The organism is Tissierellales bacterium (genome assembly GCA_025210965.1).
In the GTDB taxonomy this organism is placed as follows: Bacteria; Bacillota; Clostridia; order Tissierellales; family JAOAQY01; genus JAOAQY01.
Genome location: JAOAQY010000094.1, coordinates 1 through 47,711, shown reverse-complemented (window position 1 = coordinate 47,711; position 47,711 = coordinate 1). Strand labels below are relative to the sequence as shown.

The window sequence follows — 47,711 nt, the reverse complement described above, 5'->3', positions numbered from 1 at the left end:
TAGGAAATGTTACAAAGCAAGCTTCTTCAGAAACTGGAATTCCAGAAGGATTACCAGTTATTGCATCAGGTTCAGATAAAGGTTGTGAAACATACGGAAATGGTTGTATGAATCAAAATACGGCTAGTATATCGTTAGGATCATCTACTACTATACAAACTACAATGGATAGGTATAAAGAAATTGTTAAATTTATACCACCATATCCTTCAGTTGTTTCTGGTCTATACAATCCGGAATTTCAAGTTAGACGTGGATATTGGATGGTTTCGTGGTTTAAAAATGAATTTGCTCAAAAAGAAGTTATGTTAGCAAAAGAACGTAATTTAGAGCCTGAAATATTGCTAAATGAGGCACTTAAAACAATACCACCCGGTTCTGATGGACTATTAATACAGCCGTATTGGGGTGCAGAACTTAAGAGACCGGAAGCAAAGGGCGCGATGATAGGATTTGGAGCAATACATACGAGACACCATATCTATAGGGCAATAGTCGAGGGAATTGGATACGCACTATTAGATGGTTTGAATATGATAGAAAGTAGAAATGGAAATACTATAGAAGAAATTGCAATATCAGGTGGAGGGGCTCAAAGCGATGAGATTTGTCAAATTTCTGCGAATATGGCAAATAGACCAATTTATAGAGTACAAACTCATGAGACATCAGGTCTTGGTGCAGCGATGGTATTGTTTACTGGAATGGGTTATTTTGAGAGTCCAGAAGATGCTGTTAAAAACATGGTACGAAAAACAGACTATTTTTATCCAGAAGCAGGTGAGGCAGAAATTTATAAAGAGCTTTACGAAAAGGTATACAAGCAGATGTATGGAAGGCTTAAGCCTATTTACAAAAATATATATGAAATAATAAACGGATAATAATGTAATTCATTATTATCCGTTTTGTTTATTGGTCTATGTGATCAATTATAAAGTTTTTAAATGTTTCTGATAGTGGAGAAAGATAACGATTAGAGTGATAAACGAAATAGAATTTTCGTTTTAAATTTAAATTCTTGATAAATATTGGTTTTAAAACACCTAAATCGGTTTCTCTTTCAACTGCAACTTTTGATATGAAGCTAACACCCATATCTAATTCTATAAAACGCTTTATAGTTTCATTATTACTTATAGTAGTATGAGTTTTAAAATCTGAAAAAGAATGTCCAGATTCCTTTAGAGCATCTTCAATTAGAAGTCTAGTTCCAGAACCTTCTTCTCTAAGAATCAGATTCAGACCTTTTATATCTTCAAAATCTACTTCGCTATATGCAGGCCAAGGGTATTTAGAAGTATTATTAGCAGTTACTAAGACTAATTCATCATCCATCAAATCTATGTAATTTAATGATTTATAAGGATACTTAGCTCCTACTATTCCAAAATTGGTATAGCCATCAAGTATGCTTTGAATTACATCTTTAGAATCACCAGAGCTGATATCGAACCCAACATAAGGGAAGTCTTTTGTAAAAGCTTTTAACAATTTAGGTAAAACATATTGTTTGGGAATTGTACTTGAACTAATTTCCAAAATACCTTCAATTTTACCTTGATATTTATTGATATTAAAATGTGCAGCATCACGCATATTAATTATTTCAATAGCGTAATTGTAAAGCATTTCACCAGCTTCAGTAGTTGATATTTTTTTACCAGAACGATTAAATAGAGGCATACCAAGTTCTTTTTCCAATGCCTGTATATGATTAGTAACAGTTGGTTGAGTCAAAAACATCTTGGCTGCAGCTTTTGAAAAGCTTTTCAAATTTACAACTTCTATAAACGTTTCTAATTGTCTAAAATCCATAAAATCACCTTCAAATATATAAAGTTAACAAGTACAGCAGTCAAGCTTTTGAATCGTAATTGTCATCTACTAATTATAACACATTTATAAGGTGAGAATACTTGTATGAAAAGAATTGTAAACTAAGTTAAATTAAATTTAATAATAATATACAAAAGTGTTATAAATCTAATTTATAACTAGATTAGACGAATATTGACGGTTAAAGGAAAAAATTGTTAAAATAGAGTAATGATAGTTAATTGCAAATCTAATGGGGTAAAAACGAAAAGAGAGACATCGCGAAGATGTAAAAAAGGAGGAGATTGTGGTGAAAAAATATTTTATAAAAAAGACTATATTGGCTACTTTAGGACTAGTGTTACTAACAGCTTGTGTTCCTTCAAATGAGTATCAATCTGCTGTGAATCAAGTGTCAGAGCACGAAAATAAAATATCAGAACTAAAAAAGCAAAATGAGAATATGAATTTAGAAATAGAGAATTTAAAGGATCAACTAGGTAGTGCTGAAATGACTGTGACAGAAAAAAATAAAGAACTAAATGAGATAGAAGAAAAACTTACAAGTTTAAAACAAATAAATGAAAAATTAGAAGCAGATAATAAAAAGTTGCAGTACTATGAAAGATTGAGAGATTTTTCAGAAATAGAAGAGGACTATAATTTATGGGTTAGTGCTGAAAATTATAAGCAAAATTTTATTAAAATATATGATGAAAAATCTGAGAGAATTGAAACAAATGAACAATCGCCTGTTGGGGTAAACTTTAAGATAAGAAATTTAGGAGACAAGGATATTATTTCTCTTAGCGTAAAAGTTTATTACTTAGATAATGAAGGTAGAGCTATTTACGAGAGCAGTTATAATGCACTAGGCGATGAAATGCAATCAACAGAAGCTTTAGGAAACGTATTAAAAGCAGGTTATATATGGGAAAGTAAAAAAAATTATGTTGTAATTGAGAAGTTTGTGCCTAGTGAATGGCAAAACGGCAATATAAAAATTGAGATAGATGGTATTAAATTTGAAAAAAAATAATATTTTTGGGAACTTTTTTTAAAAGTAGTCGTCTAAAGATGTGAAAAGGGAAATGAAAAGGAGGTGTAAAAGTGGACCGAGAGAGGATTTTGATTGAGGATAGTCAATCAGGGCACGTGAAAGCTTTCGAAGAGCTGATATTGAGCTATGAGAAAAAAGCGTATAATATTGCTTATAAAGTACTTAGAGATGAACAAGATGCCTTAGATGCATCACAAGAAGCTTTTATTAAGTTGTATAAGAACATAAGTAAATTTCAATTTCAATCAAGTTTTAGTACGTGGCTTTATAGAATAGTTATGAATACAGCATTGGATTTTAAAAAGAAAAAGAAACCTCAAATTGTTAGTTTGAATGAAACTTATGAGGATGGAAACGAAAAATTGGAGTTAATCGACAAAAATTTGACTCCAGAAAAAGCATTAGAAAATAAGTTGTCAAGAGAATTCATAAAGAAAGGCATAGATAGTTTAGATGATGATCATAGAACGGTTATTTTACTTAGAGATGTAGAAGGATTTAGTTATGATGAAATTGCAGAGATTACATCTTCTAATAAGGGAACTGTAAAATCAAGAATTAATAGAGGTAGGAAAAAACTTAAAAAATGGCTAATAGATAGTGGACAAAATTATAAAACTTAAGAGAAAGGAGGTTAGAAATCATGAGATGCGATGAATTTAGAGAATTATTGGATGAATATATAGATAATGAATTAGATGAGATAAAGAAAAAGCAAATGGATTTGCATATATTGTCGTGTGAGGAATGCAGAAAAGAATATGAGTTTACATTAGAAATTTTGGAGTTAGCGCGAGAAGAAGTGGAACTTCCAGAAAATTACCATTCGGCATTGTGCGAAAAATTTGAATCTATAGAATTGAAGCCAAATAATGAATTGAAATCAAAAGATGAATTAAGCGATAAAAGAATGAAATCAAACAAAAAGAACAAATGGATGCGAAAATTAGTGCCATTAAGTTCAGTTGCTGCAGCACTTGTGCTGGTTGCAATTAGTTATCCTATGATGAATCGCAATAATATAGATAGAGATACAATGTATGAAATGGCGAGCGAAGAAATGCCAGAAGCATACGAACAAAAGGCAAGAGGGTTTGATGTAGGAAATGCAGAACAGCTGAAAATGGCAAATACAAGTGAATCTGCAAAATATGGAGCAGACTTCGGTGCTACTGAAGCTAGTCTAAATAGCATGGAAGTTCAGACGGGAATCAGAACGAAATCAGTACAGAGAGAGAAAAAAATCATAAAAAGTGGTTCTATAAATATTAAATTAGAGTCATATGACGAGAAAATGAATATCATAGAGGATTATTTGAATGAAAATGGAGCATATATAGAGAATAAAGAAACTTACACAAATGGTAAATTGAAATCTAGTGAGATTACTATACGAGTACCTAAGGAACACTTTGATGGATGTGTAGAATTTATAAAGACACTAGGAAAAGTGGTGTACGAAGAAACCGATGCTCGTGATATAACAAAAGAATATTATGATACGACTCTAAGACTAAACAATATGAGAGCTCAGAATAATAGGTACAAAGAACTACTTCAAAGAGCGGAAACAGTTGAAGACTTGTTGAAGATAGAAGCTGAAATGTCTAGACTTGCAATTGATATAGAGCATCTTGAAGGAACTCTTAAAAACTGGGATGACAAAGTACAGTATTCAAGATTAGATGTTTCTATAGAAGAAGTCAGTTCGCTTGAACCACAGATTGAAAAAAGAGATGAGAACTTAGGAAAAAGAATAAAAGACGGTTTTATATTGGAAATGAATAAACTTTTCAAAAATATAGAAAATGCTATTGTTTTCTTAACAAGTAATGCTATATATATTATATTGGGTATAGGTTTGTTTGGAAGTGTTTATTTATTTATTAAAAATAAAGTGCTTAAAATTAAGAGGAGGAAAAAAAATGAAAAAGATAGCTAGTGTATTATTAATTATGGTGATGATGTTAGGTAGTGTAATGCCAGCAATGGCAGCAGAAAATACGAATTTTATTGCAGTTTCAGGTCAAGGAAGTGTTTGGGCGGAACCAGACCAAGCTAGTATAGAAATCGGTGTAAAAACAGAAAACAAAGATACTAAGATTGCACAGGAAGAAAATGCTAAAAAAATGGCAAGTGTCATGAAGTCAATTAAGGCAAATGGATTAGAAGACAAAGATATACAAACTATAGAGTATAGTATTTATCCATTGACAAAATATAATGAAAAGACTAGAGAATCTGAGCTTTATGCTTATAGAGTAGTTAATAGAGTTAAGGTAGATGTTGATGATATTGATAAAGTAGGCAAAATAATAGATGATGCTACCAAAGCTGGATCAAATCAAATAGGTCAAGTGAACTTTACAACTAGTAAAAGTGAAGAACTTTACTTACAAGCACTTGCAAAAGCTATTTCAAGTGCAAAGATGAAGGCAAGTGCTATGTCAAAAGCAGCAGGTGTGGTTATAACGACTCCATCGAGCATAGTAGAGAGTGCATCTTATGTAGCGCCATATAGAGGATATGAAAATATGATGCTAAAATCAGCAGATGCAGCATCGACAAGTATTAGTCAAGGCCAGATAGAAATAAGAGCAAATGTAAGTATGAATTTCAACTATTAAATGTATTTAAAAACTGCGAGTGGTTCTAGTTTAGAATTACTCGCAGTTTTTTTGTAAAATAAATTTGTAAAATGGTATATCCTACTGAGAAATAGATTCAAATGAGTTATAATATATAGAGAATACTAAATTGGAGGATGTTATGAACTCAATATTTTTAGCAACACCTGAATTAATTTGGAAAAAAGCCAAATTATCTGTACCATTTAGCGAGAGTAATGAATATGCTGAGCGCTATTTTTTCAAAATGATGGAGAATTTAAAGGAAAAGTTTGATATAAGCCATTGTATATTTGTAGGAGAAAACAGAGAAGTAGATTATACAGAAAAGACGAAGAACTTTATAGATAAGTACTTTATAGATGACTGCTCAATAGAAAAAATAGCAGGAAAATTACTATTGTCAAATGACAAGGTATATATATTAGATAGTGAAATATTAAAACTTGAAAATAGCTGGGAAAATCAATTATTTGAAGTGAATTATAAAGTAAATCATTCTATAGAATATAATCAATATGTAGGATATAAACTACAAAGTAATTATTTAAACAGAGACGATATAACTAAGACGTTCATATTGAAGGCAGAAGAAAATAATCAGATAAAAATTTTAAATTCATCATACCAAAATATTGAAGAGTTGAATGAACTTGAGAACAATGACTTAAATTATAAGTTGGATTTAGACGATTATAAATATGAAGTTCTAGGAAAGAAAAAAATAAGAACAGAAAAAATAGAATCTGCAGAAAGTCTAAGTGAAGTATTGAGCAAAGTGCAGTCAAAAATCTATTTTAAATGTTTATATGATGGAGAAAAAGCTTATTATGGAACTCCTGTATCAATGGCTTTTGGAATAGATGATTTAGAAATTATGTACTATACAGATTTTAGTTTGGTTTTAGGTAATGCTGAGTTTGAAAAACTTATGGTAAATTCGAGTATTGGCAAGTATGGGCATCATATTAAAGATGATCTGATTTTATTAAAAAAAGAGAATATAGAAGTGGTAAATCTAATGGGCGATAGTATGATAGCTGCATATATTTTAGATCCATCTATTGATGATTATGGAATAGATTATATAGCTCAAAATTATTTGGATGAAAAAATATCTAGTGAAGAAGAATTGCTTGGAAAGGGAAAACAGAAAAAATGTTATAGAGATATTGAAGATATAGAACTTGAAAAATACTTAGTGAGCTATGTAAGTGTAATAGCTAGAGTTCAAGATAAATTAGAAGAAAAGATGAAAGACTTGGGAATGGAACAATTGTATTTTGATATTGAATTGCCACTAGTAGAAGTATTAGCAGATATGGAATATGAGGGAATCAGTGTTGATAGAGAGGGTTTAAAAAAATTAAATGATGAATTTGGTTCGGTGATTATAGGGCTAAAATCAAGTATTTATCTATTGGCTGGACGAGAATTTAATATCAATTCTCCAAAACAATTAGGCGAGGTGTTATTCGAAGAAATTGGACTGCCTGTAATAAAGAAAACAAAAACAGGATACTCAACTAATGCTGAAGTATTAGATAAATTACTTGATAAACATGAAATAATTCCGATGATACTCGAATATAGGAAGCTTTCTAAATTGGTATCAACGTATGTAGATGGACTTCAAGATTTAATCGATGATAATGGCAAAATTCATTCATCGTTTAATCAAGCAATAACTACTACTGGTAGGATTAGTAGCACTCAGCCAAACCTACAAAATATACCTGTCAGAACGAAAGAGGGACGACTTATAAGAAAGGTATTTGTACCGACTGAGGGGCGAAAATTGGTTGATGCAGATTATTCTCAAATCGAGCTCAGAGTTTTAGCCCATATATCAAAAGATGAAAATTTACAAAGGGCGTATCTTGAAAATGAAGATATTCATACCAAAACAGCTGCAGAAGTATTTTTTGTAAAGCCAGATGCAGTTACAGATAATCAGAGACGAGTAGCTAAAGCTGTCAATTTTGGTATAGTTTATGGAATCAGTGATTTTGGTTTATCTAGAGATCTCAAAATATCATTGAAAGAAGCTAAAACTTATATTGATGCTTATTTGAATTTGTATTCTAGAGTCGATGAGTATATGGGGGAGATTATAGCTACAGCTAAAGAACAAGGTTATGTTGAGACTATTTTTGGAAGAAGAAGATATATTCCAGAATTGAGTGCATCTAATAAAAACATTCAGAGTTTCGGAGAAAGAATAGCTTTAAATACACCTATACAAGGAAGTGCTGCAGATATAATAAAATTAGCCATGGTTAAAGTGTATAAATCTCTGAAAGAAAAAGGTTTAAAGTCTAAGTTGGTACTTCAAGTTCATGACGAATTGATAATAGATGCTACCGAAGATGAAATCGAAGTGGTACAGAATTTATTGAAAAAAGAAATGGAGCAAGTTCTTAAACTTGATATTCCTTTAGATGTAGATATGAAGGCTGGTGATAGTTGGTATGAGACAAAATAGTAGAATTATTGGATTAACTGGGAACATTGCGTCAGGAAAATCTACAGCAGTAGGCTATCTAATAGAAAAAGGATATCCAATTGTAGATGCAGATAAGATATCACATAGTGTGACAAAATTTGGAGAAGAAGGTTATATTGCAGTGGTGAATCACTTTAGTAGTAATATCCTCTCGGCAGATTTGAGCATTGACAGAGATAAATTAGGGCATATAGTATTTAATAATCCTGAAGAACTAGGAGTTTTAAATAATATATTGCACCCTATAATTCGAGAAAAGATAAAAAGCACTATAGAATTCTTTCTAGAGGAGTATCCAGTAGTTATAGTAGATGTTCCTCTTCTGTTTGAAGTATTGGAAGATTTGAATGATGCGGGTATAATATTTGATGAAATCTGGATGATTTATGTAGATGAAAAAGAGCAAATAAAGAGGTTAATGAAAAGAGATGGTATAGCAGAAAATTTTGCGATTAAAAAAATAAAGTCGCAGATGAGTAGTAAAGAAAAGTGTGAAAAAGCGGATTATGTTTTAGATAATAATGGAAATTTAGAAACTCTATTTCAGCAAATAGACAGAGGATTAGAACGCTTAGATATTGAGGTGAAATGATGAATTTAAGGAAAAAACTCATTATATCGACATTTACAATGCTATTTATAGCATTGACAGGATGCGGTATGCAGGATGTAGATAATTTAGAACAAAAAGAGATTAAAACGCAGAACGGTGTAGAAATAAATGAAAATTCAAATGAAATATTAGAAAAAACTGATCTTAGAGTGCCTATTAGCTATGTGAAAAGTAAAAATCCTTATATGGTAAAAGATAAGAGCTTGATATATTTTAACAAATTAATATTTCAGGGATTGTGTGAATATAATGGCGATTTTGATCTTGAAAATAAATTGGCGAAATCTGTGGAAAAAAGTGAAGATGGTAAAAAAATCACTATAAAACTAAAGAGCAATGTGAAGTGGCATGACGGCAGTAATCTCAATGCAGATGATGTAGTTTTTTCTTATAATTTAATGAGAAGTCAATATCAAAAAAGTGGGTATAAAGATCTATTTGAAGCTGTTTTTGATACATCTGTTAGCTTGACTTCTAAGTTTAGAATTCAAAAAGTAAATAATCAAGAGATTGTAATGATATTTGACAAGAATTATGTCAATGCAGATTATCTATTAACATTGCCAATAGTTAATAGAAGAACAACATTGAACGGACTTAGAAATCAAAATAGTAGTTATAGCAAAATTATGACTAATGATTATGAGTTCAAGGTGAATGGTACAGGTCCTTATAAACTTGAAGAGCATAAAGTTTTAAAAGAGTATTCTATAATTGCATTTGAAGATTATTTTGAAGGGATTCCTCAAATTAGAAATATAAAAGGAATAATTGTGTCTGCTAAAGATGCATTCCTAACGAGTGTACTTTCTGGGATAACAGATTTGGCAGTCACTGATGAGTTAGATTGGGGAAAATATGTAGAGAATAAAAGATTAAAACTATATGATTATTCTGGAACTTCTATAGATTTGATATTTTATAATTATAAAAATAGTATATTAAAGAGCGATATTGGAAATACTATTCGCTTGGCTATTGCAAATGCAATTGACAGGGAAGATATAGTTCGTAAGTCATTTTTATCTCATGGAGTATCAGCACATACACTTAGACATCCTAAATTAGAATCAGAAGGGCAGAGCTTTTTATATGATCAATATGATTTGTCGAATTTTGATCAAGTTATGATTGAAAACGGCTACAATCTAGGAGATGATGGGTACTATTCGAAGGGGAGTAGAGTTCTGAAGTTTAATATGATAGCTTTGAAAGATGATATAAGACTTAAAGAAATAGAAATTATACAAAAAAACCTTAAAGCTATAGGAATATTAATTAATGTAAATTTATATGATGATATGGAGTTATTTCAAGAAGCTTTAGTGACACAAAAATTTGATATGGCAATTGCTACAGTAAATATGCCAATTAGCGATTATTATGATGATTTGGTGAAAACTAGAGGTGCTTTGAATTTTGGAGGATATTCTAATAGTGATATTGATACCAGATTAAATGAATTAAAAAATCTAAATGGTCAAGAAATAAAGCAAAGAACTGAGGAATTACTTAAGCTCATTACTCATGAACAAGTAGTAACGCCTATAGCTTATAGGGATAGGGTTATATTGGTTGATGATAGAATTGGAGGAAGTATTGATCCGAATATGTTTGATATTTATGAGAAAATTATAACTTGGAATATAGGTTTGGAATAAAATCAGTAATCTAGGGGAGCATAGCCTCTTCTAGATTACTGAAAAGTCTAAAGATAGCGAAAATTTAACTAAGCATTGACAAATTGACATAATATGCTAAAATAATATAGTAAGTTAAATGAGCGGATATGGTGGAATAGGCAGACACGTAGTGTTGAGGGCGCTATGGGAGTGATCCCGTGCTGGTTCGAGTCCAGTTATCCGCACCAAATTTTTAGCAAGGGAGACCTTGCTTTTTTTTTATCCTTTTATACTATTGATATTTGTTTGAAAAAGTGTAGTATATAGATATATGATTATTGGGGGTGCTTTTGTGGAAAATATAAAGAAGAAGGCAATTTTTATTATGCTTTTAACTATTTTTGTATGGGGAGTTTCATTTTTAAGTATTAAAGTGGTGGTTCAAGTTATACCGCCTATGAGTCAAGGTGCGGTCAGGTTTCTAATAGCTAGTGCGATATTGGTCGTAGTAAAGAAGATGAGTGGGAATAAACAAAAAATAGAACGTAAGGACTACAAAGATCTTTTAGCGGTAGGTGCTATTGGAATAAGTTTGTATTTTTATTTTGAAAATTCAAGTATGCTTTATTTGCCAACGTCAATAGCGGGAATATTAATAGCAACTATTCCAATATTCACCATGATATCGGATGCTATATTTTATAAAGTGGCTATTCCAAAGATCAAATGGATAGGTGTAGTATTGTCTATATTTGGAGTATACTTGATAGTTTCAAATCAAGAAATAGGAATTGGTGCGGATCGTAGTATATTTTTGACAGGATTAGCAATGATGATTGGTGCAATTTTTTCTTGGATTGTATATGCAATGTTTATGAAAAAACTTAGTTACAAGTACGACTCACTTACCATAACTTGTTACCAGTCGATAGTTGGAGCTCTTTGTTTTTTGCCATTTTCATTTGGAGAAGAAATTTTGTGGTCTCGAATAGATTTTGTAATAATATTGAATCTAATTTTTTTGAGTGTAATTTGTAGTGCAATGGCTTTTTTGGGCTATAATTTTGCAGTTGCTAAAATAGGAGCGAGCGAATCATCTATATACCTAAATTTGATGCCTATAGTTACAATGGTTGCAGGAGTATTGGTTTTTAAAGAAAGACTTGGCTACATGCAAATACTCGGCAGTATATTGGTATTAGCTTCGATTTATATTGTGGAACACGGATTAAAAGTTAAATCAAAAATTAAAGCCAATGTAGAAACTAAGCGCGATGTTTCTTGATTTGGTTAGTTAATTTTGATATTTAAAAGGATATCAACTCATTAAAATCGAATACTTATTTTAGATGAGAAAGTACTTATGAAAGGAAGATGTTTTATGAAGATGAAGCTAAATGAGATACAAAAAGTTCTTCAGGCAGAAGTTTTAACTGGAGAAAATCATTTGGATATTGAAATCGAATCAGCTTTTGGAGCGGACTTGATGAGTGATGTATTGGCGTTTGTCAATCAAGGAACGCTATTGCTTACTGGGCTTGCTAATCTTCAGGTAATAAGGACGGCAGAAATGAGTGAAATACATGCAATAGTATTCGTACGTGGTAAGAATCCTACAGAAGAAATGATAGAGCTCGCAATAGACAATGAATTGGTACTTATGCGAACGGAAGATATAATGTATGTTGCATGTGGTAAATTATTTCAAGAAGGACTAGAGGGTGTTGATATTCAAGGGGTTGTGCGATAATGGTTAAAAGCGGTGATGCTATGAAATTTTCGTATGAAATAGAGGCAAATAATTTTGATACAGCGGGAGAAGTTTCAAGCAAATTGAAAAGAGTACTAAAACAGCTAGGACTAAATAGTAAAGTGATAAGACGAATTGCAGTGGCTGCTTATGAGGCAGAAATAAATGTTATAATTCATTCGGATGGCGGCTTTATGGAAGCATCTATTAGTCAAGATGAAGTAAATATATCATTTGTTGATAAAGGGCCAGGCATAAAAGATATTCCTTTGGCAATGACAGAAGGGTTTTCAACAGCTTCAGATCAGGTCAGAGAATTGGGATTTGGAGCAGGTATGGGGTTACCAAATATCAGGCGATGCACTGATGATATGGAATTGAAGTCTAGTGAAGAGGGAACGGTTTTAAAAATGTTATTCAAATTATGATAATGGTGGTGGATGCGTATGAGTCAGTATTTTCATTCAGTTGTGTTAGACGAAAAATTATGTATGGGATGCACTAATTGTATGCAACGATGCCCGATGGAAGCAATAAGAGTTAAGGATAGAAAAGCTATAATAGATAAAGAAAGATGTATTGATTGCGGAGAATGCATACGTGTGTGCCCATATCATGCTCAAAAATCAGTTACAGATAATATAGATATTATAAAAGATTTTAAATACAAGGTAGCTTTAGTACCTATAACGATTTATGGTCAATTTGAAGACAATACGAAAATGGATAGAGTTTTCGAGGCAATAAAGAATATGGGATTTGATTATGTTTATGATGAAGCAGTATTTGCTGATTTAGCTAGCATAATGGTCAAAGATGAACTTAGAAATAAAAAAATTGATGGACCGCTTATATCATCTCATTGTCCAGCGGTTATTAGACTTATTCAAGCGAGATTTCCAGAACTGATAGAAAACTTAGTTACGGTAGAATCGACAGTTGAAATTGGCGGTAGAATGATTAGAAGAGAACTAAAAGAAGAATTGAATTGTGAAGATTCAGATATAGGCATAGTGTATATTTCTCCATGTACAGCTAGAGTTACCAGTGTAAAAAGGCCACTTGGAATTTGGTATTCGGCACTTGATGGAGCAGTTTCATTTAAGGACATATATGGAGATCTTGTTAGAAATTTAAAAGTTATAAATGAAAGTAGTTCTTATAGAAAAGGAAACCTAGAGGGAGTCAGATGGGCGTTCTTAGGTGGACAAAGTGAATCAATCAATAGTCATAAATATGTAGCGGTAGATGGAATATTCAATGTTATAGATGTGTTGGAAGCTGTAGAAATGGGTAAACTAGATAGTGTTGAATATATAGAGGCATCAGCTTGTGTTGGTGGATGTGTAGGAGGGGCTCTAAATATAGAGAATCCTTATATTGCTATTGGGCGATTGAAACATTTAGAGGTTATAAATCATGGAAATTTGAAATATGATGAGGAGCAAGTTTTAAGGATGCTTAGATCAGGGTTTATGCATTGGGATAAAGAAATAGTTCCAATTGAAATAATGCCATTAGATGATAATCTAGTGAAGGCTATGCAAAAGATTGAAGAGCTTGACAAGATAGTGAAGATGCTACCAGGTTTAGACTGTGGTTCTTGTGGTGCACCAAGCTGTAGAGCGTTTGCAGAAGACATAGTGAGAGGGTTTGCCAAGATAGAAGATTGTAAATTTAGATAGGGGGCTATTATGAAATTAGAATCTATTATGAAACTAGGTAATATAAAAGAAGTTACGGACAACGCAATTTCAAAGGATATTGATTTAAGAGGGGTTTATATTGGAGATTTGTTAAGCGTAGTGATGGGAAAAGCTAAAGAAGGTCAATTATGGCTTACTATACAAACTCATTTAAATATAATAGCTGTAGCATCGTTGTTAGAAGTTGCAGCAATAATAGTTGTAGAAGGGATGAAAGTAGAAGAAGCGACGATAAGTAAGGCAAATGAAGTTGGAATTCCTATATTTGAAAGTGATATGTCTGCATATGAACTGGCGAAGGTACTAGCTGAAGAAGGTGTCTAGATGAAAGTTTATTATGATCTACACATACATTCTGTTTTATCACCTTGTGCAGATGATGATATGACACCTAATAATATAGTTAATATGGCATGGCTTAAAGGATTGGATATAATAGCAGTTACAGATCATAACCAAAGCGGAAATTTAGAAGCGATTCAAGAGCTTGCAAAAGAAAAAGATATATTGCTAATTCCAGGAATGGAGGTAGAATCAAGGGAAGGTGTGCACTTGCTATGCTATTTTAAAAGTTTTGAAAATGCTTTTATTATGGCACAAGAAATGTATTCATCATTACCTGATTTGCCATGCACAGAGTTCTTTGGAAAACAGCAATTGATGGATGAAGAGGATAAAGTGATTGGAAATTTAGACAAATTACTTATTTCAAGCACTAAATTTAGTATAGATGAGATATATACTATAGTAAAAAAATTAGATGGGATAATGGGATATGCTCACATTTATAGAAAATCAAATGGGATACTAAATGTATTAGGTTTTTTGCCTGAAAGTCCTAAGGTTTCATTTATAGAAATAAATTCAAAAACTGAAGATGATAGCACTTATAAACGAAAAATGCGTATAATTTCTAATTCTGATGCTCATAGATTAGTTGATATGAATGAAGCTATTAATTGTATGAATATAGATGACAAGACTATAAAATCAGTATTTAAATGGCTTGGAGGTTTTTAAAATGAAAGAATTATCTCTTCACATACTTGATATAGTAGAAAATTCGTTTAAAGCAAAAGCGAATTTAGTTAAAATTATTTGGAAAGAAAATATAGCTGAAAATAAAATAGAACTTATAGTTGAGGATGATGGAACGGGTATGAGTGAAGAACTTTTAGAACGTGCAACAAATCCTTTTTTTACAACTAGAACAACTAGGAAAGTAGGGCTGGGGTTATCATTATTAAAAGCGACTGCTGAGAGGTGCGGAGGATGCTTTTGTATAAGCTCAGAATTGGGAAAAGGAACAAAATTAGAAGTCTGGTTTGAGCGTAACAATATAGATCTACCACCACTTGGTGATTTTGTGAATACTATAGTTAGTTTGGCTGGCAATCAATATAATTGCGATGTGTTACTGAAAAGGAGTATAAATGAAAATTTTTATGAATTAGATACTAGAGACATAAAAAGAGTGTTAGAATGCGAAGATTTAAGTGAAGTAGATATATTAATGTGGATTAAGGAATACTTGAAAGAAAAAGAAGATAAATTACTAGATTGTTAGTTATCTATCAACTCTTGTGAGAGAATGTAATAGGTGATATAATTTAAAAGGATATTGTATACAATAAAAATGGTTCTGTGTTTGGATATGAAATCATATCCCTTCTATAAATCAAGAAAGTCTCTGAATATAGCCATGAATTGGGGACTATCTTAAAAATCCTTTGTGCTTTAGTATAGAGGATTTTTGTGTGAATCATGGCAAAAGGGTCATTAATAAAAGGATTCTATTTTGAAAAAAGGATGTGTTTACATGTCCACGCAAAGTAGGAAAAAAAGACGAGGTGAAAAGTATGAAGCTAGAGGGGTTAACATTTAAAGGTGGCATACATCCGCCACATTTTAAAAGTTTAACTGAGGCAAAAACTGTTGAAAAGGCAAATGAGCCTAAAATGGTTGTTATTCCATTGCATATGCATATTGGAGCGCCTTGCGAACCAGTGGTAAAAGTTATGGATGAAGTAAAAGTTGGACAAATGATTGGAGAAGCTAAATCTTTTGTTGCGGCGAATATTCATTCGAGTGTATCTGGAAAGGTAAAGAAGGTTGCAGATGTTAAAACACCACTTGGTAAAGCAAAAGCAGTTTTTATTGAATCAGATGGGAAAAATGAATTACATGAAAGTGTAAAGCCAAAAGGATCAGTGGAATCACTTTCGGCAGAAGAATTACTTGCAGTAGTAAAGGAAGCAGGTATAACTGGTATGGGTGGAGCAAGCTTCCCAACCCATGTCAAATTATCGCCACCTAAAGACAAGCCAATTGATGTGGTGATATTAAATGGTGCAGAATGTGAACCATATTTGACAGCAGATCACAGACTGATGTTAGAAACACCAGAACGTGTTGTTGAAGGTCTTAGAATTATAATGAAAATTTTGGGTGTTAAAGAAGGTTTTATTGCAATAGAAACAAATAAACCTGATGCAATAGAAGCTATAAAAAAGGCATCTGAAAAATATAGTAATGTACATGTAGCATCACTTATTCCTAAATACCCTCAAGGGGATGAAAAGAGAATAATAAATGCTGTTACAGGAAGAGAAGTTCCATCTGGCGGATTGCCAATGGATGCAGGAGCAGTAGTTGATAATGTGGGAACAGCCGCTGCTATAGCTGATGCTGTAACAAAAGGAATGCCATTAATAGAGCGAATAGTTACTATCACAGGTAGTGCTGTCAAAGAGCCTAAGAACTTATTGGTAAAAGTAGGAACTTCATTTAGTGAGGTTATTGAACAATGTGGTGGAGCGAAAGAAAATATTGGTAAAATTATCATGGGTGGACCAATGATGGGATTGTCACAGTATACGGATGATATACCTGTAATAAAAGGTACATCTGGTATATTGATGTTAGATGAATCAGAATCTAAAGTACCACAAGCAGAAGCATGTATTAGATGTGGTAAGTGTGTAGACGCTTGTCCAGTACATCTTCAACCTTTATTTTTGAGTCAATATGCTATGAAGAATCTAATTGATGAAGCTGAGTCTATGCATGTAGCGGATTGTATAGAATGCGGATCATGTTCGTATATATGTCCAGCAAGAAGACCACTTGTAGAGACTATTAGATTGGCTAAAAGAGAAGTAATAGCGCGTCGACGCAATAGATAAGAGGGGGTACAATTATGGATAAGATTTTATTTGCATCAAGTTCACCTCATATTCGAACAAAACAGAGTACGAGAAGTATAATGCTTGATGTTTTAATAGCACTGTTGCCAGCAACTCTTGCTGGTATATATTATTTTAGATTTAATGCAGCAAAATTGATATTATTGTCGGTATTAACAGCAGTATTGACAGAATATTTGATTCAAAAACTTAGAAAACAACCAGTTACAATTGGAGATTTAAGTGCAGCTGTTACTGGATTGTTACTTGCATTTAACTTACCAGCATCTGCACCATGGTGGATAGCAGTTATAGGTTCTGTATTTGCGGTAGGTATAGTAAAGCAAGCGTTTGGAGGACTTGGTCATAACTTCATGAACCCAGCACTTGCAGCTAGAGCAATGCTAGTAGCATCATGGCCAGTTATCATGACAGGACAGTGGATTAGCACAGGCGTAGATGCTGTAACTACAGCTACACCTCTTGGCCAGTTAAAAGAGGGACTTGAGTATACGTTTTCTGCTAAGGAATTACTTCTTGGAAACGTTCCAGGATGTATTGGAGAAACATCAGCAATACTTTTGATATTAGGCGGAGTATATCTTATATTTAGAAAGATCATCTCTTGGAGAATACCAACTATGTATATAGGAACTGTTGCTATACTTATGTTAGTTGCAGGACAAGGTTTAAATGGAATGATTACACAAGTTTTAGCAGGTGGATTGATGTTAGGTGCATTTTTTATGGCAACTGACTATGCATCATCGCCAGTTAGTCCTAAAGGACAGATAATATATGCTGTTGGATGTGGTATTCTCACAGTTGTAATAAGATTATATGGTGGATATCCAGAAGGTGTTTCTTATTCTATATTACTTATGAATTTAGCAGCACCACTTATAGACAAATATACAAGACCAAAAGTATTTGGTGTTAGCGAGGTGAAAAAGCATGCGTGATACTATAACGTTAGGACTTAAATTGGCATTTATCACTGCTATTTCTGCTCTAGTACTGGGTTTTACAAATCAAATTACAGCGCCTAAAATACTAGAAGCTGAGATAAAAACAAATCAAGAGGCTAGATTGGCTGTATTGCCTAATGCTGAAAATTTTGAAAGTGTCGATGTAGTTGACAACGAAAATATAATCGAAGTATATGTTGGAAAGAGTGGAGATTCTATTTCAGGATATACTATAAAGTCAAAATCTAATGGATTTGGCGGAAAACTTGAAATATTGACTGGAATCAGTTCTGATGGAGAAATTACAGGAATGAAAGTTCTAAAACATACTGAAACACCAGGTCTTGGAGCTAATGCTGAAAAGGATTCTTTTCAATCAAAATTTGTAGGCAAAAACTCAACAGATAAGGTTCAAATAAATAAGTTAGAGCCACAAAAAGACAGTGAAGTTCAGGCTATTACTGGAGCTACTATAACATCAAAAGCAGTAGCTTTGGCAGTGAATGAATCATTGAATTATTTTGAAGAAAATCTTAAATAGGACTTGGTAGGAGGTGGAACGATGAGCAAAAAAATAGATATATTAAAAAATGGATTGATTAAAGACAATCCTACATTTGTACAACTTTTAGGAATGTGTCCAACTCTAGCGGTTACTACTACTGCTAAAGATGGTTTTGCTATGGGACTTGCAACTACTGCAGTTCTTTTAGGGTCGAACCTTGTAATATCATTAATTAGAAAAGTTGTGCCAGACAAAATAAGAATTCCGGTATTTATAATAGTAATAGCGTCGTTTGTTACTATGATAGGCATGATGCTAAATGCATATGCATTGCCAATTTACAATGCACTTGGTTTATTTTTACCACTTATTGTAGTTAACTGTTTGATACTTGGTAGAGCGGAGTCATTTGCATCAAAAGCTAAACCTGGTGATGCTATAATTGATGGACTTGGAATGGGACTTGGATTTACATTGTCTTTATCTGTACTTGGTGTTATAAGAGAGTTATTAGGAGCTGGAACATTTTTAGGAAATGCTGTTTTCGGAGCTAGTTTCCAACCGGCTATTATAATGATATTACCACCTGGTGCATTTTTGACATTGGGATTACTAATTGGTTTAGTTAATATGATTTCTAAAAAGAAAAAAGCGTAGGGAGGCAGAGAAATGGCAGAATTATCATTATTTCAGATTATTATTAGTGCGATTCTAGTAAATAACTTTATATTAGTTCGCTTTCTTGGAATTTGTCCCTTCCTAGGTGTATCTAAGAAGGTAGAAACAGCAGCTGGTATGGGTGCAGCAGTTACATTTGTAATGGCATTGTCATCAGTGTTGACTTATTTCATACAAAAAGTAATATTAGTACCAGCAGGTCTAGAATTCTTACAGACAATAGTGTTTATACTTGTTATAGCATCGTTAGTACAATTTGTAGAAATGTTTATCAAAAAAGCAAGTCCATCGCTTTATGAAGCGTTAGGTGTTTACTTGCCACTTATAACAACAAACTGTGCAGTATTGGGTCTTTCTATATTAAATATTCAAGAAGGATTTAATTTAGTTCAATTAGTAGCACATTCAGTAGCAGCTGCTATTGGTTTTACACTTGTAATAGTTTTATTTGCAGGTATTCGTGAGCGTTTGGCACTAGCTGATGTACCAGAGTCGCTAGAAGGTTTTCCAATAGCACTTATTACAGCAGGACTTATGGCCATTGCATTTTTAGGTTTTACAGGCTTAGTATAGAAGGAGGCAGAAAAAAGTGGAAATTATAATCTATTCGATTTTATGTTTAGCGGGATTGGGTTTACTTTTTGGTCTCATTCTCGGTGTAGCGGCTAAGAAATTTGCAGTAGAAGTTGATCCAAAGGTTGAAGCTATAAGAGGAGCACTTCCTGGTGCGAATTGTGGTGCTTGTGGATATCCAGGCTGTGATGGTTTAGCTGGCGCTATAGCAAAAGGAGATGCACCTGCAAATGCATGTCCAGTAGGCGGAGCTGATTGTGCCGCAAAAATTGCAGAAATAATGGGTGTAGAAGCTGGAAGCGCTGATAAAAAAGTTGCTAGAGTTAAATGTCAGGGGACATGTTCTATAGCCAAAGATAAATTGATTTATGAAGGTATAAAAGAATGTAAGGCAGCAGCTAATGTAAAGGGTGGACAAAAAGCATGTGATTATGGATGTCTAGGATATGGTACATGTAAAGATGTATGTGCATTTGATGCTATTGAAATGGTAGATGGAATAGCAAAAATTAATGAAGAAAAATGTACTTCATGTGGAGCATGCATAAGTGCTTGTCCAAAACATATTATAGAATTAGTGCCTTATAAGCAAAAAGTATTTGTAGACTGTAATAGTAAAGATAGAGGTAAGGACGTAAAGGATTCTTGTGCTAATGGTTGTATAGGATGTCAAATGTGCGTAAAAGCTTGTCCATTTGATGCTATGTCGTTTGAAAACAACCTTGCAGTTATTGATTATGAAAAATGTAAAAACTGTATGCTATGTGCGAAAAAATGTCCTACAGGAGCGATTACACCTCATTTTGACAAGGAAACTGGTAAGATGATTCCTAAAGTTAAATAAAATTTATTAGAGAGTCACTTCTGGAAACAGAGGTGGCTTTTTTATTATTTGTAGGACAAAAAAACTTCTTACATATTTTTCACGATTAAAAATCTTGTAAAAGCAAAATAGGAATGATAAACTTAATATGTTAGGTAGTTACAGTATTTTGGTATTAAAACATTCTGAGTCCATAAATATCGGCAGACGAAAAACTGTAGCTAAAAAAGAGAGACACTAGAGGAGGCAGTTGTGGGAAGATTAATATTGGCATCACAATCACCTAGGCGAAGAGAAATTTTAGAAAAATACTCCATAGAGTTAGAAATTTGTAAAAGCGAGTCAGAAGAAGTTATTAGAACAGATGAGAAGCCAGAGCAAATAGCTATGGGACTTGCGTTTCAAAAAGCTTATGAAGTAGCTAATAAATACGAAGAAGATATTGTTTTAGGTGCAGATACAATTGTTGTATTAAATGAAGAAGTACTTGGAAAACCAAAAAACTATGAAGATGCGAAATTAATGCTAAATAAACTTTCGGGGAAAAAACATAGTGTTATAACTGGTTTTTGTTTAATAAATTTATCTACTGGGAAGAAACATGTAGATTATGTTGAAACAGAAGTGTATTTCAAAGATTTGACTGATGCTAAGATTCAAAGATATTTAGAAACAAAAGAGTATGCTGATAAAGCTGGAAGCTATGGCATACAGGGGCTAGGAGAACTTTTGGTAGAAAGAATAAATGGGAGCTATTCAAATGTAGTTGGACTTCCGATAGAAAAAATAGCAGAAGTGTTAGAAAAGTTTTATGATTTTTATTTAATTTAGGGTATAAAGTCTGAGAAATTGGAGTGATTCGATGTATTCTGATATGAGAATAAAAGATTTGCCATTTGATGACAGACCTAGAGAAAAATTAAGAGAATATGGTGCTAATTTTTTGAGCAATGCAGAATTAATAGCATTAGTTATAGGCAGTGGCTCTGTAAAGCGATCAGCACTAGATGTTTCTAGAGATTTACTAAATGAAAATAAGGGATTAGAGAGCATCATAAATATTGGATATGAGCAACTTATGCAGTTTGATGGAATAGGAGATGCTAAAGCATGTAAAATCTTAGCATCCGTAGAATTAGCAAAAAGGTTTAATTCTATAAAGCGAGATCATTCTAAAAAAATAACATGTCCATGTGATGCAGCTTATCTTGTGATGGATGATTTGAAATTTAAAACTAAGGAATATTTTAATATAATATTGCTAAATACTAAGAATGTAGTTCAGGAAGTCAAGAATATTTCTATCGGGAGTCTCAATACATCTATAGTTCATCCGAGAGAAGTATTTATAGAGGCTATAAAGCATTCTAGTGCATCTATAATATTGATTCATAACCATCCAAGTGGAGACCCGAGACCGAGTAAAGAAGATATAAATTTAACGCACAGACTTTTTGAAGCAGGAGAGCTTTTAGGCATAAATGTTCTAGATCATGTTATAATTGGCGAAGCTAAGTATTATAGCATGAAAGAAGAGGGTCTGATTTGAGGAGGAAAATAAATGTTATTTACAAAAGATATAGGAATTGATTTGGGAACTGCAAATACATTGGTGTATGTAAAGGGAAAAGGAATTGTAGTTAGAGAACCTTCGGTAGTCGCTATAGATTCTAAATCAGGAAAGGTATTGTCAGTTGGTGCAGAGGCTAAGAGTATGATTGGTAGAACACCTGGCAATATATCAGCGATTAGACCTGTTAAAGAAGGTGTTATAGCTGATTTTGGAGTAACGCAGAGTATGATAAAATACTTTATGAATAAGGCATTTCAAAAAAATGCATTTGTAAGACCAAGAGTAATGGTATGTATTCCTTCTGGCGTAACTGAAGTTGAAAGAAGAGCTGTTGAAGAAGCGACTCAGCAGGCAGGAGCGAGAGAAGCATATTTGATAGAAGAGCCAATGGCAGCTGCTATTGGAGCAGGGCTTCCAGTTCAAGAGCCTACAGGAAGTATGGTTGTAGACATTGGTGGTGGAACTACAGAAGTTGCAGTTATATCACTAGGCGGAATAGTTACTAGTAAATCAATCCGAGTAGGTGGAGATGAACTAGATGAATCTATAGTGAGTTTTATAAAGAAGACATATAGTTTGATGATTGGTTCTAGAACTGCAGAGGAAATAAAAATAGAAATAGGATCAGCTCATTCTCAAATAAAAGAACAGAAAATGAGTATACGAGGAAGAGACTTGATTTCAGGATTACCTAAGACAATAGAAATTTCATCATATGAAATACGAGAAGCTCTTAGCGAGCCTGTTGCGAATATTGTAGAGGCTATTAAATTTACTTTGGAAAAAACTCCACCAGAATTGGCTGCGGATGTCATTAGAGCAGGTATAATGCTTACAGGTGGTGGTGCTTTGCTTAGCGGACTTGATAAAATTATATCTGAAGAAACTGGTATACAAGTTCAAATAGCGGATGAGCCACTAGATTGTGTAGTTATGGGAACAGGAAAAGCAGTAGAAGATCTTAAAATGCTTAAGAACGTAGCAGTAAATACAAAAAATTCTAGATGGTGATTTAGATGAATTTGCAAAAAGGCTTTTTTAAGAAAGTCATCGTAGGGCTGGCTATATTTTTGCTATTTGTCATTATTATTTTTACATCTGGTTCGCCTAGAGATGCTAGTGTAGTTGAAGATAAAACTGGAGGCGTACTGGTAACAGTTCAGTCGTTTTTCAAGAATATGAGTCAATCTGTATCAGATGCACTTCATACTGTTGGAAGTATCTCATATATAAAAAAAGAAAATGAAACTTTAAAAAAAGAAATAGCGTTTTTAGAAGAAGAAAATAGATTGATAAAAGACATTATTTCTAAGAAAGATTATTTGAAAAGAGAGTATGAATTAACGAAGACTAGTGAAAATAATTATATAGATGCAGAAGTTGTTGGCAAAGACCCTGGCAATTGGTTTAACAATTTTACTATAAACAAAGGGAGCCAAGATGGAGTTTTGTTGAATGATATGGTAGTGTTACCAGTTCAATATGATGAAAAACTAGTAATTGAAGGTCTTGTTGGTAGAGTTGTAGAAATTGGAGATAATTGGTCTAGAGTTATAGCTGTAGTTGATTATGGCAGTAGTGTAAGTTTTAGAGTTGTCAGGACTGAAGATCAAGGGATTTTGTCTGGAAGTTTGGAGAAAACTATTAGTGGATATCTATTTGACAGTGAGGCAGATATAGTTGTTGGTGATAAATTAGTTACATCTGGAACTGGTGGAGTATTTCGCAAAAACATTTATATAGGTGAGATTGCTGAAATTAGTAAGAGTGATGATTCTCTCATCAAAAGCGTTAAAGTTAAACCACAGATAGATTTTAAGAAAATTAGCAAAGTTATTGTACTACATGACGATGGAGAGTAAATATGGATTATTTGATAGGATTGTTGATTGCTGTAATTAACTTTGGAATTCAAACAACATTTATGAGGGATTTTACAGTATTAGGTGTATCGCCTAATACTGCTCTTGTATTTGTTGTTTGTTTTGCATTGATAAAGAACAAAAATTTTAGTTATACAATGGCTATATTTATCGGATTATTACAAGACCTTTTGTACGGACGAGGTATTGGGATAAATATTTTGATATATGTTGCGATTGTATATATAGTAATGAAGTATAAGGAAAATTTACCAGTTGATTTAAGCATTATAGCCGTAATTTATGTGGCGATCAGTACGTTTTTTTATCATATTAGTTATGCTTTTGCTATGTTTTTTCAAGGGGTAAAGTTTAATTTGATATTATTTTTAAGTGAAGTAGGCGTTATCGAATGTGCACTAAATGTCATATGGACGCTTGTACTATACAGAATTATTGCAAAAATTTACAGAGAAAATTCGCTTAAATTTTCTAGAAATAGGTGATGGGATGAAAATTGTTGAGAAGATAACAGATAGATATAATATTATGATTTTGTTTGTTTTTCTAGTTATTATATTTTTGTCGTTTGGATTAGCTAATCTTACTATAGTAGAAGGCGAAAAACATAGAGCTGAATCAGAGAGAAAGCGTCTCAAAACGGTACCGATAGAAGCGGCTAGAGGTGAAATTCGAGATAGATATGGACGTTTGTTAGCTGGAAATAAAACTAGTTTTACTATACAAATTGCAAAAGATGAAATACAAAAAAACAGAAAAAATGAGATACTGTTGAAACTATACACTATACTTGAAGAAGAAGGAGAACACTATATTGATGAGTTTCCAATAGACTTAAATGTAATAGAAATCAGAGATAGGACTGCTTATATAGAAGAAAAATATGCTAATACCGATGAAGAAAACACAGTAACAGAAAGTGGATTAAATATCAAAAGAGAGTTAGCTGAAATAATCATTGAAAATAAGCTTTTAAATCAACTGATAGATAATTACTATACTCACAATACAGAAACAAGTAAGTACAAGTATTCTGCAGGCCGAGAGTTGTTTAATGTTGTTGAAAATGAACTTGGAAATTCGGGTATAAAAGTTGATTCTGGAGAGTTCCAAACTCAGTTTGCCATAGATGATCAAGAAGCATTTAATTTGTTTTGTTTGAAACAAGGAATAACGCAGAGAGACCCCAAAGAAGTGATAATAAAGGCAATAGAAACTCAGAAGAGTATTTTAGAATCTACGCTTGAAAATCCGATAATGAGGAAATTTGTTTTTGAGATACTCCAAAGCAATGGTTTAGATAAAGATTTTGAACTTATTGAGTACTCATATGATTACGATTCGGAGTATAGACAGATTAAAAGAACATTGATGGCTAATCATTCTAAAATAACAATGGATAGTATTGCTGTTGATGACTTTTATAATATTGTTTTAGATAGTTGTATATACGAGTTGATGCTTACGAAAAACGATAAAGAAATTCTTGTTGGAGAAGAATTACTCAAAAAATTGCAAGAAGAGCAAAATATTCCAATAGAACTTGGAAAGGACATAAATGGACGTCCTGCATTTAAATTTATAGATGGCAAAAAGCGTAATTTTTTGATTAAAGCTGGACTAAATGTTGATACAAGTGCTATTGATGCGATATTGCTAATGTCTAAAGAAAAAGAAATATTAAAGGACTTTGTTGCAAGTTCAGAGATAAAATTTTATGCGCAAAAAGCTATGCTCAATAAAGGAATTAATCCTAGAATATCTATTTCAAATGAATCTACGGAGGAATGGAATTACGTGCCGATATTAGAAAAAAATAATTGGACGTCACTTTATAGAAAAGTAAGTGAGACAGCTACAGCGGAAGAAAGTTTTGAAATTATTTCTGGTGAAGACTATTATGATATAGATAAATCATTGAGTAAGTATGAGAAAAGATTGATATTTACAGGTATAGATCAATTGCAAAAAACTGGATACTTAGCGTATTATCCAATAAATATATCATATGATGTAAAAGATGTTACGGTTTCACGAATTATGGAAAATGAAATGGCTCTCCCCGCAGTAAAGGTTACTGCTGAACCTATTAGGTATTATCCAGAAGGGACTACAGCAGCTCATTTGCTAGGATATCTTGGAAAAATATCTCAGCAATCAGAGATTGATAAATATATAAAAAATGGAGATGGAAGATATACACCAAATGATATTATTGGTAAAACTGGAATAGAACAAAGCTATGAAAAGTGGCTCAAAGGAACAGATGGTAAAAAACAGGTAGAGGTAGATATCGGAGGAAATATAATAGATGTGAAGTCTGTTGAGAATGCAACGCCTGGAAACAATGTTTATATGAGTATTGATGGAAAGTTACAACAAGTTGCTGAAGAAAGTTTAAAACATTCATTAGACACTATTCAGGCAAAAACAGAATACAAGAGTGTTTGGGGAAACTATAGTTATGCAAGGGATAGAGAGCATTTTAAAAATGCAACATCTGGAGCAACGGTAGCTATAGATGTAAAAACGGGTAAAGTGCTTGCTTTAGCTAGTTATCCAGCGTATGATCCTAATTTATTTGCGACTGGAATAACTACCAAAAATTGGAACAGCTTATTGCCAAAGGAAGATAAAGATGTTATGGCTCCTAGACCACTTTACAATATAGCACTTCAAACAGCAATACAACCTGGATCTATATTTAAAATGATTACGGCAGTAGCAGCACTTGATAAGGGTATGAATCCTTATCAAAAAATTAATTCGTTGGGATATATAGAATATGGTAATTCAAGATTTGGATGCTGGTACTGGAATGGTTATGGAAGAATGCATGGGCCTACTGATATGATTAAAGCGATACAGGAATCTTGTAACTATTATTTCTATACAGTAGTTCTTGGAGAAAATATGAGAACTTCAAAGAAACTTGGATTAAATGTAAACATCTATGATATAATTAAAATAGCGAACGAGTTTGGTTTAAATGATAAAACTGGAATTGAAATTAATATACCTAATGAGAGATCGGGTGGAGTTCCAAATCCAGTTACTAAAGCACTATATAGTAAACGAAAAATTGCTAATTTTTTAAATCAAAATCTTGAGTTTTATCTAATAAGTGATGAAGAAATTTCTGAAGAGCATAGAAAGAAGATTATAGAAGAGATTTCAGGCTGGGCAGAACTTGAAAAAACACCTAGTTATAACACGGTATATAAGGAATTAAAAAAGTTGGGCTTAAATCCGGACAAATCAAATGGAAAAGAAAACAGTCTTGCAGATACAATAAGGTATAGATATTTATATGACGCAGGATGGAGAAAAGCGAACACATTAAATGTTAGTATTGGTCAGGGAGAAAATGCATATACTCCTATTCAAATGGCTAATTATATAGCAACGCTTGCGAATGATGGATTGAGACATAAAGTTAGTACTATAGATGTGGTTAAAGATTTTGAAAATAGAAAAAAACTGGATGAACCAATTGATGAAGCTCATCAAATTGAAGTTTCAAACAGGGTAGATTTGGATATAATTAAGAAAGCCATGAATAAAGTTACGACAGATGGTACAGCGAGAAGTATATTTAGAAATTTCCCAGTTGAAGTTGCTGCTAAAACTGGAACAGCAGAAAAAGATGGTATTAATCCTATTACTGGAGAAAGCTATGACAGTTATGGTTGGTTTGTGTCATTTGCACCATACGATGATCCAGAGATTGCTGTTGCAACAGTTATATTCCAAGCGGGACATGGTGGTTCAGCAGGTCCTATGAGCAGGGATATAATGGCTCAATATTTGGGACTAAATTATAAGGAATCCGGCTTTGATTTTAAAGCAAGCTTAGAAAAATAAATAAGGGCATGCGGAGGAAAAATATGGTAAAAGAACAAGTTAGTTTTAAAGGAAATATTAAAGAGGGTCTTTACTTAAAAACGACGACGGATGATTTTAATGTGATTTACGATGAAATTGAGGAAAAGCTGGAAAAATATTATGAATTTTATCAAGATTGTAGTAAGATTAGTATTAGAAATGGATTGTTTGACGAAGTACAAAGAGAAAAGCTGGAAAAATTGTTTTCGGAGAAATTAAGTGCTATTGTAGAGTATTATGACGAGAAAAAAACAGAAATAGCTTCAGAAGAATCCTCTGATCATGAAGAAAAAGTTGGAATGAATACCATAAATAGATTTGTAGGAATCGAAGAGGATTATACATTGTTTGTTAAAGCTACTATGAGATCTGGACAAAGTATAACCTATAATGGTTCAGTAATAGTATTTGGAGATGTAAATCCTGGAGCAGAAATTACAGCTACAGGAAATATCATAATTTATGGAAACCTTAGGGGTGTTGTTCATGCTGGTTGTGAAGGCAATAGAGATGCCATTGTGTATTCTAAATTGTTGCAACCAATACAACTTAGAATTGCGGATTTGATAGCTATATCTTCTGATGACGATTTTGTCCCGCAAGGGCCAGAAATTGCGAGGATTGAAGATAATCAAGTGATGATTGAAGCTGAGTAAAAAAGATAAAAGTAAATGGGGGATTAAAATGAGCGAAGTCATTGTTATTACATCGGGTAAAGGCGGGGTTGGTAAAACGACTACGACTGCAAATATTGGTACAGGTTTAGCACTTTTAAATAAAAAAGTAGTAGTTGTTGATGCTGATATTGGACTTAGAAATTTGGATGTTGTAATGGGTCTTGAGAACAGAATAGTATATGATTTGGTTGACATAGTTGAAGAAAACTGTAAAATAAAGCAGGGTATGATTAAAGACAAAAAACATGAAGGACTTTATTTAATACCTGCAGCTCAGACAAAAGATAAAACTGCAGTTAGTCCAGAACAAATGAAGTTATTGACAGATGAGCTTAAAACTATGTTTGATTATGTACTGATAGATTGCCCAGCAGGCATTGAGCAAGGGTTTAAAAACGCTATAGCTGGAGCTGATAGAGCGTTAGTAGTAACCACACCAGAGGTATCAGCTGTAAGAGATGCTGATAGAATAATAGGTCTTTTAGATTCAGCAGGCATTTCAGAACATAAATTAGTTATAAATAGAATTCGTCCAGATATGGTAAAACGAGGAGATATGATGGATGTTGAGGATATATTAGATATATTGGCGGTTGACTTAATAGGAGTAGTTCCAGATGATGAGGCTATTGTAATATCTACAAACAAAGGTGAGCCAATAGTTGCAGATCAAGGGGCCTTAGCGGGTAGAGCGTATAAGAATATAACTAGGCGTATTACTGGTGAGGAAGTGCCTCTTTTAGATTTAACTACAGAGGAAAACTTTTTTGATAAAATAAAAAAGCTTTTTGCTAAGAAATAAAGGAGGGAGATCAAATGGATCTATTTAAGATGTTTAGGCCAGAAAAAAGCAAAAATGTTGCAAAAGAGAGATTGAAGATGGTCTTGATTCACGATAGAACAAATATCTCACCTCAATTTATGGACAAGATAAGAGCTGAGATGTTAGGTGTAGTTAGTCAATATGTTGAAGTTGATGAAAGTGAATTCAACCTACAATTTACTAGAACGAGAAGAGAAAGTGACAATATGCCAGTTCAGGCATTAGTTGCTAATATTCCTATAAAGAAAATGAAATAGTGGGGGTTTTTATGAAAATAGCATTAGTAGCTCATGATAAGATGAAAGACAAGATGGTTAATTTTACTATAGCATACGAAAATATATTAAATCAGCACGAGTTGTTTTCAACAGGAACTACAGGACTTAGGATTATGGAGGCTACTGATCTTAAGATAACGAGATTTTTATCAGGACCTTTAGGTGGAGATCAACAGATAGGAGCCTGTATAGCTACTGATGATATGGATATGATATTGTTTTTTAGAGATCCACTTACAGCACAACCACATGAACCAGATATTCTGGCTTTGATGAGATTGTGTGATGTGCACAATATTCCGTTAGCTACAAACCCTGGAACGGCAGAACTTTTAATAAAATCCATGGATGTAGGTTATTTAGATTGGAGAAAAAATAAAAAATAGAGCGTAGCTCTATTTTTTTTGTTGTAGTTAAAACACAAAAAATGCTATAATGAAGGGTGTGAAAAATTTTATTTAACAAATGATCGAACGTTAATGTTGCTTGTGAGTAGAAATAGTAGGTGATTAAGAGTGATTAAAGATAAGGTAAAAGATATTTTATTAAAAGTAGAAAAACCAGCAAGATATATTGGTGAAGAGGTAAATGTATTTAAAAAAAATGTGAAAGATGTAGATATACGATATGCTTTTGCATTTCCAGATGTATATGATATTGGAATGTCTCATATGGGACTTCACATTATATATAATATGTTAAATGATATGGATGGGGTTTATTGCGAAAGGGTGTTTACACCTTGGTCTGACATGGAAAAAGAGATGAGAAATGCAAATATTCCATTATATACATTGGAGAGCAAAACGCCATTGATTGATATGGATTTTATTGGATTTACATTACAATATGAAATGAGTTACACAAACATATTAAATATGCTAGATTTAGCTCAAGTTGCAGTTAGATCGTCAGAGAGAAAAGAGACAGATCCTATAGTTATGGTAGGCGGACCTTGTGCATTTAATCCAGAGCCATTAGCAGCAATAGTTGATGTGGTTTTGATTGGTGATTCAGAAGAAGTATTGCCAGAATTGCTAATGATATATAGAAAGATGAAGCGTGAAGGTTCATTTTCTAAAAAAGCTTTTTACGAAGCTATAATTGGATTAGATGGTATTTATATACCCGAATTTTATGATGTAGAGTACAAAGAAGATGGAACAATTAAAGAATTTCTACCAAAAGATGCAAAGTATCCAGCTCGAATAAAAAAAGCTATGGTGAAAAATTTAGATGAAGCTTATTTCCCAGAGAAGGTTATAGTTCCTTATGTTGAAACAGTACATGATAGAACCATGGTTGAAATTTTTAGAGGATGTACAAGAGGATGCAGATTTTGTCAAGCTGGTATGCAGTATAGACCGGTTAGAGAGAGAAATGTAGAGACAATAAAAGCTAAGGTACAAAAATTACTACAAAATACAGGTTTTGAAGAATTATCACTTTCGTCTTTATCTACAAGTGACTATTCGTGTGTAGAAATTTTAGTCAAAGATTTAATGGTGGAAATGAAAAAAACAAATACTGGTATATCACTTCCGTCGCTTAGACTAGACAACTTTGCATTTGATGTATTAGAGGAAATACAAAAAGTAAGAAAAACAGGTCTTACTTTTGCACCTGAAGCAGGAAGTCAAAGGCTTAGAGATGCAATAAATAAAGGTATAGAAGAAGAAGATTTATTAAAGACAGCAGATCAAGCATTTAAAATGGGTTGGTCAAGCATCAAACTTTATTTCATGATTGGATTGCCAACTGAAACTATGGATGATGTAATGGGTATCAGAGATTTGGCATACAAAGTCAAAGATTTATTCTTTGCAATACCTAGAGAAGAACGTAAGGGTAATCTTAGAGTGGCAACAAGTGCATCATGTTTTGTACCAAAACCATTTACACCATTCCAATGGCATGGTCAAAATACAATGGATGAATTCAAAGAAAAGCAAAGAGCACTCAAAAGTGCAATTAGAGATCCCAAAATATCATTTAGTACACATGATGCTGAAGTGAGCTTTTTAGAGGCTATATTTGCTAGAGGAGATAGAAGGCTCAGTGAAGCGCTTATAAAAGCTTGGGAAAAAGGTTGTAAGTTTGATGGATGGGCAGATTTCTTTGATTATAAATTATGGATGGAGACATTTGAAGAACTTAATATAGATACTAGTTTTTATGCTAATAGAGAGAGATCGTATGATGAAGTTTTACCTTGGGATTTTATTGATGCGGGGATATCGAAGGAATTTTTGATTAGAGAAAATGAGAAGTGTAAATCTGAAGAATTAACATGCGATTGTAGGAAGCAATGTCATGGTTGCGGTATAACAAAAACATTTGGAAGTGGTGTGTGCAATGTCTAAATTGAGATTAAAATTTTTTAAAAAAGAAGATATGATTTATATATCACATCTTGATATGATGAGAGTTATTCAAAGAGCTATGAAAAGAGCTGGAATGAAGGTAGAGTATAGTCAAGGATTCAATCCGCATCCACTTATGTCATTTTCAACAGCAGTTCCTCTAGGACTTACTATTGAAAGTGAGTATATGGATATAGATATGAAAGATGAGCTGACTGCTCAAAACTATATTGATAGAATAAATCCTTATTTGCCTGAAGGCTTAAGATTCATAGCTGGAGAAATAATTGACGAGAAAGAAAAACCTATAATGGGGCAAATACGATGGGGAAGCTATTTGATTTGCATAAAAGAGAAAATAGAAAGACCTATGATGGACGTAATAAATGACTTCATGAAGAGAGAAGATATATCATATACAAAGGTCAAAAAGAAGAAAAAGAAAATTGTTAAGAGAGAAATAAACATTAGACCGTATATAGAAAATATAGAACTAGTAGTAGAGGATAGCGAATTTGTAGTTTTAAAAACACTTGTCAGAACTGGTAGCGAAGGAAATCTAAAACCCGATAAAATGGTTGAACTGATGAATGAAGTGGAAAATTTAGAGCTAGATTTAATTAGTATAGAATATCAGCGACTTGAATTGTTTATAGAAAAAGATGATAAGAGAGTAAAACCTATTTAGGAGAAATGTATGAATACTATATTTATTGAAAAAGGATTGCTTGAATATCGATTGATGATATTAGAAGGAAATAGGCTGTGCAATTATCAAATTATAGGAAATGAAACACCTATGGTAGGAGATATATTTAAAGGCAGAGTAGAAGCTATTCTTCCTGAAATAGATGCGGCGTTTGTTGATATTGGACTAGGTAAAAATGCATTCTTGAGAATGGATGATATTCCAAATGGTACGAGTTTAAAACGTGGACAGATATTGCAAGTGCAGGTGCTCAAAGAGGCTATAGGAGATAAAGGTCCGCGAGTTAGCATGTATAGTGAAATAAGAGATTTGAAAATGGTTTTGATTAACAATGGAACTGGACAAATTAATATATCTAAAAAAATAAATGATACTAAAATAAGAAAAAAGCTCAAAGAAAAAATGCAAAAGTATGATATCACTGGATATGATATCATACTTAGAACTGGCGTTGATAAATGTACGGGTGATGAGTTCGATGGGCAGATAGAGTTTTTGAAAAACGAATTTAGCAGAATAAATGAAAACATGACTAAAGGTTATGAACCATGTTTGATAAGACGTTCGAAGGAATATTTTTGGGATATAATAAAAAATTATGAATCAGAAAAAGTAGAATCGATTTTAATTGAAGATCGGGAATTATATGATGAGTTTTGTAGGTGGAATTTGAGAATAAATTATTGCAATCCACAATTAATAAAATACTATGAAGGTCAAGAATTTCTGAGTTCTAGATATGCTATAAATCAGCAAATAGAGGAGCTACTAGATGTTAGTGTAAAGCTAAAAAATGGTGGCGAATTGGTCATTGAAAAAACCGAGGCGATGACTGTTATAGATGTAAATACAAAGAGTCAGATTAAAACCAATAAGTCAGATAATAAGCTCAAATTTGAAGTAAATGAAGAGGCTGCAGTAGAGAGTATTAGACAAATTATTCTCAGAAATTTATCAGGGATGATTCTGATAGACTTTATGAAAATGAGTGACTCTGAAAAAAATAAATTAAGTAAATTAATTAAGTCAGAGCTGAAAAAAGATTGTTTGCGATCTAATTTTTGGGGATTTACTAAGCTAGGGCTTGCTGAAATTTCAAGGCAGCGGAATTATAATCCATTAGAGAAACAATATAAAATGAGATGTGCTGCCTGCCAGAGAGAAAGTAGTCATCATAGTATAAGAAGATTAATGATAGGTATAGAGAATGAATATAGGAAGTATTTTAAATCTACAAATACAAGTTGTGTTTTGCTAAGAATGGCACCTAAATATGAAAAATGTAAAGTAGAATTAAATAGAATAATATGTGATATTGAAAAAAAATATGACATAAAAACAGAGTTGGTATTCGATTTTGATGAAATAAAGCCATATTTTCAAGTAAAAACAAAGAAATTTGCTAAAAAGTATTGACAAAGTTTGCTAAAATTGATATCATCTATAGCTGTAAGCCGCACAGATTGGGTTTAAAACTGCTAGGCAGTACCTGAATTTTGGCGAGACTGGTTAGAGGAGGTGTTTTGAATGTACGCAATTATTGAAACAGGTGGAAAGCAATACAGAGTTCAAGAGGGCGATCAATTATTCGTTGAAAAATTGGACGTAATCGAAGGTGAAAACTTTAAATTTGACAAAGTATTGTTAGTTTCTGAAAACGGAGACGTTAAAGTTGGTAAGCCATATGTAGATGGCGCTAATGTAGATGCAACTGTAGAAAAACACGGTAAAGGCAAAAAAGTTATCGTATTTAAATACAGAGCTAAGAAAGACTACAGAAAGAAACAAGGACATCGTCAACCTTATACAAAAGTAGTGATCAACAAGATCAACGGTTAGTATTATGGTTCGAGTCGAATTATTAAAACATGATCATCAAGTCTTCGGGTATGAAGTTAGCGGACATGCTGGCTATGCAGAATCCGGACAAGACATAGTTTGTTCGGCTGTATCAATATTAGCTTATACTGGTATTAATACTTTGTTAGACAGGTATGAGTGTTCTATTACTTACGAGATTGATGAAGGTTATATTCTGTTAAAATTAGAACAAGAGACTTTAGAGAATTGCAAAGAAGCATCTGTCGTACTTGAGACGATAGCTGTTGGATTTGAAAGTATTCTCGAAAGTTATCCAGAATATATAACTCTCAAGAGCAGGGAGGTGTAAGATATGATTAAAGTAAACTTACAATTATTCGCACATAAGAAAGGTGTTGGTAGTACTAAAAACGGTCGTGACAGTGAGTCAAAACGTTTAGGTGCTAAGAGAGCTGACGGACAATTCGTTAAGAGCGGAAACATCCTTTACAGACAAAGAGGAACTAAGATTCATCCAGGAACAAATGTAGGTCGCGGTGGTGACGATACATTGTTTGCTACAGCTGATGGAATCGTTAGATTCGAAAGAATGGGTAAAAACAAAAAGCGAGTAAGCGTATATCCTAACGAAGCAATGTAATGAGAAAGCCTACCAGAGTAATGGTAGGCTTCTTTTAAATTTTTAGAAATTAAGGGTGAGGCTATGTTTATCGATAAGGTAAAAATCGATTTGAGTGCCGGCAATGGTGGTAATGGAGCCGTAGCTTGGCGAAGAGAAAAATATGAGCCATCCGGAGGGCCAGCTGGAGGTAATGGTGGTCGTGGTGGAAGCATCATATTAAAAGTAGATTTAAGTATAAATACTCTAATTGACTTTCGCTTTAAAAAGAAATTTAAAGCAAGTAATGGTGAAATAGGTAGAGGAAAAAGACAATATGGTAAAGATGCTACTGATTTGATTATTCCAGTGCCTAAAGGAACGGTAGTAAGAGATGCAGGTACAGGTTCAATTATAGCAGATTTATCTGATGATGATTCGGTATTCGTTGTGGCAAAAGGTGGTCGTGGTGGAAGAGGAAATATTCACTTTACAACTTCGACTAGACAAGCTCCTAACTTTGCTGAAGCTGGTAAAAAAGGACAGGAAAGAACTGTTGTTTTAGAACTTAAAATGATAGCAGATGTTGGATTGCTTGGATTCCCAAATGTTGGTAAATCAACATTTTTATCTACAATTACTGCAGCTAAGCCAAAGATTGCAGATTATCATTTTACAACCCTTGTTCCGAATCTAGGTGTTGTAAAGATTGAAGACGGAAAAAGTTTTGTTATAGCAGATATACCAGGACTTATTGAAGGAGCTCATAAGGGTGTTGGATTAGGTCATGAATTTTTGAGACATGTAGAAAGAACTAGACTTTTAGTTCATATTCTTGATATATCGGGAAATGAAGGCAGAGATCCTTACGAAGATTTTATAAAAATAAATGATGAGCTAAAGCAATATAATGAAATCTTAGCAAATCGCCCGCAGATAGTTGTTTTTAATAAAACAGACCTAATGGACGATGATGAGATTTTGGCTTACTACAGAGAGAAAATAGAGGCATTAGGATACAAAGTATATTATATGTCAGCTGCTACTATGAAAGGTGTAGAGGAATTAAAATATACGATTTGGCAAGAACTTTCTCAAGTTGGTGATTTGGAACCTATATTTGAAGTTGTTGACGAATATGAATTGATGCTTGAAGATAACGAGAAACCAAAATATGAGATTGAATTTGAAAATGATATTTACTATGTTGAAGGTGATTGGATAGAGCATTTATTAAATTCTACAAATTTTGGTGATTACGATTCGGTAAGTTATTTCCAAAAGAGACTTAGAGACATTGGACTTATTGAAGCGCTTAGAGAATTAGGAGCTGGACAAGATTCCACAGTAGATATTTGTGGTATGGAGTTTGACTTCTTTGAATAAAGGAGGAAAAACATGTTAACTGGAAAACAAAGAAGCTATTTGAGAAAATTAGCTCACAATATTGATCCTATCTTCCAAATTGGTAAAAATGGGATTACAGATCCTTTTTTGCAACAAATTAGAGATGCATTAGAGGCAAGAGAACTTATAAAAGTAAAGGTTTTAGATAGTAGCTTTTTGAGTGCAAAACAAGCATGCGAAGAGGTTGCGGATAGAACAAATAGTGAGTTTGTACAGAGTATAGGAAATAAATTTGTTTTGTATAAAGAATCACGTGAGAAAAAAACTATAGACTTACCTAAAAAATAAAGAAGGTGAGCATATGCAAAAGATAGGTATTATGGGGGGGACGTTCAATCCGATTCACTTTGGACATTTATTTATAGCTGAAGAAGTGAAAGACGTCTATGATCTTGATGAAATACTATTCATACCTACTGGAACACCTCCTCATAAATCAAATGCGAATATACTAGATGGAAAGATCCGTTACCAATTAGCGAAGTTAGCAGTTCAAACAACAGACTATTTTAGTGTAAGCTCGATAGAAGTTGATAGAACTGGTTATTCATACTCCATAGATACATTAAAGTCACTACATGAAGATAGACCGGATGTAAAATGGTATTTTATTTTGGGAGCGGATGCTTTTTTATATTTAGAAAAGTGGAAAAGAATTGAAGAGGTTCACAATTATTGCGAATTTATAGTGGTTGCAAGACCAGGTTACAATCAGAATGAACTAGTTTGCGCTAAGGACAAATTAAATAAGAACTATTCTATAGAATCTCATTTAATAAATATTGAGGGCATAAATATATCATCTACGATTATTAGGAAGCGCTGTAATAAAAATAGATCGATTAAATACTTATTGCCTGAATCAGTTAGAGAGTATATATTAAAAAATTCTTATTATGGAGATGAATGATAGTGAATTCCATAGAAAAATGGCAAAAGGAAATGTTACTTAATTTAATTGGGAATAAGAGATATAAACATACAATTTCTGTTGTAGAGACAGTTGAGGAACTTTCGAATTATTATAATTTTAATCTGAAAAAAGCTAAGATAGCAGCATGGCTACATGATTTGGGTAAAATAAAACCAAGAGAAAAATACATGGAGTATCTAGAAAAATATAATATTGAATTGGATCAATACGAGATTCAATCTGCAGAGTTGGCACATGGAAAGCTAAGTGCAGCTATGGCTAGCGTAGAATTTGATATCCATGATGAAGAAATATTAGAAGCCATAAGAGTTCATACTACGGGAAAAATAGACATGAGTATGATTGACAAGATAGTTTTTTTAGCTGACTATATAGAGCCATCTAGAGAACATGAAGCTTGTGCTAAAGCTAGAAAACTAGCATTCGAAGGAAAGCTAGAGGATAGTTTGATTATGGCGATGGATGAAACTATTAAATTTGTAATAGAGAGAAGACAATTGTTACACATAGATACTATAAAAGCGCGTAATCAATTGATTGTAAAAGGAGGAAGTAATTAATGCAGGAAATGTTAGAATTGGCAGTAAAAGCTGCTGACAAAAAATTAGCATTTGACATGAATGCCATAGATTTACAAGGAATGAGCAGCTTGGCAGATTATTTTGTAATTGTAAGTGGAAATACTGATAGACAAGTTATGGCAATTGCAGAAGAAGTGGAACATCAATTAGAAAAATCAGGGCACTTTGTTATAGGAAAAGAGGGTCATAGAGAGGGAGATTGGGTATTATTAGATTATGGTGATTTAGTAGTACATGTATTCCAAAAAGAAGCAAGATCTTTTTATGGTCTAGATGAGCTTTGGAAAGAAGCAACTAAGATAGATATTGAAGATTTGATAGAAGTACAATAGTTTAAAGGGGGAATTTCATTGAACAAAGAGATAAATCCAATTTTGAAAAATTTGATTCCATTTGTTGAAGGATTGGCCAATACTATCGGAAAGAATTGTGAAGTGGTACTTCATGACTTAGAACATCCACAAAAGTCTATAGTAGCTATTTCAAATGGTCATGTGACCGATAGAAAAGTTGGTGGACCTATGACTGAAATGGGGCTCAAAGCTATTAGAAACAAGGAGTATGAGCAGGGTCTTATCAAATACAAAACTATTACGAATCATGGTAGGACGCTTAAATCCTCTACTTTTTTTATTAAAGATTTAGAGGGTAAGGTCATTGGTTGTCTTTGTATAAATATGGATATTACTGAATTGCTTTTGGTAAAAAATATTATTGATGATATGGCAATCACAGTAGAGCCTCAAATAGAAAGTCCCCAGGCTGATGAAACTTATGGAAGCAATATAAATGACATATTGTACAATGTAGTAGAGCGAGTAATTGCAGAATTTGGAAAACCAATAGCATACCTCAACAAAGAAGAAAAAGTTCAGATTGTAAAGCAATTAGATGAGAAAGGTATGTTTTTGATAAAAGGTGCAGTTGACTATATAGCAGAGATACTATGTGTTTCGAGATATACAATATACAACTATCTAGATGAAATTAGAGACGAAAAATATTAAATTTTTAAATAGATATGTTAAAATCATTTTAGAGTGCTATAATTGTATTGAGCGCTAAATGATAAATTTAAAACAAAATTGAAAAAAAGAGAGCTACTAGCGCTATGTGCTAAGAGCTCTCTTCTTTTTTACATATCATCTAATTGTTTTAGTCTTTTGCGAATTCTAAGTATGGTTAGCAAGCTTATGAAACAAGAATAGCCAATTAATGAATAAAACAGTGTTTTGGATACTGATATTTTGGGACCTTCTTCTTTTGTTTTAGATTCGGGTTTTCTATCTATGTTTTGAGCAGCTATAATTTTAGTATTACCAACAGAATTTCCATTTAGAGTATATATTTGCTCACCTAAAATTTGACCATCGTAAACTGGAGCATCTATACTATCGCTCAATATCAGCTCTGTTTTGACTGATTCTAGTTGATCCGGTGGCAGAACGATTGAAAAAGATTGGCTAATTACAGCAGGTACTTGCGAAAAGACACCATTTGTAACTGGCAACATTTTTAGATAAGTACCTTTGGCTGCAAGCGTGGTGCTTTTAAAATTATCAAATCCGTAATCTAATAATTTATGACTATCTATCCAGATATTTTTGCCAGAAGACTTTAGAACTACCGAAATTAATTCCATATCGCCTCTTTTGGCATATGAAACTAAGCAGGACTTAGCTTCAGGAGTGTATCCCGTTTTGCCACCCATTATACCAGGATAGTAAATATCTTTAGTAGAACCGTTGACATCTATTTTGTTCCCAGTTCCCTTGCCATAGAGCATTTTATTTTCAGATTTAAGATACCTAGGTACATCCTTTTTATTAGTAGGATTTATAGTGTAGGTATAGTTGGAAATTATCGATTTAAACATTTCATTTTCAGTAGCGTATTTCATTATATATGCTAAATCGTGAGCAGTTGTTGTGTGATTCGGATTTGGAAGTCCGTTTGGATTTACGAAATTTGTATGTTCTAACCCTAAAGACTTTGCTTTTTCATTCATCAAATTTGCAAAACTTTCAACACTTCCGCCTACTTTTTTAGCTAAAACGACAGCAGCGTCATTAGCAGATTCTATCATAGTTGCATACAATAGATCTTTGATAGTTATTATTTCACCTGATTCTAGAGCGATATGGCTACCGGATATTTCATAAGGTGTTTTTTCATCAACGACAACCTTATCGTCTAAGTTAGCAAGTTCTAGAGTTAATATTCCGGTCATTATTTTTGTAGTACTTGCAGGGTACATGATTTTATCTGAATTTTTTTCAAATAGAATCTGACCTGAGTTTTTATCAATTAATATTGCGGACTCTCCTACAATACTAGGTTGTTTTGCAGCGAATGCAAAGGAGGAAAGCAAGAATAAATTGCATAAAATTAGAACAAAAATAGTTTTCTTTTTAATAGTTGGTTTAAAGTACAAAATTGTCACCTCTTCATTTAAAATCCTTAACTCAATTAGTATATCAAAAAAAAATAGATTTTTTAAGTATTTCGTTGAAATTACAATGGTTTTATAAAAAAATATAATAAAAACATATATTGGAGGCGGTTACATGTCATTCTTTACAAAACGAAAGCAGTTGTTTATACTAGTAGTTGTTGGTATTTTCTTTATTATAGGATGTTGGATGAATTTTAATTCTGATGACCAATTTGAATTAGAAGAAAATTTTGAGAGATTGAGTTTAAATGGTGAAGCAGAATCTGAAAAATCATCTAAAATTTTTGTTCATATATGTGGGTGTGTGAAAAATCCTGGAGTCTATGAAATGGATGAAGGAAGCCGTTTGATGGATGTTGTTGAAAGCGCAGGGGGATTTGAATACAATGCAGATAGAGAATCTGAAAACTTAGCTAGAGTAGTTCAAGATGAAGAAAAAATAACAATAGCAGAAGCAGGACAGATATCTAAATCTAGTGAAGTGAGTATGCAAAGTAATAATGAAGTAAAATCAAGCAAGGTATCCATTAATGTAGCAACTAAAGCTGAACTCGAGAAACTTCCAGGAGTGGGAGAGAAAAAAGCTGAGCTCATTATACAATATAGAAAAGAACACAAATTTAAAAGTATAGATGAAGTAAAATTAATTAAGGGAATTGGAGACAAAACATATGAAAAAATGAAGTCTCTAATTAGAATTTGAGGTGGTTTAAAATGGAAAAACAAAAGCGATTAACGGAAATGACTAGAAGTTCGGGTTGAGCTGCTAAAATAGGGCCAGATGTTCTGGCTCAAGTGTTATGTGAATTACCAAAGAATCAAAAAGATGATAGATTGTTAGTTGGGATAGAAACATCTGATGATGCGGCTGTATACCAAATAAATGATGAAACAGCAGTAGTTCTTACAGTAGATTTCTTTACACCTATAGTAGATGACCCCTATTTATATGGACAAATAGCAGCGGCAAATTCTCTTAGTGATGTTTATGCTATGGGTACAGATCCACTGCTTGCTATGAATATAGTTTGTTTTCCAGAAGATCTTTGTGCATCTACCATTGAAGGCATATTGAGAGGTGGACATGACAAAGTAAGAGAAGCGAATGCTATGGTTGTTGGTGGACATACTATAGAGGATAAAGAACCTAAATTTGGTCTTTCTGTTACAGGGTTCATACATCCAGACGATGTTATGAAAAATTCTAGTGCTAAAACAGGAGATATATTGGTTCTTACAAAACCAATTGGAGTTGGAGTGGTGAATACTGCTTTTAAAGCAGATATGGCTGAAAAGCAATCGTATGAAGAAGCAATACTTTCTATGAGAACTTTGAACAAGATAGCTAAAGACGCTATGATGAAGGTAGGAGCAAATGCTTGTACAGATGTTACTGGATTTGGTCTTATGGGTCATGCTTTTGAGATGGCGGAAGGAAGTGGAAAAACACTTCATTTGCATACTGAAAGTATTCCTACGATTTACGGAGCATTAGAATTAGCTTCTATGGGTATAATACCAGCTGGGGCTTATGCGAACATGGAGCATATAAAAGACGAAGTATTGATAAAAGATGGAGTTGCTCAAAATATGGTAGATTGTATGTATGACCCACAAACATCAGGTGGATTATTGATATCATTACCAGCAGAGAAAAAAGATGAAATATTAAAAGAACTTGAAGCTAATGTTACGCCTTACGCAGTTATAGGAGAGGTAACGGATAAGCAAGAGTATTATATAGTAGTTGATTAGTTAGTAGTTTATTAGTTGATAGCTAATTAGTTAGTCGTTAATTAATTGACTAAGTAGTAGATTGATGAGGAGTGTTGAATTTCATGAATAAAGGGGAATTGTTTAAAAAAATCCCAAAAGTGGATGAAATATTGGCAGATACTAGAGTAGAGGCTTGCCTTGAAGAGTGTCCAAGAGTAACAGTTATGGAAATGATTCGTAAAGCGTTAGATGGATTACGAGAAAAGATAAAAAATGATGAAGTAAATTTAGATGAGCTAGAAGCATTGATAAGAAATTTGCCTCAAGTTATAGAAAAAGATATATTGAAGGAAAATGATTCACATCTTAAAAAAGTTATAAATGCAACTGGAACAATAATACACACGAATTTAGGAAGATCGCTTTTGGCAGAATCTGCAGTTGAGAAAGTAGCGGAAGTGGCTAGATCATATTCAAATTTAGAGTATAATTTAGAAGCTGGAAGGCGAGGCTCTAGATATAGCCATGTAGAAGAAGTTATTCAAAAGATAACAGGAGCAGAAGCCGCTATGGTTGTAAATAACAATGCTTCTGCTGTAATGCTTATACTTAGTACTATGGCTAAAGGTAAGGAAGCTATAGTTTCTAGAGGCGAATTAGTTGAAATAGGTGGATCGTTTAGAATACCTGAAGTTATGGAACAAAGTGGGGCAAAGCTCGTAGAAGTGGGAGCTACAAACAAAACGCATGCTAGAGATTATGAGAAAGCGATTACAGAAGAAACTGGTGTACTATTGAAAGTTCACACAAGTAACTACAGAATAATGGGATTTACAGATGAAGTATCACTTGAAGAACTTGTTGAGATAGGTCAAAAACATGATATTCCGGTAATAGAAGATATCGGAAGTGGAGTTCTTCTGAATTTAGAAAAATATGGTCTTGAACATGAGCCAACGGTTCAAGAATCTATAAAGGCAGGAATAGAAATCGTTTCGTTTAGTGGAGATAAACTTTTAGGAGGACCACAAGCGGGAATTATTGTAGGGAAAAAATGTTATATAGATGAAATGAAGAAAAATCCGCTTACTAGAGCAGTGAGGATAGATAAATTTACCATAGCAGCATTAGAGGAAACATTAAAATTATATCTAGATGAAAAGAAAGTTATAGAGCAGATACCAACTATGAAAATGGCAACTATGACGATGGAAGAACTAGAAGATAAAGCTAATGGATTGTTTGATACGCTAAAAAGCGAAAATGTAGATGCAGAATTTAGAATAGTTGATCAAAAGTCTCAAATAGGTGGAGGCGCTATGCCACTTTCTCGTTTAGCTACTAAAGCTATAGAAATAAATCCAAGTCAGATAAGTGTGGCTAGTTTAGAAGAGAGACTTCGTAATGTAGAAGTACCCATTATTGCTAGAGTTTATCAAGATCGTTTGCTATTGGATGTTAGGACTATTGACGTTAATTCATTTGAATATATTGCAAAGACATTTAAAGAAGTTTTGAAAAAAGCATAAGATGACGTAGAGGAGTGAATAAATGAGCAACTTTATAATAGGAACGGCTGGTCATATAGATCATGGTAAAACAACGTTGATAAAGGCACTTACAGGTCATGAGACTGATCGTTTAGAACAAGAAAAAGAAAGAGGTATATCTATAGAACTTGGATTTACTTATTTTGATTTAGAAAATGGTACTAAAGCAGGAATCGTAGATGTTCCAGGTCACGAGAGATTTCTAAAAAACATGCTTGCTGGAGTAAGTGGCATGGATATGGTAATGCTAGTGATAGCTGCTGATGAAGGAATAATGAAGCAAACAAAAGAACACTTAGATATATTAAACATGTTAGAATTACATCATGGTATAGTAGTTCTTACAAAAAAGAATTTAGTTGATGAAGATTGGTTAGAATTAGTGCAAGAAGATATAAAAGATTCACTAGAAGGTACTTTTTTGGAAAATGCACCAATATTGTCAGTTGATTCGGTTTCAGGAGAAGGTATAGCTGAACTGAAACAATTATTGTCAGATATGAGTGAAAAAATAGAAGCTAAGAGCGATGAAGGTATCCCAAGACTTCCGGTAGATAGAATATTTACAATTACTGGATTTGGAACTGTAGTAACTGGAACTCTTATATCGGGAACATTTAAAGTTGGGGATGAGGTAAGTGTATATCCAGCGAGTAAATCTACAAAAATAAGGGGAATTCAAGTTCACGGAGAGGCGTCTAATGAAGCTCATGCAGGACAGAGAGTTGCTTTAAATCTTTCAAATATCAAGAAAAGTGAAATTGAAAGAGGAGATATTGTGGCACCGCCAAAGACATTTACTAATACTATGATGTTAGATGTCAAAGTTCAGATGTTAAAAGACGCTCCAAGAATTATTGAAAATAGAACGAGACTTAGATTGTATCATGGTGCGAGGGAAGTGCTTTGTAGAGCGGTAGTATTAGACAGAGAATATGTAGGGCCTGGTGAAGAGGCTTATGTACAGCTTAGACTTGAAGAAGAGATTGTAGCGAAAAAAGAAGATAGATTTGTCCTAAGATTTTATTCACCGATGGATACTATTGGTGGAGGTGTTATAATAGAGCCAAATCCCCCAAAGCGAAAGCGCTTTGATGAAAATGCATTAAAGGAAATAGAACTTATGGAAACCGGTGATTCCAATGAGTTAGTTTTAAATAAAATAAAGCAATCTAAAGGATATTTTGCTACTATGAAAACACTAGCTCTTGAATTAGGTCAGTCAAATAAAATTCTAGAAGCAGATATAAGTGATCTGAAAGAAGAAAATAAAATTCACGAATTAAAAGTATATAGTGAAAATTATTATATAGCAGATAGTTCATATCAGATGCTAGTGCAACAATTAAAAGACCACTTAAGTGATTTTCATAGAGATTATCCACTTAGAGATGGAGCTATAAAAGAAGAAATGAGAAGCAAATATTTTCAAAATGTCAATTCAAATGTATTTGATGTGTTTATTCAATTACTTGAATCAAAATCAGAAATCAAGGTGAAAGACAAGGCTATAGCTCTTTATGATTTCGAGAAAAGCTATGATGACGAATCGAGAGCAATATACAATGCGCTTTCAAAAGAATTTGAAGAGGGAGCATATGCTCCAAAAAATAGTTTTGAGATAATAGAAGCATATAGTCAAAAAGAACAACCATTGGTAAACGAAATATATAATGCTATGCTTATAGAAGGAACATTAATTAAAGTTTCTAATATAGTTACTTATCATAAAAAATACTATGATGAGGCAATAGAGTACTTGAAGAAGCATATTTCAGAAAATGGTGGAATTACTATGGCTGAATTTAGAGATAAACTAGGAATAAGTCGTAAATATGCTGTTGCATTTTTGGAATTCTTAGATAGCCAAAAGATAACAATTCGCGAAGGAGATATTAGAAAACTTTACGAAAATGTAAAGTCTTAATTACAAATCTTGATTCGATTTTTATTTAATCATTGGCGAGATTATGATAATATGTAATTATAGACTAAAGTGGGGTGAAATCATGGGTGAACCGACAAAAATTCTCATCGTTGATGATGAGACATTATTAGTAAAGGGCCTAAAGTATAGTTTAGAGCAAGAACGCTATGAAACAGACGTTGCTTACGATGGTGAGGTAGCTTTAGAAAAAGCATTGAATAACAAATATGACTTGATTATATTAGATGTTATGCTTCCAAAGATAGATGGACTTGATTTGTGTCAGCAAATTAGACAAAAATCAAATGTTCCAATTATCATGCTTACTGCAAAAACAGAAGATATGAACAAGATTTTGGGATTGGAATTTGGTGCAGATGACTATTTGACTAAGCCATTTAATATTTTAGAATTAAAAGCTAGAATAAAGGCAATACTTAGAAGAACTGCTCAGCCAAAAGATATATCCATAGGAGATCAAGTAATAGAAGTAGAAGACTTCAAGATCAACACACTTGGAAGAAAGGTGGCTTTAAAGGGTAAAAACGTAAATCTAACAGCAAAAGAATTTGATTTACTTGTACTGCTTGCAACAAATGCTGGTAAGATATTTACTCGAGAAGAGTTATTGGAAACAATTTGGGGATATGAGTATTTTGGAGATTTGAGAACGGTGGATGTCCATATAAGACGTTTACGTGAGAAAATAGAAGAAAATTCTAGTCAGGCAGAATATATACTTACAAAGTGGGGCGTAGGCTATTACTTTAGAGGTGGAAAAGAAGAAGCTAGAATTAGATAGTATGAGCGGCCATTTGGCCGCTTTCTTTAAATAAAATATTGGGAGAAGGTTATGAATAGAAATAGTGTAATAGAAAGTATGCAGCGTAGTAAATTTATGAGTATAAGATGGAAACTCATATCGACGTATTTACTACTTATTTTATTCTTTGTAGTCATATTAAATATTTTTATAGCGAGTACTTTGGAAGAAACCTATGTGAGAAACAAAAAAGTATCTCTTCTTTCGGAAGCTAACGTAATAAGTAATAGTGTGAAGTACTTTATAGATATTCCAAAGCAAAATTATTCGTTTGCACTTTTGAGTAGCCAAATAATAAGCTATGGAGAAACCTTAAATTCTAGAGTTCTCATACTAGACAAAAATGGTAGAGTACTGAAAGATTCTAATCAAATAATAGAAGGTAAGTTATTAAAACATGACGAGATAAAAAAAGCACTTGGAGGAGATACTACTGTAGAAACTCATGAATTTGAAGAGTTTGGAAGAGTAATGTATCTTGCAGTACCAATTAGACTTGATAACAAGGTTATAGGAGTTACATTTATATCCACATCGTTAAATGATATAAAAAAGAACATAGAAGAGGTACAGGATTTAATAAACCTTATATCACTTATAGGTCTGGTTTTTATAAGTTTAATAGGCTTTGGATTTGCGGATTACTTGTCTAAACCAATAAATAGAATGATACAAGCGATAAATAAAATGTCTCAGGGCGATTTTTCACAAAAAATAGAAACACACAGTAGTGATGAATTTGGTCTTCTAAGTAGTGCATTTAACAGTATGAGTGTAAAGCTTGGTGAAGTTGATGCTCAGAGAAAAGATTTTGTTGCTAATGTATCGCATGAACTTAGAACACCTCTCAGTTCTATAAAACTCCTGTCAAATAGTTTGATTCAAGATGAATCAGCAGGTATAGAGATTTATAGAGAATTTATGAAAGATATAGATGGTGAAGTTGAAAGATTGAATAATATAATAACTGATTTATTGCTATTAGTGGATTTAGATAAGAAAAAATTAGATGTAAACCTTAAACCGACTTATGTAAATTTTTTAGTTGGAAGAATAATAAAAAGATTACGTCCATTAGCTGAAGAAAAGAGAATGAGCATAACATTTATAGAAAAAGATAAATTGCAGCTCAGGTTAGATTCTGATAAAATACAGCAATCTATAATCAACATACTTCACAACGCTATCAAATACACTCAAGAAGAGGGTGCAATAAAAGTAGAGCTCTATAAAGAAAATGATTTTGCAGCTATCAAAATAGAAGACAATGGATG

51 protein-coding genes, 1 tRNA gene and 1 other annotated feature are annotated in these 47,711 nt (G+C 32.9%); of the genes, 50 read left to right on the top strand and 2 right to left on the bottom strand.

What is annotated here, in order from left to right; all coding sequences use genetic code 11:
- On the top strand, positions 1-884 hold an 884-nt coding region (locus N4A40_07340), incomplete at its 5' end, for an FGGY-family carbohydrate kinase (GenBank protein MCT4661662.1).
- Positions 885-912: 28 nt separating this feature from the next.
- On the opposite strand, the gene N4A40_07335 is transcribed toward N4A40_07340, so the two are convergent.
- Positions 913-1,818 (bottom strand): selenium metabolism-associated LysR family transcriptional regulator, encoded by a 906-nt coding sequence (locus N4A40_07335; GenBank protein ID MCT4661661.1) that lies wholly within the window; start codon positions 1,816-1,818, stop codon positions 913-915.
- 310 nt (positions 1,819-2,128) lie between these two features.
- Between N4A40_07335 and N4A40_07330 the strand changes: the two genes are divergently transcribed.
- The 43 genes from N4A40_07330 (at position 2,129) to N4A40_07120 (ending at position 38,973) form a co-directional block, all read left to right on the top strand.
- Complete coding sequence (locus N4A40_07330; GenBank protein MCT4661660.1) at positions 2,129-2,857, top strand: hypothetical protein; 729 nt, start codon at positions 2,129-2,131, stop codon at positions 2,855-2,857.
- A 71-nt stretch (positions 2,858-2,928) separates the two neighbouring features.
- Positions 2,929-3,501, top strand: a complete 573-nt coding sequence (locus N4A40_07325) for a sigma-70 family RNA polymerase sigma factor (protein ID MCT4661659.1) — start codon at positions 2,929-2,931, stop codon at positions 3,499-3,501.
- A 20-nt stretch (positions 3,502-3,521) separates the two neighbouring features.
- Positions 3,522-4,820, top strand: coding sequence for a DUF4349 domain-containing protein (locus N4A40_07320; GenBank protein ID MCT4661658.1), 1,299 nt, complete (start codon positions 3,522-3,524; stop codon positions 4,818-4,820).
- Positions 4,804-5,505 carry an SIMPL domain-containing protein gene (locus tag N4A40_07315; GenBank protein MCT4661657.1) on the top strand — a complete coding sequence of 234 codons (702 nt, stop codon included), beginning with the start codon at positions 4,804-4,806 and terminating at the stop codon, positions 5,503-5,505. Before N4A40_07320 ends, N4A40_07315 begins: the two co-directional genes overlap by 17 nt.
- A gap of 142 nt (positions 5,506-5,647) precedes the next feature.
- Positions 5,648-7,990: a DNA polymerase I gene (gene polA / locus N4A40_07310; GenBank protein MCT4661656.1), complete on the top strand. Its 2,343-nt coding sequence runs from the start codon at positions 5,648-5,650 to the stop codon at positions 7,988-7,990.
- Positions 7,977-8,603: a dephospho-CoA kinase gene (coaE, locus tag N4A40_07305; GenBank protein ID MCT4661655.1), complete on the top strand. Its 627-nt coding sequence runs from the start codon at positions 7,977-7,979 to the stop codon at positions 8,601-8,603. Before polA ends, coaE begins: the two co-directional genes overlap by 14 nt.
- The gene (locus tag N4A40_07300; protein MCT4661654.1) at positions 8,603-10,285 is read left to right on the top strand and encodes an ABC transporter substrate-binding protein; all 1,683 of its coding nucleotides are present in this window, start codon (positions 8,603-8,605) and stop codon (positions 10,283-10,285) included. Before coaE ends, N4A40_07300 begins: the two co-directional genes overlap by 1 nt.
- A 122-nt stretch (positions 10,286-10,407) precedes the next feature.
- Positions 10,408-10,494 (top strand) — tRNA-Leu (locus N4A40_07295).
- 104 nt (positions 10,495-10,598) lie between these two features.
- The gene (locus tag N4A40_07290; protein MCT4661653.1) at positions 10,599-11,531 is read left to right on the top strand and encodes a DMT family transporter; all 933 of its coding nucleotides are present in this window, start codon (positions 10,599-10,601) and stop codon (positions 11,529-11,531) included.
- Positions 11,532-11,627: 96 nt separating this feature from the next.
- Complete coding sequence (locus N4A40_07285; protein ID MCT4661652.1) at positions 11,628-11,996, top strand: DRTGG domain-containing protein; 369 nt, start codon at positions 11,628-11,630, stop codon at positions 11,994-11,996.
- Complete coding sequence (locus tag N4A40_07280; protein MCT4661651.1) at positions 11,996-12,424, top strand: ATP-binding protein; 429 nt, start codon at positions 11,996-11,998, stop codon at positions 12,422-12,424. Before N4A40_07285 ends, N4A40_07280 begins: the two co-directional genes overlap by 1 nt.
- 18 nt (positions 12,425-12,442) lie before the next feature.
- A complete protein-coding gene (locus tag N4A40_07275) occupies positions 12,443-13,681 on the top strand; it encodes a 4Fe-4S dicluster domain-containing protein (protein ID MCT4661650.1) in 1,239 nt (412 codons plus the stop codon).
- 9 nt (positions 13,682-13,690) lie between these two features.
- On the top strand, positions 13,691-14,026 hold the full coding sequence (locus N4A40_07270; protein MCT4661649.1) for a serine kinase: 336 nt from the start codon (positions 13,691-13,693) through the stop codon (positions 14,024-14,026).
- The gene (locus tag N4A40_07265) at positions 14,027-14,722 is read left to right on the top strand and encodes a PHP domain-containing protein (protein MCT4661648.1); all 696 of its coding nucleotides are present in this window, start codon (positions 14,027-14,029) and stop codon (positions 14,720-14,722) included. It abuts the gene before it with no gap.
- Position 14,723: 1 nt separating this feature from the next.
- Positions 14,724-15,269: an ATP-binding protein gene (locus N4A40_07260; GenBank protein MCT4661647.1), complete on the top strand. Its 546-nt coding sequence runs from the start codon at positions 14,724-14,726 to the stop codon at positions 15,267-15,269.
- Between the two features lie 292 nt (positions 15,270-15,561).
- A complete protein-coding gene (gene rsxC / locus N4A40_07255) occupies positions 15,562-16,887 on the top strand; it encodes an electron transport complex subunit RsxC (GenBank protein ID MCT4661646.1) in 1,326 nt (441 codons plus the stop codon).
- 14 nt (positions 16,888-16,901) lie between these two features.
- Complete coding sequence (locus N4A40_07250) at positions 16,902-17,849, top strand: RnfABCDGE type electron transport complex subunit D (protein ID MCT4661645.1); 948 nt, start codon at positions 16,902-16,904, stop codon at positions 17,847-17,849.
- Positions 17,842-18,396, top strand: a complete 555-nt coding sequence (locus N4A40_07245) for an RnfABCDGE type electron transport complex subunit G (protein MCT4661644.1) — start codon at positions 17,842-17,844, stop codon at positions 18,394-18,396. Before N4A40_07250 ends, N4A40_07245 begins: the two co-directional genes overlap by 8 nt.
- 21 nt (positions 18,397-18,417) lie before the next feature.
- Positions 18,418-19,017 (top strand): electron transport complex subunit E, encoded by a 600-nt coding sequence (locus N4A40_07240; protein MCT4661643.1) that lies wholly within the window; start codon positions 18,418-18,420, stop codon positions 19,015-19,017.
- 12 nt (positions 19,018-19,029) lie between these two features.
- Positions 19,030-19,611 carry an electron transport complex subunit RsxA gene (gene rsxA, locus N4A40_07235; protein MCT4661642.1) on the top strand — a complete coding sequence of 194 codons (582 nt, stop codon included), beginning with the start codon at positions 19,030-19,032 and terminating at the stop codon, positions 19,609-19,611.
- Positions 19,612-19,627: 16 nt separating this feature from the next.
- Positions 19,628-20,455, top strand: coding sequence for a Fe-S cluster domain-containing protein (locus tag N4A40_07230; GenBank protein ID MCT4661641.1), 828 nt, complete (start codon positions 19,628-19,630; stop codon positions 20,453-20,455).
- Positions 20,456-20,686: 231 nt separating this feature from the next.
- The gene (locus N4A40_07225) at positions 20,687-21,265 is read left to right on the top strand and encodes a Maf family protein (protein ID MCT4661640.1); all 579 of its coding nucleotides are present in this window, start codon (positions 20,687-20,689) and stop codon (positions 21,263-21,265) included.
- A 31-nt stretch (positions 21,266-21,296) separates the two neighbouring features.
- On the top strand, positions 21,297-21,983 hold the full coding sequence (radC, locus tag N4A40_07220; protein MCT4661639.1) for a DNA repair protein RadC: 687 nt from the start codon (positions 21,297-21,299) through the stop codon (positions 21,981-21,983).
- 12 nt (positions 21,984-21,995) lie between these two features.
- Positions 21,996-23,018, top strand: coding sequence for a rod shape-determining protein (locus N4A40_07215; GenBank protein ID MCT4661638.1), 1,023 nt, complete (start codon positions 21,996-21,998; stop codon positions 23,016-23,018).
- Positions 23,019-23,023: 5 nt separating this feature from the next.
- On the top strand, positions 23,024-23,869 hold the full coding sequence (mreC, locus tag N4A40_07210; GenBank protein MCT4661637.1) for a rod shape-determining protein MreC: 846 nt from the start codon (positions 23,024-23,026) through the stop codon (positions 23,867-23,869).
- 2 nt (positions 23,870-23,871) lie between these two features.
- Positions 23,872-24,375 carry a rod shape-determining protein MreD gene (gene mreD / locus N4A40_07205; GenBank protein ID MCT4661636.1) on the top strand — a complete coding sequence of 168 codons (504 nt, stop codon included), beginning with the start codon at positions 23,872-23,874 and terminating at the stop codon, positions 24,373-24,375.
- Between the two features lie 4 nt (positions 24,376-24,379).
- Positions 24,380-27,754, top strand: a complete 3,375-nt coding sequence (locus tag N4A40_07200; GenBank protein MCT4661635.1) for a penicillin-binding transpeptidase domain-containing protein — start codon at positions 24,380-24,382, stop codon at positions 27,752-27,754.
- 23 nt (positions 27,755-27,777) lie between these two features.
- Positions 27,778-28,431, top strand: a complete 654-nt coding sequence (gene minC / locus N4A40_07195) for a septum site-determining protein MinC (GenBank protein MCT4661634.1) — start codon at positions 27,778-27,780, stop codon at positions 28,429-28,431.
- Between the two features lie 28 nt (positions 28,432-28,459).
- Positions 28,460-29,254, top strand: coding sequence for a septum site-determining protein MinD (gene minD / locus N4A40_07190; GenBank protein MCT4661633.1), 795 nt, complete (start codon positions 28,460-28,462; stop codon positions 29,252-29,254).
- A gap of 14 nt (positions 29,255-29,268) precedes the next feature.
- On the top strand, positions 29,269-29,532 hold the full coding sequence (minE, locus tag N4A40_07185) for a cell division topological specificity factor MinE (GenBank protein MCT4661632.1): 264 nt from the start codon (positions 29,269-29,271) through the stop codon (positions 29,530-29,532).
- Between the two features lie 11 nt (positions 29,533-29,543).
- A complete protein-coding gene (locus tag N4A40_07180; protein MCT4661631.1) occupies positions 29,544-29,939 on the top strand; it encodes a methylglyoxal synthase in 396 nt (131 codons plus the stop codon).
- 129 nt (positions 29,940-30,068) lie between these two features.
- Positions 30,069-31,916 carry a TIGR03960 family B12-binding radical SAM protein gene (locus tag N4A40_07175; GenBank protein ID MCT4661630.1) on the top strand — a complete coding sequence of 616 codons (1,848 nt, stop codon included), beginning with the start codon at positions 30,069-30,071 and terminating at the stop codon, positions 31,914-31,916.
- The gene (locus N4A40_07170; protein ID MCT4661629.1) at positions 31,909-32,604 is read left to right on the top strand and encodes a TIGR03936 family radical SAM-associated protein; all 696 of its coding nucleotides are present in this window, start codon (positions 31,909-31,911) and stop codon (positions 32,602-32,604) included. Before N4A40_07175 ends, N4A40_07170 begins: the two co-directional genes overlap by 8 nt.
- A 9-nt stretch (positions 32,605-32,613) precedes the next feature.
- On the top strand, positions 32,614-34,041 hold the full coding sequence (locus N4A40_07165; protein ID MCT4661628.1) for a ribonuclease E/G: 1,428 nt from the start codon (positions 32,614-32,616) through the stop codon (positions 34,039-34,041).
- A 25-nt stretch (positions 34,042-34,066) separates the two neighbouring features.
- Positions 34,067-34,142: a sequence feature (ribosomal protein L21 leader region), on the top strand.
- 10 nt (positions 34,143-34,152) lie between these two features.
- Positions 34,153-34,464, top strand: coding sequence for a 50S ribosomal protein L21 (gene rplU / locus N4A40_07160; GenBank protein ID MCT4661627.1), 312 nt, complete (start codon positions 34,153-34,155; stop codon positions 34,462-34,464).
- A gap of 4 nt (positions 34,465-34,468) precedes the next feature.
- Positions 34,469-34,795 (top strand): ribosomal-processing cysteine protease Prp, encoded by a 327-nt coding sequence (locus N4A40_07155; GenBank protein ID MCT4661626.1) that lies wholly within the window; start codon positions 34,469-34,471, stop codon positions 34,793-34,795.
- A 3-nt stretch (positions 34,796-34,798) separates the two neighbouring features.
- Complete coding sequence (gene rpmA / locus N4A40_07150) at positions 34,799-35,086, top strand: 50S ribosomal protein L27 (GenBank protein ID MCT4661625.1); 288 nt, start codon at positions 34,799-34,801, stop codon at positions 35,084-35,086.
- A gap of 63 nt (positions 35,087-35,149) precedes the next feature.
- The gene (gene obgE / locus N4A40_07145; GenBank protein MCT4661624.1) at positions 35,150-36,430 is read left to right on the top strand and encodes a GTPase ObgE; all 1,281 of its coding nucleotides are present in this window, start codon (positions 35,150-35,152) and stop codon (positions 36,428-36,430) included.
- 12 nt (positions 36,431-36,442) lie between these two features.
- Positions 36,443-36,739: a ribosome assembly RNA-binding protein YhbY gene (yhbY, locus tag N4A40_07140; GenBank protein MCT4661623.1), complete on the top strand. Its 297-nt coding sequence runs from the start codon at positions 36,443-36,445 to the stop codon at positions 36,737-36,739.
- A 13-nt stretch (positions 36,740-36,752) separates the two neighbouring features.
- Positions 36,753-37,361, top strand: a complete 609-nt coding sequence (gene nadD, locus N4A40_07135) for a nicotinate-nucleotide adenylyltransferase (protein MCT4661622.1) — start codon at positions 36,753-36,755, stop codon at positions 37,359-37,361.
- A 2-nt stretch (positions 37,362-37,363) separates the two neighbouring features.
- Complete coding sequence (gene yqeK / locus N4A40_07130) at positions 37,364-37,945, top strand: bis(5'-nucleosyl)-tetraphosphatase (symmetrical) YqeK (protein MCT4661621.1); 582 nt, start codon at positions 37,364-37,366, stop codon at positions 37,943-37,945.
- Positions 37,945-38,298 carry a ribosome silencing factor gene (rsfS, locus tag N4A40_07125; GenBank protein ID MCT4661620.1) on the top strand — a complete coding sequence of 118 codons (354 nt, stop codon included), beginning with the start codon at positions 37,945-37,947 and terminating at the stop codon, positions 38,296-38,298. The genes yqeK and rsfS overlap by 1 nt, the downstream gene beginning before the upstream one ends.
- A gap of 18 nt (positions 38,299-38,316) precedes the next feature.
- Complete coding sequence (locus N4A40_07120; protein ID MCT4661619.1) at positions 38,317-38,973, top strand: PAS domain-containing protein; 657 nt, start codon at positions 38,317-38,319, stop codon at positions 38,971-38,973.
- Positions 38,974-39,101: 128 nt separating this feature from the next.
- On the opposite strand, the gene N4A40_07115 is transcribed toward N4A40_07120, so the two are convergent.
- Entirely contained in the window at positions 39,102-40,409 is a 1,308-nt protein-coding gene (locus N4A40_07115; GenBank protein MCT4661618.1) for a D-alanyl-D-alanine carboxypeptidase, read from the bottom strand.
- Between the two features lie 124 nt (positions 40,410-40,533).
- On the opposite strand from N4A40_07115, the gene N4A40_07110 reads away from it, so the two are divergent.
- The 6 genes from N4A40_07110 to N4A40_07085 all read left to right on the top strand — a co-directional run.
- Positions 40,534-41,124, top strand: a complete 591-nt coding sequence (locus N4A40_07110; GenBank protein MCT4661617.1) for a DUF655 domain-containing protein — start codon at positions 40,534-40,536, stop codon at positions 41,122-41,124.
- 11 nt (positions 41,125-41,135) lie between these two features.
- Complete coding sequence (gene selD, locus N4A40_07105) at positions 41,136-42,176, top strand: selenide, water dikinase SelD (GenBank protein ID MCT4661616.1); 1,041 nt, start codon at positions 41,136-41,138, stop codon at positions 42,174-42,176.
- An 83-nt stretch (positions 42,177-42,259) separates the two neighbouring features.
- Entirely contained in the window at positions 42,260-43,666 is a 1,407-nt protein-coding gene (gene selA, locus N4A40_07100) for an L-seryl-tRNA(Sec) selenium transferase (protein ID MCT4661615.1), read from the top strand.
- Positions 43,667-43,688: 22 nt separating this feature from the next.
- A complete protein-coding gene (selB, locus tag N4A40_07095) occupies positions 43,689-45,614 on the top strand; it encodes a selenocysteine-specific translation elongation factor (protein ID MCT4661614.1) in 1,926 nt (641 codons plus the stop codon).
- A gap of 82 nt (positions 45,615-45,696) precedes the next feature.
- A complete protein-coding gene (locus tag N4A40_07090; GenBank protein MCT4661613.1) occupies positions 45,697-46,416 on the top strand; it encodes a response regulator transcription factor in 720 nt (239 codons plus the stop codon).
- A gap of 51 nt (positions 46,417-46,467) precedes the next feature.
- A partial coding sequence (locus N4A40_07085) for a cell wall metabolism sensor histidine kinase WalK (protein ID MCT4661612.1) occupies positions 46,468-47,711 on the top strand: 1,244 nt, incomplete at its 3' end.

What these genes read in the sequence shown, in the direction of transcription:
- N4A40_07335 (MCT4661661.1), bottom strand. Translation starts at nt 1,818, where the DNA reads ATGGATTTTAGACAATTAGAAACGTTTATAGAAGTTGTAAATTTGAAA.
- N4A40_07320 (MCT4661658.1), top strand. Translation starts at nt 3,522, where the DNA reads ATGAGATGCGATGAATTTAGAGAATTATTGGATGAATATATAGATAAT.
- N4A40_07315 (MCT4661657.1), top strand. Translation starts at nt 4,804, where the DNA reads ATGAAAAAGATAGCTAGTGTATTATTAATTATGGTGATGATGTTAGGT.
- polA (MCT4661656.1), top strand. Translation starts at nt 5,648, where the DNA reads ATGAACTCAATATTTTTAGCAACACCTGAATTAATTTGGAAAAAAGCC.
- coaE (MCT4661655.1), top strand. Translation starts at nt 7,977, where the DNA reads ATGAGACAAAATAGTAGAATTATTGGATTAACTGGGAACATTGCGTCA.
- N4A40_07300 (MCT4661654.1), top strand. Translation starts at nt 8,603, where the DNA reads ATGAATTTAAGGAAAAAACTCATTATATCGACATTTACAATGCTATTT.
- N4A40_07285 (MCT4661652.1), top strand. Translation starts at nt 11,628, where the DNA reads ATGAAGATGAAGCTAAATGAGATACAAAAAGTTCTTCAGGCAGAAGTT.
- N4A40_07280 (MCT4661651.1), top strand. Translation starts at nt 11,996, where the DNA reads ATGGTTAAAAGCGGTGATGCTATGAAATTTTCGTATGAAATAGAGGCA.
- N4A40_07275 (MCT4661650.1), top strand. Translation starts at nt 12,443, where the DNA reads ATGAGTCAGTATTTTCATTCAGTTGTGTTAGACGAAAAATTATGTATG.
- N4A40_07270 (MCT4661649.1), top strand. Translation starts at nt 13,691, where the DNA reads ATGAAATTAGAATCTATTATGAAACTAGGTAATATAAAAGAAGTTACG.
- N4A40_07265 (MCT4661648.1), top strand. Translation starts at nt 14,027, where the DNA reads ATGAAAGTTTATTATGATCTACACATACATTCTGTTTTATCACCTTGT.
- N4A40_07260 (MCT4661647.1), top strand. Translation starts at nt 14,724, where the DNA reads ATGAAAGAATTATCTCTTCACATACTTGATATAGTAGAAAATTCGTTT.
- rsxC (MCT4661646.1), top strand. Translation starts at nt 15,562, where the DNA reads ATGAAGCTAGAGGGGTTAACATTTAAAGGTGGCATACATCCGCCACAT.
- N4A40_07250 (MCT4661645.1), top strand. Translation starts at nt 16,902, where the DNA reads ATGGATAAGATTTTATTTGCATCAAGTTCACCTCATATTCGAACAAAA.
- N4A40_07245 (MCT4661644.1), top strand. Translation starts at nt 17,842, where the DNA reads ATGCGTGATACTATAACGTTAGGACTTAAATTGGCATTTATCACTGCT.
- N4A40_07240 (MCT4661643.1), top strand. Translation starts at nt 18,418, where the DNA reads ATGAGCAAAAAAATAGATATATTAAAAAATGGATTGATTAAAGACAAT.
- rsxA (MCT4661642.1), top strand. Translation starts at nt 19,030, where the DNA reads ATGGCAGAATTATCATTATTTCAGATTATTATTAGTGCGATTCTAGTA.
- radC (MCT4661639.1), top strand. Translation starts at nt 21,297, where the DNA reads ATGTATTCTGATATGAGAATAAAAGATTTGCCATTTGATGACAGACCT.
- N4A40_07215 (MCT4661638.1), top strand. Translation starts at nt 21,996, where the DNA reads ATGTTATTTACAAAAGATATAGGAATTGATTTGGGAACTGCAAATACA.
- mreC (MCT4661637.1), top strand. Translation starts at nt 23,024, where the DNA reads ATGAATTTGCAAAAAGGCTTTTTTAAGAAAGTCATCGTAGGGCTGGCT.
- mreD (MCT4661636.1), top strand. Translation starts at nt 23,872, where the DNA reads ATGGATTATTTGATAGGATTGTTGATTGCTGTAATTAACTTTGGAATT.
- N4A40_07200 (MCT4661635.1), top strand. Translation starts at nt 24,380, where the DNA reads ATGAAAATTGTTGAGAAGATAACAGATAGATATAATATTATGATTTTG.
- minC (MCT4661634.1), top strand. Translation starts at nt 27,778, where the DNA reads ATGGTAAAAGAACAAGTTAGTTTTAAAGGAAATATTAAAGAGGGTCTT.
- minD (MCT4661633.1), top strand. Translation starts at nt 28,460, where the DNA reads ATGAGCGAAGTCATTGTTATTACATCGGGTAAAGGCGGGGTTGGTAAA.
- minE (MCT4661632.1), top strand. Translation starts at nt 29,269, where the DNA reads ATGGATCTATTTAAGATGTTTAGGCCAGAAAAAAGCAAAAATGTTGCA.
- N4A40_07180 (MCT4661631.1), top strand. Translation starts at nt 29,544, where the DNA reads ATGAAAATAGCATTAGTAGCTCATGATAAGATGAAAGACAAGATGGTT.
- N4A40_07170 (MCT4661629.1), top strand. Translation starts at nt 31,909, where the DNA reads ATGTCTAAATTGAGATTAAAATTTTTTAAAAAAGAAGATATGATTTAT.
- N4A40_07165 (MCT4661628.1), top strand. Translation starts at nt 32,614, where the DNA reads ATGAATACTATATTTATTGAAAAAGGATTGCTTGAATATCGATTGATG.
- rplU (MCT4661627.1), top strand. Translation starts at nt 34,153, where the DNA reads ATGTACGCAATTATTGAAACAGGTGGAAAGCAATACAGAGTTCAAGAG.
- N4A40_07155 (MCT4661626.1), top strand. Translation starts at nt 34,469, where the DNA reads ATGGTTCGAGTCGAATTATTAAAACATGATCATCAAGTCTTCGGGTAT.
- rpmA (MCT4661625.1), top strand. Translation starts at nt 34,799, where the DNA reads ATGATTAAAGTAAACTTACAATTATTCGCACATAAGAAAGGTGTTGGT.
- obgE (MCT4661624.1), top strand. Translation starts at nt 35,150, where the DNA reads ATGTTTATCGATAAGGTAAAAATCGATTTGAGTGCCGGCAATGGTGGT.
- yhbY (MCT4661623.1), top strand. Translation starts at nt 36,443, where the DNA reads ATGTTAACTGGAAAACAAAGAAGCTATTTGAGAAAATTAGCTCACAAT.
- nadD (MCT4661622.1), top strand. Translation starts at nt 36,753, where the DNA reads ATGCAAAAGATAGGTATTATGGGGGGGACGTTCAATCCGATTCACTTT.
- rsfS (MCT4661620.1), top strand. Translation starts at nt 37,945, where the DNA reads ATGCAGGAAATGTTAGAATTGGCAGTAAAAGCTGCTGACAAAAAATTA.
- N4A40_07110 (MCT4661617.1), top strand. Translation starts at nt 40,534, where the DNA reads ATGTCATTCTTTACAAAACGAAAGCAGTTGTTTATACTAGTAGTTGTT.
- selA (MCT4661615.1), top strand. Translation starts at nt 42,260, where the DNA reads ATGAATAAAGGGGAATTGTTTAAAAAAATCCCAAAAGTGGATGAAATA.
- selB (MCT4661614.1), top strand. Translation starts at nt 43,689, where the DNA reads ATGAGCAACTTTATAATAGGAACGGCTGGTCATATAGATCATGGTAAA.
- N4A40_07090 (MCT4661613.1), top strand. Translation starts at nt 45,697, where the DNA reads ATGGGTGAACCGACAAAAATTCTCATCGTTGATGATGAGACATTATTA.